Annotated in this window: 63 protein-coding genes and 1 other annotated feature (1 of these 64 cut by a window edge); of the genes, 11 read left to right on the plus strand and 52 right to left on the minus strand. The window is 40.1% G+C overall.

The features are described 5' to 3' along the window. Positions 1 to 927, minus strand: partial view of a DNA polymerase III subunit delta gene (gene holA, locus ACSVDJ_RS12155; protein WP_439168995.1) — the 5' portion only. It extends 105 nt beyond the left edge of the window; the window shows 927 of its 1,032 coding nt (coding positions 1-927); the start codon lies at positions 925 to 927; the stop codon falls past the left edge of the window. Between the two features lie 283 nt (positions 928 to 1,210). Between holA and ACSVDJ_RS12160 the strand changes: the two genes are divergently transcribed. Then, entirely contained in the window at positions 1,211 to 1,342 is a 132-nt protein-coding gene (locus ACSVDJ_RS12160; protein ID WP_439168996.1) for a YqzM family protein, read from the plus strand. A gap of 44 nt (positions 1,343 to 1,386) precedes the next feature. On the opposite strand, the gene ACSVDJ_RS12165 is transcribed toward ACSVDJ_RS12160, so the two are convergent. The 3 genes from ACSVDJ_RS12165 to ACSVDJ_RS12175 form a co-directional block, all read right to left on the minus strand. Next, positions 1,387 to 3,678, minus strand: coding sequence for a DNA internalization-related competence protein ComEC/Rec2 (locus tag ACSVDJ_RS12165; protein ID WP_439168997.1), 2,292 nt, complete (start codon positions 3,676 to 3,678; stop codon positions 1,387 to 1,389). Between the two features lie 14 nt (positions 3,679 to 3,692). Continuing rightward, positions 3,693 to 4,106: a deoxycytidylate deaminase gene (locus ACSVDJ_RS12170; RefSeq protein WP_439168998.1), complete on the minus strand. Its 414-nt coding sequence runs from the start codon at positions 4,104 to 4,106 to the stop codon at positions 3,693 to 3,695. A gap of 69 nt (positions 4,107 to 4,175) precedes the next feature. Continuing rightward, positions 4,176 to 4,835, minus strand: coding sequence for a helix-hairpin-helix domain-containing protein (locus ACSVDJ_RS12175; RefSeq protein ID WP_439169000.1), 660 nt, complete (start codon positions 4,833 to 4,835; stop codon positions 4,176 to 4,178). A gap of 78 nt (positions 4,836 to 4,913) precedes the next feature. Between ACSVDJ_RS12175 and comER the strand changes: the two genes are divergently transcribed. Next, positions 4,914 to 5,738 (plus strand): late competence protein ComER, encoded by an 825-nt coding sequence (comER, locus tag ACSVDJ_RS12180; RefSeq protein WP_439169001.1) that lies wholly within the window; start codon positions 4,914 to 4,916, stop codon positions 5,736 to 5,738. Positions 5,739 to 5,844: 106 nt separating this feature from the next. Here the strand turns inward: comER and ACSVDJ_RS12185 are convergent, their stop codons facing one another. From ACSVDJ_RS12185 to ACSVDJ_RS12220, 8 genes are read right to left on the minus strand one after another with little or no spacing between them, the layout of a single operon-like run. Next, entirely contained in the window at positions 5,845 to 6,585 is a 741-nt protein-coding gene (locus tag ACSVDJ_RS12185; protein ID WP_439169002.1) for a class I SAM-dependent DNA methyltransferase, read from the minus strand. Further along, a complete protein-coding gene (gene rsfS, locus ACSVDJ_RS12190; RefSeq protein WP_439169003.1) occupies positions 6,582 to 6,938 on the minus strand; it encodes a ribosome silencing factor in 357 nt (118 codons plus the stop codon). Before rsfS ends, ACSVDJ_RS12185 begins: the two co-directional genes overlap by 4 nt. Next, entirely contained in the window at positions 6,938 to 7,513 is a 576-nt protein-coding gene (gene yqeK, locus ACSVDJ_RS12195; protein ID WP_439169004.1) for a bis(5'-nucleosyl)-tetraphosphatase (symmetrical) YqeK, read from the minus strand. The genes rsfS and yqeK overlap by 1 nt, the downstream gene beginning before the upstream one ends. After that, positions 7,467 to 8,075, minus strand: a complete 609-nt coding sequence (locus tag ACSVDJ_RS12200; RefSeq protein ID WP_439169005.1) for a nicotinate-nucleotide adenylyltransferase — start codon at positions 8,073 to 8,075, stop codon at positions 7,467 to 7,469. The genes yqeK and ACSVDJ_RS12200 overlap by 47 nt, the downstream gene beginning before the upstream one ends. After that, on the minus strand, positions 8,072 to 8,365 hold the full coding sequence (gene yhbY / locus ACSVDJ_RS12205; RefSeq protein WP_439169006.1) for a ribosome assembly RNA-binding protein YhbY: 294 nt from the start codon (positions 8,363 to 8,365) through the stop codon (positions 8,072 to 8,074). Before yhbY ends, ACSVDJ_RS12200 begins: the two co-directional genes overlap by 4 nt. Next, positions 8,359 to 9,201: a shikimate dehydrogenase gene (gene aroE / locus ACSVDJ_RS12210; RefSeq protein WP_439169007.1), complete on the minus strand. Its 843-nt coding sequence runs from the start codon at positions 9,199 to 9,201 to the stop codon at positions 8,359 to 8,361. Before aroE ends, yhbY begins: the two co-directional genes overlap by 7 nt. A gap of 14 nt (positions 9,202 to 9,215) precedes the next feature. Further along, complete coding sequence (gene yqeH / locus ACSVDJ_RS12215; RefSeq protein WP_439169008.1) at positions 9,216 to 10,322, minus strand: ribosome biogenesis GTPase YqeH; 1,107 nt, start codon at positions 10,320 to 10,322, stop codon at positions 9,216 to 9,218. Next, positions 10,319 to 10,840, minus strand: a complete 522-nt coding sequence (locus tag ACSVDJ_RS12220; RefSeq protein WP_095477700.1) for a YqeG family HAD IIIA-type phosphatase — start codon at positions 10,838 to 10,840, stop codon at positions 10,319 to 10,321. The genes yqeH and ACSVDJ_RS12220 overlap by 4 nt, the downstream gene beginning before the upstream one ends. 358 nt (positions 10,841 to 11,198) lie before the next feature. Between ACSVDJ_RS12220 and sda the strand changes: the two genes are divergently transcribed. Beyond that, positions 11,199 to 11,336, plus strand: coding sequence for a sporulation histidine kinase inhibitor Sda (gene sda, locus ACSVDJ_RS12225; RefSeq protein WP_095477697.1), 138 nt, complete (start codon positions 11,199 to 11,201; stop codon positions 11,334 to 11,336). 33 nt (positions 11,337 to 11,369) lie between these two features. On the opposite strand, the gene ACSVDJ_RS12230 is transcribed toward sda, so the two are convergent. Next, positions 11,370 to 12,149, minus strand: a complete 780-nt coding sequence (locus tag ACSVDJ_RS12230) for a phosphatidylserine decarboxylase (protein ID WP_439169009.1) — start codon at positions 12,147 to 12,149, stop codon at positions 11,370 to 11,372. Positions 12,150 to 12,271: 122 nt separating this feature from the next. Here ACSVDJ_RS12230 and pssA point away from each other — a divergent pair, with 122 nt between their 5' ends. The 3 genes from pssA (at position 12,272) to ACSVDJ_RS12245 (ending at position 13,930) form a co-directional block, all read left to right on the plus strand. Continuing rightward, entirely contained in the window at positions 12,272 to 12,811 is a 540-nt protein-coding gene (gene pssA / locus ACSVDJ_RS12235; RefSeq protein WP_439169010.1) for a CDP-diacylglycerol--serine O-phosphatidyltransferase, read from the plus strand. A gap of 139 nt (positions 12,812 to 12,950) precedes the next feature. Next, on the plus strand, positions 12,951 to 13,655 hold the full coding sequence (gene sigK / locus ACSVDJ_RS12240) for an RNA polymerase sporulation sigma factor SigK (protein WP_439169011.1): 705 nt from the start codon (positions 12,951 to 12,953) through the stop codon (positions 13,653 to 13,655). A 68-nt stretch (positions 13,656 to 13,723) separates the two neighbouring features. After that, a complete protein-coding gene (locus tag ACSVDJ_RS12245) occupies positions 13,724 to 13,930 on the plus strand; it encodes a hypothetical protein (RefSeq protein ID WP_439169012.1) in 207 nt (68 codons plus the stop codon). A 443-nt stretch (positions 13,931 to 14,373) separates the two neighbouring features. Here ACSVDJ_RS12245 and mtnN read toward each other — a convergent pair whose 3' ends face one another. After that, entirely contained in the window at positions 14,374 to 15,075 is a 702-nt protein-coding gene (gene mtnN / locus ACSVDJ_RS12250) for a 5'-methylthioadenosine/S-adenosylhomocysteine nucleosidase (protein ID WP_439169013.1), read from the minus strand. A 157-nt stretch (positions 15,076 to 15,232) separates the two neighbouring features. On the opposite strand from mtnN, the gene ACSVDJ_RS12255 reads away from it, so the two are divergent. Further along, positions 15,233 to 15,439 (plus strand): YrzA family protein, encoded by a 207-nt coding sequence (locus ACSVDJ_RS12255; protein ID WP_439169014.1) that lies wholly within the window; start codon positions 15,233 to 15,235, stop codon positions 15,437 to 15,439. Between the two features lie 22 nt (positions 15,440 to 15,461). Here the strand turns inward: ACSVDJ_RS12255 and ACSVDJ_RS12260 are convergent, their stop codons facing one another. The 12 genes from ACSVDJ_RS12260 to ACSVDJ_RS12315 all read right to left on the minus strand — a co-directional run bounded on the left by ACSVDJ_RS12260 (position 15,462) and on the right by ACSVDJ_RS12315 (position 26,895). Then, positions 15,462 to 16,124 (minus strand): YrrS family protein, encoded by a 663-nt coding sequence (locus ACSVDJ_RS12260; protein ID WP_439169016.1) that lies wholly within the window; start codon positions 16,122 to 16,124, stop codon positions 15,462 to 15,464. Positions 16,125 to 16,241: 117 nt separating this feature from the next. Next, positions 16,242 to 16,718 carry a transcription elongation factor GreA gene (greA, locus tag ACSVDJ_RS12265; protein ID WP_439169111.1) on the minus strand — a complete coding sequence of 159 codons (477 nt, stop codon included), beginning with the start codon at positions 16,716 to 16,718 and terminating at the stop codon, positions 16,242 to 16,244. Between the two features lie 205 nt (positions 16,719 to 16,923). Further along, complete coding sequence (udk, locus tag ACSVDJ_RS12270; RefSeq protein WP_439169018.1) at positions 16,924 to 17,559, minus strand: uridine kinase; 636 nt, start codon at positions 17,557 to 17,559, stop codon at positions 16,924 to 16,926. Positions 17,560 to 17,564: 5 nt separating this feature from the next. Beyond that, entirely contained in the window at positions 17,565 to 18,839 is a 1,275-nt protein-coding gene (locus ACSVDJ_RS12275) for a peptidase U32 family protein (RefSeq protein ID WP_439169019.1), read from the minus strand. A 12-nt stretch (positions 18,840 to 18,851) separates the two neighbouring features. Beyond that, positions 18,852 to 19,781 carry a peptidase U32 family protein gene (locus tag ACSVDJ_RS12280; protein WP_439169020.1) on the minus strand — a complete coding sequence of 310 codons (930 nt, stop codon included), beginning with the start codon at positions 19,779 to 19,781 and terminating at the stop codon, positions 18,852 to 18,854. After that, complete coding sequence (locus ACSVDJ_RS12285; RefSeq protein WP_439169022.1) at positions 19,774 to 20,427, minus strand: O-methyltransferase; 654 nt, start codon at positions 20,425 to 20,427, stop codon at positions 19,774 to 19,776. The genes ACSVDJ_RS12280 and ACSVDJ_RS12285 overlap by 8 nt, the downstream gene beginning before the upstream one ends. 148 nt (positions 20,428 to 20,575) lie before the next feature. Continuing rightward, complete coding sequence (gene mltG / locus ACSVDJ_RS12290) at positions 20,576 to 21,682, minus strand: endolytic transglycosylase MltG (RefSeq protein WP_439169023.1); 1,107 nt, start codon at positions 21,680 to 21,682, stop codon at positions 20,576 to 20,578. Positions 21,683 to 21,778: 96 nt separating this feature from the next. Beyond that, entirely contained in the window at positions 21,779 to 22,063 is a 285-nt protein-coding gene (locus ACSVDJ_RS12295; protein WP_439169024.1) for a DUF1292 domain-containing protein, read from the minus strand. A gap of 16 nt (positions 22,064 to 22,079) precedes the next feature. After that, on the minus strand, positions 22,080 to 22,496 hold the full coding sequence (gene ruvX / locus ACSVDJ_RS12300; protein WP_439169025.1) for a Holliday junction resolvase RuvX: 417 nt from the start codon (positions 22,494 to 22,496) through the stop codon (positions 22,080 to 22,082). Between the two features lie 6 nt (positions 22,497 to 22,502). After that, on the minus strand, positions 22,503 to 22,769 hold the full coding sequence (locus ACSVDJ_RS12305; protein ID WP_439169026.1) for an IreB family regulatory phosphoprotein: 267 nt from the start codon (positions 22,767 to 22,769) through the stop codon (positions 22,503 to 22,505). Positions 22,770 to 22,852: 83 nt separating this feature from the next. Then, on the minus strand, positions 22,853 to 25,486 hold the full coding sequence (alaS, locus tag ACSVDJ_RS12310; protein ID WP_439169027.1) for an alanine--tRNA ligase: 2,634 nt from the start codon (positions 25,484 to 25,486) through the stop codon (positions 22,853 to 22,855). A 323-nt stretch (positions 25,487 to 25,809) separates the two neighbouring features. Then, positions 25,810 to 26,895 (minus strand): AI-2E family transporter, encoded by a 1,086-nt coding sequence (locus tag ACSVDJ_RS12315; protein WP_439169028.1) that lies wholly within the window; start codon positions 26,893 to 26,895, stop codon positions 25,810 to 25,812. Between the two features lie 260 nt (positions 26,896 to 27,155). Between ACSVDJ_RS12315 and ACSVDJ_RS12320 the strand changes: the two genes are divergently transcribed. After that, a complete protein-coding gene (locus ACSVDJ_RS12320) occupies positions 27,156 to 27,851 on the plus strand; it encodes a protein kinase family protein (RefSeq protein WP_439169029.1) in 696 nt (231 codons plus the stop codon). A gap of 227 nt (positions 27,852 to 28,078) precedes the next feature. Here ACSVDJ_RS12320 and ACSVDJ_RS12325 read toward each other — a convergent pair whose 3' ends face one another. The 9 genes from ACSVDJ_RS12325 to ACSVDJ_RS12365 all read right to left on the minus strand — a co-directional run bounded on the left by ACSVDJ_RS12325 (position 28,079) and on the right by ACSVDJ_RS12365 (position 35,520). Then, complete coding sequence (locus ACSVDJ_RS12325; RefSeq protein ID WP_439169030.1) at positions 28,079 to 28,201, minus strand: DUF3918 family protein; 123 nt, start codon at positions 28,199 to 28,201, stop codon at positions 28,079 to 28,081. Between the two features lie 122 nt (positions 28,202 to 28,323). Beyond that, entirely contained in the window at positions 28,324 to 28,479 is a 156-nt protein-coding gene (locus ACSVDJ_RS12330; RefSeq protein ID WP_439169031.1) for a hypothetical protein, read from the minus strand. A gap of 191 nt (positions 28,480 to 28,670) precedes the next feature. Next, positions 28,671 to 28,862, minus strand: a complete 192-nt coding sequence (locus ACSVDJ_RS12335; RefSeq protein ID WP_439169112.1) for a YrzR-like zinc ribbon domain — start codon at positions 28,860 to 28,862, stop codon at positions 28,671 to 28,673. 107 nt (positions 28,863 to 28,969) lie between these two features. Beyond that, positions 28,970 to 31,363 (minus strand): SF1B family DNA helicase RecD2, encoded by a 2,394-nt coding sequence (recD2, locus tag ACSVDJ_RS12340; RefSeq protein ID WP_439169032.1) that lies wholly within the window; start codon positions 31,361 to 31,363, stop codon positions 28,970 to 28,972. Between the two features lie 21 nt (positions 31,364 to 31,384). After that, positions 31,385 to 32,050 (minus strand): tetratricopeptide repeat protein, encoded by a 666-nt coding sequence (locus ACSVDJ_RS12345; RefSeq protein WP_439169033.1) that lies wholly within the window; start codon positions 32,048 to 32,050, stop codon positions 31,385 to 31,387. Positions 32,051 to 32,143: 93 nt separating this feature from the next. Then, positions 32,144 to 33,259, minus strand: coding sequence for a tRNA 2-thiouridine(34) synthase MnmA (mnmA, locus tag ACSVDJ_RS12350; protein ID WP_439169034.1), 1,116 nt, complete (start codon positions 33,257 to 33,259; stop codon positions 32,144 to 32,146). Positions 33,260 to 33,283: 24 nt separating this feature from the next. Next, entirely contained in the window at positions 33,284 to 34,429 is a 1,146-nt protein-coding gene (locus ACSVDJ_RS12355) for a cysteine desulfurase family protein (protein WP_439169035.1), read from the minus strand. 12 nt (positions 34,430 to 34,441) lie between these two features. After that, complete coding sequence (cymR, locus tag ACSVDJ_RS12360) at positions 34,442 to 34,861, minus strand: cysteine metabolism transcriptional regulator CymR (RefSeq protein ID WP_439169036.1); 420 nt, start codon at positions 34,859 to 34,861, stop codon at positions 34,442 to 34,444. Continuing rightward, a complete protein-coding gene (locus ACSVDJ_RS12365; RefSeq protein WP_439169037.1) occupies positions 34,858 to 35,520 on the minus strand; it encodes a YczE/YyaS/YitT family protein in 663 nt (220 codons plus the stop codon). The genes cymR and ACSVDJ_RS12365 overlap by 4 nt, the downstream gene beginning before the upstream one ends. Before the next feature lie 170 nt (positions 35,521 to 35,690). Between ACSVDJ_RS12365 and ACSVDJ_RS12370 the strand changes: the two genes are divergently transcribed. Further along, positions 35,691 to 36,956 carry a replication-associated recombination protein A gene (locus ACSVDJ_RS12370; protein ID WP_439169038.1) on the plus strand — a complete coding sequence of 422 codons (1,266 nt, stop codon included), beginning with the start codon at positions 35,691 to 35,693 and terminating at the stop codon, positions 36,954 to 36,956. A 108-nt stretch (positions 36,957 to 37,064) separates the two neighbouring features. Here the strand turns inward: ACSVDJ_RS12370 and ACSVDJ_RS12375 are convergent, their stop codons facing one another. Then, positions 37,065 to 38,165, minus strand: coding sequence for a response regulator (locus tag ACSVDJ_RS12375; RefSeq protein ID WP_439169040.1), 1,101 nt, complete (start codon positions 38,163 to 38,165; stop codon positions 37,065 to 37,067). After that, positions 38,162 to 41,215: a sensor histidine kinase gene (locus tag ACSVDJ_RS12380; RefSeq protein WP_439169041.1), complete on the minus strand. Its 3,054-nt coding sequence runs from the start codon at positions 41,213 to 41,215 to the stop codon at positions 38,162 to 38,164. Before ACSVDJ_RS12380 ends, ACSVDJ_RS12375 begins: the two co-directional genes overlap by 4 nt. Positions 41,216 to 41,534: 319 nt before the next feature. On the opposite strand from ACSVDJ_RS12380, the gene ACSVDJ_RS12385 reads away from it, so the two are divergent. After that, positions 41,535 to 42,242, plus strand: a complete 708-nt coding sequence (locus tag ACSVDJ_RS12385) for a helix-turn-helix transcriptional regulator (RefSeq protein WP_439169042.1) — start codon at positions 41,535 to 41,537, stop codon at positions 42,240 to 42,242. Between the two features lie 239 nt (positions 42,243 to 42,481). Further along, positions 42,482 to 43,369, plus strand: coding sequence for an EamA family transporter (locus ACSVDJ_RS12390; protein ID WP_518618954.1), 888 nt, complete (start codon positions 42,482 to 42,484; stop codon positions 43,367 to 43,369). 433 nt (positions 43,370 to 43,802) lie between these two features. Here the strand turns inward: ACSVDJ_RS12390 and ACSVDJ_RS12395 are convergent, their stop codons facing one another. The 15 genes from ACSVDJ_RS12395 to argS form a co-directional block, all read right to left on the minus strand. Further along, entirely contained in the window at positions 43,803 to 44,471 is a 669-nt protein-coding gene (locus ACSVDJ_RS12395; RefSeq protein ID WP_439169044.1) for a hypothetical protein, read from the minus strand. 60 nt (positions 44,472 to 44,531) lie between these two features. Beyond that, positions 44,532 to 45,461, minus strand: a complete 930-nt coding sequence (locus ACSVDJ_RS12400; RefSeq protein ID WP_439169045.1) for a group II intron reverse transcriptase — start codon at positions 45,459 to 45,461, stop codon at positions 44,532 to 44,534. A 183-nt stretch (positions 45,462 to 45,644) separates the two neighbouring features. Continuing rightward, entirely contained in the window at positions 45,645 to 46,409 is a 765-nt protein-coding gene (istB, locus tag ACSVDJ_RS12405) for an IS21-like element IS643 family helper ATPase IstB (RefSeq protein ID WP_439171295.1), read from the minus strand. Further along, positions 46,409 to 47,953, minus strand: a complete 1,545-nt coding sequence (gene istA, locus ACSVDJ_RS12410; RefSeq protein ID WP_439171296.1) for an IS21 family transposase — start codon at positions 47,951 to 47,953, stop codon at positions 46,409 to 46,411. Before istA ends, istB begins: the two co-directional genes overlap by 1 nt. Positions 47,954 to 48,080: 127 nt before the next feature. Continuing rightward, a complete protein-coding gene (locus ACSVDJ_RS12415; RefSeq protein ID WP_439170027.1) occupies positions 48,081 to 48,797 on the minus strand; it encodes a reverse transcriptase domain-containing protein in 717 nt (238 codons plus the stop codon). A 950-nt stretch (positions 48,798 to 49,747) separates the two neighbouring features. After that, on the minus strand, positions 49,748 to 50,146 hold the full coding sequence (locus ACSVDJ_RS12420; protein ID WP_439170026.1) for a DUF4279 domain-containing protein: 399 nt from the start codon (positions 50,144 to 50,146) through the stop codon (positions 49,748 to 49,750). Between the two features lie 16 nt (positions 50,147 to 50,162). Next, positions 50,163 to 51,809 (minus strand): RHS repeat-associated core domain-containing protein, encoded by a 1,647-nt coding sequence (locus tag ACSVDJ_RS12425; protein WP_439170025.1) that lies wholly within the window; start codon positions 51,807 to 51,809, stop codon positions 50,163 to 50,165. A gap of 183 nt (positions 51,810 to 51,992) precedes the next feature. Next, positions 51,993 to 52,412 carry a DUF7674 family protein gene (locus ACSVDJ_RS12430; protein WP_439170024.1) on the minus strand — a complete coding sequence of 140 codons (420 nt, stop codon included), beginning with the start codon at positions 52,410 to 52,412 and terminating at the stop codon, positions 51,993 to 51,995. A 118-nt stretch (positions 52,413 to 52,530) separates the two neighbouring features. Further along, positions 52,531 to 52,782, minus strand: a complete 252-nt coding sequence (locus ACSVDJ_RS12435) for a hypothetical protein (RefSeq protein ID WP_439170023.1) — start codon at positions 52,780 to 52,782, stop codon at positions 52,531 to 52,533. 80 nt (positions 52,783 to 52,862) lie between these two features. Further along, the gene (locus ACSVDJ_RS12440; RefSeq protein ID WP_439170022.1) at positions 52,863 to 53,108 is read right to left on the minus strand and encodes a hypothetical protein; all 246 of its coding nucleotides are present in this window, start codon (positions 53,106 to 53,108) and stop codon (positions 52,863 to 52,865) included. Positions 53,109 to 53,123: 15 nt separating this feature from the next. Then, a complete protein-coding gene (locus ACSVDJ_RS12445) occupies positions 53,124 to 53,717 on the minus strand; it encodes an RHS repeat-associated core domain-containing protein (RefSeq protein WP_439170021.1) in 594 nt (197 codons plus the stop codon). Positions 53,718 to 53,943: 226 nt separating this feature from the next. Beyond that, complete coding sequence (locus ACSVDJ_RS12450) at positions 53,944 to 54,555, minus strand: hypothetical protein (RefSeq protein WP_439170020.1); 612 nt, start codon at positions 54,553 to 54,555, stop codon at positions 53,944 to 53,946. Positions 54,556 to 54,629: 74 nt separating this feature from the next. Next, the gene (locus tag ACSVDJ_RS12455; RefSeq protein WP_439170019.1) at positions 54,630 to 55,094 is read right to left on the minus strand and encodes an RHS repeat domain-containing protein; all 465 of its coding nucleotides are present in this window, start codon (positions 55,092 to 55,094) and stop codon (positions 54,630 to 54,632) included. Beyond that, positions 55,094 to 55,582, minus strand: a complete 489-nt coding sequence (locus ACSVDJ_RS12460; RefSeq protein ID WP_439170018.1) for a barstar family protein — start codon at positions 55,580 to 55,582, stop codon at positions 55,094 to 55,096. The genes ACSVDJ_RS12455 and ACSVDJ_RS12460 overlap by 1 nt, the downstream gene beginning before the upstream one ends. A 62-nt stretch (positions 55,583 to 55,644) precedes the next feature. Continuing rightward, complete coding sequence (argS, locus tag ACSVDJ_RS12465; protein ID WP_439170017.1) at positions 55,645 to 57,330, minus strand: arginine--tRNA ligase; 1,686 nt, start codon at positions 57,328 to 57,330, stop codon at positions 55,645 to 55,647. Positions 57,331 to 57,374: 44 nt separating this feature from the next. Beyond that, positions 57,375 to 57,588, minus strand: a binding site (T-box leader). Between the last annotated feature and the right edge of the window lie 83 nt (positions 57,589 to 57,671).

Raw genomic sequence — 57,671 nt, forward strand, 5'->3', positions numbered from 1 at the left:
CATCTGGATAATCTGAGCGAGCTGTTCATCAGTAAAGTTGCGCGCTTGTCCAGCTGCCAATTTAACTCGGAATGGATGCACTTTCAAAATTCCTGCTATTTGCTGCTGACCATAACCTTTTCTTGACAGCTCTTTCGTCTGATAAATAAGTCGAAACTGTGAAGCAATCAATGAAAGGATTTTAATCGGCTCCTCATTTAGCTTTAGCAAATCATAATAAATACGAAACGCCTCTTCAATTTTTCCTGTGACAATCCGATCGACTAATGAAAAAATGTCTTGCTCCAGCGAGCGGGCCGTCAGCTTGTTCACCATCTCTTTCGTAATCCGCTGTTCTCCCTGGGCATAAAGGGAAAGCTTATCCAACTCCGACGTCAGCATCATTAAATTCGTTCCAGCAAGTGCTAGTAAATGCTCAAGAGCTTCTTCATCCATTTCCACATGATGACCTTTCGCCCGATTTTTAAGCCAGCCTTTCAACTCTTTTTCTCCGAGCTTTTTCGCTTCTAATACAGTCGCTTCTTTTTTCAATAATTTTGTTAGCTTTTTACGCTCATCTAGCTTTTCATACGGAGCGATTAACACGAGAACTGTATACGGAGCCGGGTCTTTTATGTACTGCTCAAACTTCTGTAAATGATGCTCAACCTTTTCCTTCGTTCGCTCCGCCGTCAAAAACGTTGGATGATTTAAAAATACGACTTTCCTTTCACCCATAAACGGAAAGGTTTCCGCTTCCTCTAAAGCCGTCTCTACAGGCGTTTCCTCTAAATCATATAAAGCGAAGTTGAAATCCATCTCCTCTTCTGTCAACGCGTTAGCAATCAGCTTTTGCTTCGTTTCATTGATTAGAAAATCTTCTTTTCCATATAATAAATAAATAGAAGCAAACTGTTTTTGTTCGATCTCTTTCCAAATTGGTATCAAGGGCTTTTCTCTCCATTTTCATTTGATACTATTCATGTTAAAAAAGCCTGATCGATTTGACAAGGGGAAACTGATTAAGAAGCCTCCCCTTGTAGATCTATATGAACGCCAACAATGATGTCCCGGAAACAGCCTTGCTGACGGTGACCACTTCTTACTTGTATTTTCACCGTATTTGTGGATTTTATCGTAGTTAACTCTTGTCAGAGAAGGAAATTGTCAAGAGAAGTCTAGATTTTTCGAAAATGATCGTCTATACTATAAGGAAATAGGAGGGGTAGTTGTGAACGAATTTGAAAAAAATGTTCAGTCAAAACGTAACGATGCAGTGGACTCGGGTGTTGGATTTGTCGTTTCTTTCGGTTTCTTCGCTACAATGTTTATTATTGCAACAGCTATCAAAATGATCGGGTAATTTTGCGTTAGAAGCTCGCCATTAGCGAGCTTCTTTCTTTTATTTTACGGAACACAGGTAGAAAATGTGCCTTGGGTGCCACGAAAAGTATAAGTAATTTCTCCATGAAGATCCGTTCTCCATATTTTCACTTGATACTTATGAAGTCGCTCAACGACATCTCGATGTGGATGTCCATAACGGTTTTTCCTACCTGCAGAAATGATGCCATATTCAGGCGTCGTTTCCGCAATAAACGGTTCAGATGTTGACGTTTTACTTCCGTGATGCCCGATCTTAACAAAATCAACATCGATATCGAAACGATCCACTAGCTTCTTTTCAGCATTCTCTTCAGCATCCCCTGTAAACAACCACTTTTTCCCGCCAATTTGGGCATATAAGACAAGTGAATCATCATTCCCTTCATACTGCTCATCCTCTGGTGATAAAAATTGAAAAATGGACTCGCCTGCTTGCCAACTTTCTTGAAATGTGCCATAACGAACAGGCACACGAAACTGCTTCGCCTGTTCAATCGTCTGTTGCATCACCGGCTTCACCTCCGAACCCGGACTAATGATCACTTCTTTCATTTTCATGTGAGGAAACAGCTCGGTAGCAGCACCAATATGATCATAATCACTATGGGTTAAAATCAGCTTATCAATGCGAGTAATTCCCCTACTTTTAAAATAAGGCAGCAACACATCCTCACCAATTTTAAAATCCTTTCTTTGCTTCTGCCATTCCTCTTTATGAAAAGGAAGCAGCCCTCCTGTATCAATCAAATAATTCCCTTGATTAAACGGTAATTGAATGAACGTCGCATCTCCTTGCCCAATATCGATAAACGTCACTTCCCCTTTTGGCGAATACGTTTGTACGAAAATTTGAGTACCGATCATAAAGGCTAACAGGAGAAATACCGGTGGAAGCCTTTTCGATTTTTCCCAGTATAAAAAAGCAAGAAGACACACACAACAGGAAAATACGAGCAAAAGTGCAGACGGCCGACCTGTAACAATTACTGCAAACGGCCATGTACTAGCCGTCATCGCTACTCCATCAACCTGACTCAACAACGCACCTAATGGCGATAACAGCGACAATACAGGTGGAAAAAGAAAGCTAACCACATAAATGATAAGCAACCCTGGTAACAAGAGAAAAGAATAAAACGGTACAAAAAATAAATTCGCCACAAACGAATAAAGTGAAACTTCAAAGAAATGATACATCATCACCGGTAAGCCAGCGATTTGCGAGATCGTCGTAACGGCAAACATTTTTCCAAGAAAAGAGGTTGGATAGGATAAAATCGACTGAGAGGAAAGAATCAATGAAAAGCTAACGAGGTACGATAGCTGAAACCCAACTTGATAAAGTAAATAAGGATCATACATGAGGACGAGCAAAAAGCTGAGGCTTAGTGCATCTAGAGGCGTAAACTTCCGTTGAAATTTCATTGACATCAAAATAAGAATCGTCATTAAACAAGCACGAACGACGGGAGGAGAACCACCTGCAAGCAAGGTATAGACAGGTAGAAATATCAGTAAAATAAGCTGTGATCGCTCTTTTGTCACCCCTATTCGAATGAGCAAATAATACAAAAAAGCCGTCATTAACCCAACATGAAGCCCCGAAATTGCTAATAAATGAATAATCCCAAGCCGCTGATAGGCGGTTGTGACTTCCTCTTCGGCCAATGTCCGATCACCGAACAACAAAGCAGCCGCAGTCGGTTGTAGACTTTCTGGAAACGTTTCTTTTATACGGTCAATTCCTTTTGCGCGCCATAAAAGAATTTGTTGGTTAACAGCAAGCTTTGACTGATAACAAGAGGATAATGAAAAACGCTTTACTTTCAATTGCCAATATATATGTTGATGAGTTAAAAATTTGCGATAATCAAATCCATGGCGGTTGCGCGCTTCTGCCGGCAGCTCTAGCGTACCCGCTATGTTGCACATCGTCCCCGGCAACAGCTGCTTCAACTTATCAGCTTCTTCCTTTGAGGAAAGCTTATAGCTTAAACGAAGCTTTTCACCTGCAGAAGATCGAACGGTTGCTTTTAAGCGATCCCCGTCTATCACCATATCTTCAGTAAACGATACTCGAAATGCCTCTTCATCGCCTGTATAGATAGAATGATGTTGCTTTTCATGAAACTGACCGACAAAAAAGGCAAGAACGACCGTAGCGAGCATCAGTTGTTTCATCCGCCCTATGAATCGTATCCATAAATAAAATGCTAATAATGTAAAAAATAGTCGGACACTTCCTAAAGCGGGAAGTGCCCATATCATTCCTACGAAAGAAAACAAAGCGACATAAATAAATTGTCCGCGCATAATGCCTCCTTTATTTATTTTGGCAAATGCTTCACTTCAATCCCTTTCAAAAAGTGTTGATTCCATTTATTTGGATAGGCATGACGATAAATAATACGTTGAATGCCTGCTTGTGCTAACGTCTTCGCGCAATTTTCACAAGGTTCATGAGTAACGTATGCGGCCGCTCCTTTTAATCGGTCACGGTCAGCATGAAGAACCGCATTTAACTCCGCATGTAAACAACGAATACATCTCTTTTCATCCGATAACAAACAGCCTTCTTCATCACAATGCTCATGCCCATGAATCGATCCGTTATATCCCGTAGCTACAATATGCTTGTCCTTAACGATAACACAACCCACATGCAGTCGGTTACATGTCGAACGTGTGGATACAACGTCCGCAATATCTAAAAAATATTCATCCCAGCTTTTTCTACTCATTCTCACTTCACTCTTTCTACAACTTTTTTCTCTAGTTTAGCGAGAAAAAAAGGAGCTCGTCAATCAATTTTAATTGACAGTAATTAACGGCTGAAGCTTTTCAAAGGTTTTGTCCCCGATACCTGACACATTTTTCAAATCTTCCGCTTGAGCAAATGCCCCTGTCGTTTCTCGATAATCAATAATGGCCTGCGCTTTCGCCTCCCCGATTCCCGGAAGCTCTTGCAGCTCGGCTGACGTAGCTGTATTGATATTGACCGTACCGCCTTGTTCGTCCCCACCAGAATTAGCTGTCTGCCCACTTATTGCTCCCCCATTAACCGCTGGCGCAGTAGCAGGTGGTTCTTCCCCTACTTTTGGAATGTAGATCACCATTTCATCCTGAAGCTTTTGTGCTAAATTAACCGTCGTGCGATCGGCTTCCTTTTGAAATCCTCCGGCCTTTGCTACCGCATCATTGATTCGTTCCTCGCTAGATAAAGAATAAATCCCTGGAGTCTTAACCGCCCCTTTAATATCTATCGTTACCGTTTGCGGCTGCTCAGGTGCTTTCACTTCCACCGGCGCAGCAGTCACTTTCTCCTGTGACGGCAATGCCGTCTCCTCGATAGCAAACGGCTCAGACGGAGGCTCCTCTTCCTCAGATAACTGATACAGTCCAAACGCACAAATTCCAGCAGCAATTAAGACGTGTGTTTTATATTTTTGAAGCCAAGCTTTTATATCCACTCTTTCCACCTCGTTTGCATAAACTTTTTTTCGTCACATACATTGTAAAAGTCGTATTTCTATCAAGGGGGGAAATCAATGAAAACAGGAGTCATCGGAACAGGTAATATGGGAGAAATCTTAATTCATGCGCTGATCGACTCGAACGCCATCGCAGCGACTGATGTATTCATCATTAATCGCACGGTGGAAAAGACAAAGCGCATCCAAGCAAAGCACCCTCAAATCACTATTTGTGATTCTATTGCGGATGTCATTCAAACTTGTGATCGTGTATTTATTTGCGTAAAGCCTCACGATATTTTCCCGATGCTGAATGAAGTCAAGCATCTATTTCGCCCATCACAATGTGCGATCTCGATCACAAGTCCTGTCAGCACTGCTCAATTGGAATCCATTCTTCCTTGTTCATGTATGCGAATGATTCCGAGCATTACGAATAAAGTGCTTTCAGGAGCGGTGTTATATACATTCGGTGAAAGCTGTCAAGATGACTGGAAAGTTGAAATGAAGGCGACTATGAAATGTATCAGTAGTGAAGCGGTGGAAATTGAAGAGTCCATCACGCGAGCCGCTTCCGATCTCGTCAGCTGTGGACCCGCTTTTTTCAGTTTTTTAACTCGGAAGTTTATTGAAGGAGCAGAAACGACAGGAATGAAGGCAGAGACAGCGGAGACATTAGCGGAATGCATGTTAATTGGGCTAGGTGAGCTGTTTAAACAAGAAGAATATACATTGGCAGAGCTAGAAGAAAAAGTATGTGTCAAAGGCGGTGTTACTGGAAAAGGGATTGAAGTATTAGAAGCAGAAGTTGGAGAGATGTTCCCGAAGCTATTCCAAGCGACCCATAAGAAGTTTGCAGAAGACAAGCAAGAAACAAGTGCACAATTTGGAATCACTTAACTTATTCGTTACGCATACAAAAAAACCTTTTTATTTACAATTTTTTAACATAATTTAAGCTCTCAACGTAGGCACCGTTACGCTGAGAGCTTAAATCAAAAATATGTTACTTTTTTTGAGCGACAAAAAAGATTCGCTCACTTTCTTTTTGAGGGGCATCGTCTGTAAAATCGGCTGTGACCTGCACATTCTCAAAGCCTGCTTGTTCAAGCCATAGTGTATATTGCTCCGGCTCAAATGTTCGTTGAGTATGCAGCTCGTCAAAGCGCTCGTATCGATCGCTCGATTCATCTAGAGCAAAAAACGTCAACTCGTGCTCAACACTGTTTGGCAGATCCCCTGCAAAACAATTCCAAATATAAGACACCTCATCATCCGTCGACGTAAAAGTACCGTCAGTAAAAATGTGATGAATTTTGTAAAGTGAATGGACATCAAATAAGAACAGCCCACCAGCTTGTAAATGAGTGTGAACGAGCCGAAACGTTTGCTTGACATCCTCTTCACTCGTTAAATAGTTTAAAGAATCGCAAAAGATGGTCACTGCATCATACGTACCGAGCCCGTCTAACTCGCGCATATCTTGTTGATAAAGCGGAAAGGACAAGCCTTTTTCAGCCGCCTTTTCCTGAGCCATCATTAACATCTCTTCAGATAAGTCCACGCCCGTCACATCCCAATTAGCTGCCGCTAATCGCCATGTCAATTCACCTGTTCCACAAGCTAAATCAAGCACTTTTTTGCCAGTTAATGTTGTTGTATGCCGCTCCAAAAAATGAAGCCACTCCTCATAAGGAACATCTTGCATTAAAAAATCATACACGTAGGCAAAGCGCTGATACGTCATGCGAGTAGCTCGCTCTCCACATCGATTTGTGGCGCATCGCCCCATAATCGTTCTAAGTTATAATAGACGCGCTCATCGCGATGGAACACATGAACAACGACATCACCAATATCAATTAATACCCAGCGTGCTTCATCGAAGCCTTCCATCCGTTTGATCGTATATCCAAGCTCCTCTGCTTGATCCTTGACCTCTCTAGCAATCGCTTGCACTTGCTTATCAGAATTCCCGTGACAGATCATAAAGTGGTCTGTAATTAAAGAAATTCCTTGCATGTTTAACACCACAATATGCTCTGCTCGTTTATCATCTGCCGCCTTAGCGACACGTTGTAAAATTTCAGGTTGACCCATTAACGTTTTTCCTCCTTCTGCTTCTTCGTTAAATCATTGTATGTATCAAATGTATCTGGGAAGATGGGCTTGTTTCTTTTCATTAAAAATTTAATCGTATTTTTCACCGCTTTAATGACCGCCTCATCTAAATCTTCCTTCGCTAACTTTCGCACTTTCTCCACTTTCGGAAAATGACGGCCTGGCTCGATATAATCCGCTAAATAGACCACTTTATCAAGGAGTGTCATCCCGACTCTTCCCGATGTATGATAACGAATAGCATCTAGCACTTCCAGATCATCAATCCCTACTTCTGTTTGTACTAAATAAGCCCCCACCGGCGCGTGCCACAGCTCAGAATGGGCAGAAAGTAAACGTGGGTCCATGCCTTCTCGTTCAATAATCGCAGCCATTTCCTCTTTCGGACGAAATTTCGCATAATCATGAAAAATTGCGGCTAGCTCGGCCTTTTGTGGATCAGCTCCATACTTTTCTGCTAACTCAATCGCTGTATGCATCACACCTAACGTATGATTGTAACGATGTTCAGTAATCTGTTCCTTCACGATCTTTAATGCCTGTTCTCGGTTCATATAACTGATTCTCCTTTATATAGGCAATCACTTTTTCTGGCAGCAAGTACTTTAACGTGCCATTCGTCGCTGCTTTTTGCCTAAGTAGACTTGAAGAAAGATGGACTTCGGGTGTGTCAATTAAATGAACAGGATAAGACGTTTCAGTTGAATAGCCTGGGCGCTTCACGCCAACGAAAGTTACGAGCTGGCATAGTTCATCGACCTTGTACCACTTCGGTAAATACTCAATCATATCGCCGCCGATAATAAAATAAAAGTCTGTTTCCGGCTCTCGTTCTTTTAATAACTGGATCGTGTCATACGTATAAGATTTCCCATCCCGTTCCATTTCAATCAGCTCGAGATGCAACTTTGGATGATGATCAATAGCGACAGATAGCATCCGCACACGATCTTCCTCTGACACACCTGTATCCATTTGTTTATGAGGAGGTATTTTATTCGGCATAAAACGAACCTCATCGAGTTCAAGTGCTTCAAGCACCTCGTTGGCAATAATGAGATGACCGACATGAGGGGGATTAAACGTCCCCCCTAAAAGGCCAACCTTTCTTCTCATTTCGGCAGCACAAGTTGCTTGTTTTCTCTTGATTCCTTATACAAAATAATGATGCTTCCAATAATTTGGACAACGTGCGCTTTCGCCCCTTTAGCAATGCTTTGCGCCACTTCTTGCTTGTCTTCATCACAGTTTTGTAAAATGCTAATTTTCATTAATTCGCGCGCTTCAAGAGCCTCGCCAATTTGTTTAATCATATTGTCATTGACTCCGCCTTTTCCTACTTGAAAAATCGGATCTAAATGATGTGCCTCTGCACGTAAAAATCGTTTTTGTTTACCTGTTAACATGTTTTTCCTCCTAATTGTTGCAACACAACTTTTTCCATTTGTTGGACATCAGGGAATATTCCTGTCCATTTCTCAAAAGCGAGCGCTCCTTGATACACAAACATTTTTAATCCGTTTTGCGTATAAGCTCCTTGCTTTTTCGCTTCTTGTAATAATTTTGTTTCTAATGGATTATAAATAATATCAGACACAAAAGCCATTGCTTTTAAATGATCAAGTGCGATTGGCATGTCCTCTACTTGTGGAGCCATGCCAATCGATGTCGTTTGAATGATCACATCGTATTCCGCTAGCTTCTCCTCTGCCTCTTCTAATGACAACACGGTTCCCTCTACTTCGTACGGACAAGCCTCGATCATCGCTTGCGCTTTTTCTGGCGTGCGGTTGGCCAAAGTGATTCGGCTAACGCCCTCTGACGCCAACGTATAAAAAATAGCGCGAGCTGCTCCCCCTGCTCCAACAATCAATACGTGTTGATCTTCTAATACACCTGGATACTCCTCACGAAGAGCCCGAACATACCCTAAGCCATCCGTGTTATAGCCGACCCATTGATCCTCTTCACGCACCACCGTATTAACGGCACCAATCGCTTCCGCTAACGGATCGACCTTATCAAGGAGTGGAATAATCGCTGTTTTATGCGGAATCGTCACGTTGAAGCCTTCCACACCAATCGCTTTCATTCCTTTCACCGCATCCGCTAGATCATCTGGCTTGATGTGAAAGGGATGATAATAGCCGTCCACACTAAGAGCTGCGAAGGCCGAATGATGCATCACAGGCGACATCGAATGAGCAATTGGGTCGCCGATCACACCAAATAATTTTTTCATAATCGTTCCCTTCCTTAAATTAAAGATGGTCGTAAAAAGACGCTAACTCCTTTTGGAACATGAGCAACAACTAATGCGCCTGGTTCATTGACGGTTACCCAGCCAAGACCCGAGAATACAATATCTGTCTTGCCCTCTTTAATACGAAATTCCTGACGAACCAATTCCGGAAATTCGTCCATTTGTTCTGGGCGAGGTGGAGTAAGCAATTCCCCTGCATGGTTTTTATACAATTCATCGGCCTTTTCAAGCTTCGTTCGATGAATCATTAATTCATTCGAAAGATGGCAAGTAAACGAACGACGACCACCGGCTACGTAGTCAAATCGAGCAAGCCCTCCAAAGAATAACGTTTGCTCTTCATTTAGCTGAAATACTTTTGGTTTAATTTCTTTTTTAGGCGTAATATATTTCAAGTCGCGTTTATCAACAAAGTGCGCCATTTGATGATGATTAATAATTCCTGGCGTGTCAATCAATGCTTGGTCATCATCTAATGGGATTTCAATCATATCTAATGTCGTGCCTGGGAAGTGCGACGTCGTGATCACATCTTTTTCACCAGAGACTTCTTTAATAATTCGATTAATAAACGTTGACTTACCGACATTTGTACAACCAACGACATACACATCTTTTCCGTTGCGATAATAATCAATCGCATCGATCGCCTCTTGAATCGATTGACCTTTCGTTGAACTTACAAGCAAGACATCGATAGGCTTTAGTCCAAGCTCTCGCGCTTCCTGCTTCATCCAATGAATTAATCGGTTCTGTTTAACGGATTTCGGCAATAAATCTACTTTATTCCCGATTAAGAGTACTGGATTTTTGCCGACAAAACGATGCAAGCCAGGAAGCCAACTACCATTAAAGTCAAAAATATCGACCACTTTTACGATTAAGCTGTCAGTTGTACCTAGCGTATTTAAAATTTTCAAGAAATCGTCATCCGTTAATGAGACGTCTTGAATTTCGTTATAATTTTTCAAACGGAAACAACGTTGACAAACAATCATTTCTTTTGAAAGAGCCGATGGCGGTGCATAGCCAAGACCTTCTGGATGTTCTGTCTGTACTTCAACACCGCAACCGGTGCAAATTAGCTTTTCGTTACTCACTTATTTTCCTCCCATTGAATTAAACCTTTTCGTTTAAACACATTCATGATTTGTCTTTCAATTTTGCGGTTGATTCTCGTCCAAAAGCCGTCCGTTTGAGCGACTGGGATGACTAAAATCGTATAAAGCCCACTGCGATTGCCACCGAAAATATCGGTTAATAACTGATCGCCAATCACAACTGTTTCCTCTTTCTTTACACCTAACAATTTTACCGCTTGACGAAAGGCTTTGCCCATCGGCTTTCTCGCTTCAAAAATGAAAGGGATGTCAAGCGGGTGAGAAAAGGAGCTCACACGCATTTTATTATTGTTCGAAACAATTAACACTTTAATGCCGTGTTCTTTCATATTTTTAAACCATTCTAATAGCTCCGGCGTAGCATCGGGACGATCCCATGCCACGAGCGTATTATCTAGATCGGTAATAATCGCTTTAATCCCTTGTGCCTTTAATTCTTCAGGCTGAATATCATACACGCTTTTTATTTGTTTGTTCGGTAAAAATAATTTTAACAATCTGTACACCCCGTTCTATAACCTTTCAGTCCCTATCATATCTAATTTTATCGTTCGATACAAAATAAAACGGACGAAAAACAATTCATTAAAAAATGAATGCATTATTTTTTATCGACAAAATCCTTCATTCTCCATTTTGTGGATAAGCTTATACACATTCTTCTCGTTATGATGGATGGATTTTCCATAGTTAACCACAAATTACCCACATGTTATCCACGTGACACTGTGGATAACGGAACGCTTGTTCTTCTCGTTTGTTTTTGGTAAAGTTAGGGAGAAACAACCTCAGCTTAGTATTTTATGCAGACTCATTCAATTATAGAACAAATTTTTCCTAGGAGGTGAGTTTGTTTTGAAACACATTCCTGATGATCTGCTGTTAGAGTCTTATTTTAAAGCAAGACAGTTGAAATTAAACGAAGAATTTCTTGAACTTATGGAAATTGAGCTCAAAAAGCGTTCATTATTAAAAAATGAAAAGATTTCTTAAAACGCCTGTCATTCAGGCTTTTTTTTATAACTGTTAAAGCCACTGGCCAAGCTGCTCTCCCACCTTCACTTCACAAGGGATGGACATGTGAGGATTGAGTCGAAAGACATCTTTCTCAAACAATAGAACAACGGTAGAGCCAAAGTTAAAATAAGCGACCTCTTCCCCTTGCTTCCAATAGCGATTTTCATGTGTTCGTTCAATCGCATTGACAAACATAGCGCCCACTTTCACAACAGCCATTTGACCACGCTTATGCTTCAATTCAGTTATATCACGATAATTTTTTGCAAGCGGCGCTTTGCCATACTGTAAGCCATGTGAGTTGACCGGATAAGAATGGCGTCCAAGCACCCAACGATCCATGACCTCTGCATCGACCGGACTATGAATTCGATGGTAATGAGCAGGACTCAAATACAAAACGAGAAATATTCCCTTTTCATACACTTTTGCTTTCTTTTCACTTCCAAGCATTTCTTGTAAGGAATACGTTTTGCCTTTGACGAGAAACTCTCGATTTTTAGTAATTGTTCCGGCTTCCGCAAGCTTGGCGTCGACTGGACTAACTACATGATCGGCACTGTAATTTATTTTTCTAGCTTCCGGTGAGAGCGTCCTAATAAAAAAATCATGTAATGTTTGGTAATCTTCAACCGGATGCTCCATCTCTTTTTCGTTAATTTGATACGCCTTCATAAACCGGCGAATCATCGGTTTACTGACCGAGGAGCACGTATATTTTCCAATGAGAGCCGATGACCATTGCTTATTTGTTAATTCAATAAAAAAACGATATAATTGCTTTTTCACACGTTAACCTCCAAAAAAGTAAAAAATCCCAATCAAGTTTGTGGTATAATAGAATATCATTAAAATATTATTATATAATAAACTATTAGCAGGTGGCTGCTAAATTCAAGGAGAGTGTCAATTTGTTTATATCTCATGTGTTAGATTTGACCGTTAAGAAAATGAAAGCACAAACGGCGAATTTGCTGACATTGGGTAATTTAGCTTTAGGTGGTTTTTCAATCTTAATGACGATAAATAACCAACTAAGTTTAGGACTCCTACTAATCTTTGTGGCAGCTTTAGCTGACCGTTTTGATGGCATGGTCGCTCGCAGGATGAACATTGAATCTGAGTTAGGAAAGCAATTGGATTCGATGTGTGATATTATTTCTTTCGGTGTTGCACCCGCATTACTTCTATACATTAGTGTATTATCGGATTTCGGCTTCCCAGGCGCATTTTTCACAGTATTTTACATCGGATGTGGCGCTTTACGCCTCGCACGCTTTAATATCACTGAAAGCAACGGTTATTTCCAAGGATTGCCTATCACAGCAGCTGGTTGTTTGCTAACTCTTAGCTATTTAACCATTTCTCACGTTCCAGCACAATCATTTATGGTGATTACTCTTTGCTTATCTTTCTTAATGATTAGCCCATTTAAATTAAAAAAAGTGTAAAAAAGACTGTCCAACAACATGGTATGTTGTCGGACAGTCTTTTTTCTTCTTTCTCCCCCCTTCTTAAACGGACAGGCAAAAAAACCTTCTTATGCTCATATATTTGAGACATAGCGGATTTTTTAAAGGAGGCGCGAATATGTTGAGCATTATTGCTGCTTTATCCTATTTAACAAAAGAACTAATCTTTTTCGTCTCATATGTCAAAAACAACGCCTTTCCCCAGCCATTATCAGCGGCCGATGAAAAGATGTATTTAGCAAAAATGGCCGTAGGTGATTCAGAAGCAAGAAATAAATTGATTGAGCATAATTTAAGGCTCGTGGCACACATCGTCAAAAAATTTGAAAACACTGGGGAAGATGCAGAGGACTTGATTTCCATTGGCACGATCGGCTTAATTAAAGCGATTGAAAGCTACTCCGATGGCAAAGGAACGAAACTCGCCACTTATGCCGCTCGCTGTATCGAAAATGAAATTCTCATGCACCTTCGTGCTTTAAAGAAAACAAAAAAAGAAGTTTCCCTCCAAGACCCGATCGGACATGACAAAGAAGGAAACGAAATCAACCTACTCGACATTTTAAAATCTACCGATGAAGACGTACTTGAGCACATTCTTTTATCGATCGAACTTAAAAAAGTGCTGAAATTTTTAAGCGTATTAGACGAGCGCGAACAAGAGGTCATCATCGCCCGCTTCGGACTCAACCAAGGTGACGAAAAAACCCAGCGAGAAATCGCCAAACAACTCGGCATCTCTCGCAGCTACGTCTCCCGCATCGAAAAACGAGCCCTCATGAAAATGTTTCACGAATTCTATAAAGAAGAGAAGGGGGAATAAAGAAAAGCGAAAGGCGCCGTTTAGCGACGTATGGATTGAAATGATCCGCACGAGATAAAGGAAACACGATGAACGATAGTGAATCGATGTTGACTTATCGCAAGGAGGATCATGGAAATCCACTAGTCGCTGGCGCCTGGAGCTGGACAAGAAAAGCGGAAGGCGCCGTTCATCGACGACAAGCAAAAGACCAGCCGGCTAGAAGGTTGTTCTTTAACCTTTTAGTCAGCTCGTCTTGTGACCTTGAGAAACTAGTTGACTTATCCGTGATCTAGAAGTTTGATTCATCTTTTTCAAAAAATAAGAACTAAAGGGACAAGGTGCCCGACCCTTAATCATTTATAGAGTAGGCTTTTATACTTTTTTTCTAACTTCGAGTATTTCTTGTCGAGCCCCTTGTTTTCCAACATATTATTTAATATGCGTTTTGCTTTTTCATGTTGATTACTTTGCAGATAGGAATCTATCACTATTGAAAAATCCTCATTTAGAAAGAGAGGACGGTTAAGTTGTTCATCAATAAAAAACCCGGCTGAGCGCTCTCAGCCGGACGTTAACACGTTAATCAATAGACACAGAAACCATTATACCTGTGATTGTTGCTAGTAATAAACCCATGATCATCATTACCATTCGCTATCACTCCCGAAACATTAGTTACTAATAATGTACCACATTTCGATCATTTTGTAGCAGGCTTCTCACAAATTCTTCACAATTATGCTTTCGCTAATTGCTCGACCATTTTCATGACTAATTGAGAAGAATGAAGAGCGGCTTTCGGCAAGAATTGATCAAACGAGATATTCGATTCTTTGCCAGCAATATCAGACAATGAGCGGATGATCACAAATGGCGTACCGAATTGATGAGCCACTTGAGCAATCGCTGCCGCTTCCATTTCTACCGCTTGTAAATCATTGAATTTCGTGCCGATAAACTTCACTCGCTCTGGATCGCTCATAAATGAGTCTCCTGTCGCGATTAAGCCTGTAACGACTTGAATGTCCGCTTCTGCTTTTGCACAGCTTACAGCGATGTTAAGAAGCTTTTCATCCGCTTGAAACGCCGCAGGCAATTGAGGGACTTGTCCATACTCATAACCAAAAGCCGTGACATCGACATCATGATGGCGCACTTCTGTAGAAATGACGACATCGCCAACATTTAACTCTGGATTTAACCCACCTGCTGAACCAGTGTTAATAATAACATCCGGTTGGAAATGCTGAAGTAAAACGGATGTCGTCATTGCCGCATTTACTTTCCCGATACCAGAACGAAGTAAAACCATTTCTGCTCCATTCATCGTACCTGTTGTATATTCACTGTTTGCGATCGTCTCTACTTGTTTCACATCGATATGATCGCGTAAGATCGTTACTTCTTCTTCCATTGCACCAATAATAGCAATTTTCATCTTCTTTTCCTCCAATTTTGCAAACGCTAATCAATTGACCACTCAAAATGATCATTTCGCTATATTTTATCATTTTTTTGCAACAATTGCTTGCCATCTCTTCCGTTTATCTTGTATACATAGAAAAAGATGATTCATTTAAAAAGGAGAAAATATCATGCAATTTCATTTAGATTTACTAGAAGACAAGGTCGAATTCTTTGAAGCGGCTGATCTTGCTTCCTTAGAAAAGAAGATCGAACAGCAAATCGAGCACAACAAAGCGATTATGCTCGGTGTTCACTCCGTTTCCCATCAAATGCATATTGATCCCGATGGACGTACATTTTATTCAGCCGTTGTTCATTTTAAGCTAAAGAAATAAGGAGTTCGCTTGTGCGAACTCCTTAAAAACGCCCTTTATCATTTTGTTCGAGCTTGTACATTTTTGTCGGCTTCCATCCTTCGCCATCTACCCACGTAAGGAATACACGATACGCTTCGTCCGTGTTACTTTTTGGTGACACGGTTCCGATCGCATCGTTCGGACCTTTCCCTTTTACATACCAAACGACCATATTGTCTTGTCCAATGCCTGTTGCATAAGAAAGAGCATCTAGCTTCTCTTGCCAATCCGGAGAATTGCTGTCAAAAGATGAATTATGCTCACCTGTTTGTGAAGTGCCGACGCCTTTCCAATTCGGATCAACGATTTCTTGCTCTACGTTCGGCTCATCGCTCTCTTCGACGATTTTTTCATCTTTTGGTTCTGTTTCTTCATCTTCTTTCTCTTTATCGCTCGGTTCTTCTTTTTTTTCTTCCTCTTCTTCCTCTTCCTTATCAGTATCACTCATTGCCGTTTCATCTTCTTTATTTTTGTCCGTATTGCTAGCAGTATTTTGCTCGGTTGCTGGTTTCTTTTCCACCGGCTTTTTCGCTACCTCATCATCTCCACCAGAGAAGATGGTAAATGCAACAACCACAATTAGAAGAACAACCACCGCAATGGCTGTGTTTAATACACGATTAGTTTGTTTTCGTTTAGATTTTCGTTCTGCACGAGTCTTCATCTTGGTTCTCTCCTCCCTAATGCATCATTCAACATTTTATCATGACTTTCGCCTAACATGAAGTCATTTAAACAGAAAAAACGCTAAAGATCGATTCCTTTAGCGTTTTTTGATTCATTAACTAATTGAAACAATTTTAACAGACATGTCTCCACCTGGTGTGATAACGTTTACTTCATCGCCCACTCGTTTTCCAATTAGGCTTTTCGCAATTGGAGAATCATTCGAAATCTTACCTTCAAACGGATCTGCTTCTGCGCTACCGACAATTGTATAGGCTTCTTCTTCACCGTCTGGCAATTCAACGAATACAACCGTTTTTCCTAGAGAAACAACACTCGGGTCCATTGAATCTTCTTCAATAATTTTCGCATTGCGAATCATCGTTTCTAATGTACCGATACGACCTTCAACGAATGCTTGCTCTTCCTTCGCTGAATCGTATTCAGAGTTCTCGGATAAGTCACCAAAACTGCGAGCGATCTTAATTCTCTCTACCACTTCTTTACGCTTTACTGATTTTAAATGTTCAAGTTCCTGTTCTAACTTTGCTTTTCCCTCTTCTGTCATAGGGTATACTTTTTCTGCTGGCAAGTCCCTTCCACTCCTTTTCATCTCGCTGCCCTCCTGCTTTAGGAAAGCAAAAAACATCAGCAGGCTGCCTCAAAAGCGTCTGCTCCCGAAAAAAACATTATATAATGAAAATATTCTTCATTACATAAGCTTGATGCGGGTAACGACCCTTTACTATTGAGACAGCCCTGTTTCTTAAAGATTATGTCTGTTTCATAAAAAGATACTATAAAATAGCATTTTGTTCAAGAATTGTTTGAATTTTAGTCACAACAAGGTCGATGGCGACATGATTTTGACCGCCTTCTGGAATAATAATATCGGCATAACGCTTCGTCGGTTCAATAAATTGATTATGCATCGGTCGAACGACTTGAATATACTGATCGACTACTGACTCAAACGTCCGCCCGCGCTCTTGGATATCACGCATCATGCGACGGATGATGCGAATATCGGCATCGGTATCGACAAACAGCTTGATGTCCATTAAGTCGCGCAGTCTCGGATCTTCTAGCACAAGAATGCCTTCTAATATAATAACATTTTGAGGCTTCATCACGATCGTTTCCGCTGAGCGTGTGTGCTGAACGTAATCATAAACAGGCTTTTCGATCGATTTGTATTGTAATAACTGATTGACATGCTCAATTAATAAATCGTTATCGAAGGCGAATGGATGATCATAATTCGTGTTTAATCGCTCTTCAAACGGCAAATGACTTTGATCTTTATAATAATAATCTTGTTCAATAATCATGACCGAATGACCTTTAAAAAATTCGTCAATCGCTTTTGTCACACTTGTTTTCCCGGAACCGGACCCTCCGGCAATTCCGATGACTACTGGTTTTTGCTCCATTGATCTTACTCTAGCCCCTTTCGCATCATGTTGTCTCGATACACGGGTTGATCCACTTTAAAGCGGACGATTTGTAGTGGATGACGAGCGGCATCTAGTTCATTGCCATCTTCATCCCAAACTTTATCAATTACCTGTGTAAAGTTGTCAATTTCCGGGCCAAAAAACTCTACTTCGTCTCCTGGACGGAAAAAGTTACGTTGTTGTAATGTGACCATTTGTGTTTCCGCATCATAATCCAACACTAAACCAACAAAATCATGTGTCGCTTTTTTGCCGTGCACACCGAATAATTGTTCATTCGCACCAGGTGTTCCTTGGAAGAAGGCCGGAGCCGCTGGACGATTGGCACATTTATCTAGCTCATCTAACCATTCTTGCTTCACTTTAAAGTTTTCTGGGTCCGCACAATAGGCATCAATAATTTTGCGATACACGCTAACAACAGTCGCAACATAATGGATTGATTTCATTCGCCCTTCCACTTTCAAGCTGTCAATGCCAAGCTCAATCATTTGCGGGATCGATTCGACAAGCTTTAAGTCTTTAGGACTCATGGCAAATGGCGAATCCTCATCAGAAAACAGCGGATTTTCTACTTTTTCATCTAGTGAATATAAGTCGTAATCCCAACGGCAAGACTGACAGCAGCCTCCACGGTTCGAATCGCGAGCAGTCATATGGTTACTTAACACACAACGACCAGAATAAGCAATACACATCGCCCCATGAATGAACGCTTCGATTTCAATATCGACTTTTTCCTTCATTTCACGCATTTCTTCTCCTGTCGTTTCACGAGCAAGCACGACACGGTGAAGACCTTCATCTTTCCAATATTGAACCGCACGCCAGTTAGATAAAGATTGTTGTGTACTTAAATGAACTTCTACTTTTGGCGCAACACGACGGCATGTTTCAATGATCAATGGGTCAGCTACGATAATCCCCGTTACACCCGCTTCTTGCAAGCCGCGCAAATAATCCTCTAGCCCATCAATATTTTCATTATGAGCATAAATATTCGTCGTCACATAAATTTTTGCTCCGTACTTATTAGCAAATTCCACCCCTTCTTTCATTTCTTCAAAGGTGAAATTCCCCGCATTTGAACGGAGTCCATATTCTTGTCCGCCGATATATACAGCGTCCGCTCCGTAATGGACCGCTATTTTTAATTTTTCAAGCGTTCCGGCTGGAGCCAATAATTCAGGTTTTTTCACAATGACTCGTTTACCATCAACGATTGTAGAAATTTTATCGTTTATGATCGTATTCACATTAGTTCCTCCTTAATAAACCGTTTCTTTAAAGAAAAAGCCGGTATCGAGTGGACGATGTTTCGGTTGAATCGCTTCTATTTTTTCAAGAAGTTCATCTTTGACTTCTTCGTATTGTTCTGGCTCGTCTACACATAAATCAATCGCTTGACGATATAATTTCGTTACTTCTAACAGGTATTCAGGTGAATGTAGCACCCCGTCAATTTTAAAGCTATCAATTCCGGCTTCTATCATTTCCTGTAGCTCGTCAATGATACAAATATCATTCGGACTCATAATATGAGTGCCGTTTTCATCCTCATAAATCGGGTATTTATTGCTGCGCTCTTGATCATGAAGAAACATATTTTTCGCTTCTTTACGGTTTTCAATTTCCATTGATTTGCCTTGGTATTCAAAATAATGTCCGAGCAATGGGCGCTTCGATTGGAACATGCACGTCATGCCATGCACTTGTACTTCAATCGCAACTTCGGCATTTTCCTTCATTTCCACAACCGTATCCATGTTTAGCTCACGAGCTAGCACCGCGCGAACCGCTCCTCTTTTGCCCCAATAATTACACGTAAAATAGTTCGTTGCTGTCGTTTCAGTATTCCAATGAAGCGGCATAGTAGGAGCCATTTGGCGAACAGCCATGACTACAGCAGGATCACCAAAAATAATCGCATCACAATTTGCTTCTTGTAAAAAAGCAACGTAGTCATCTAATTCATTTGCTCGATCATTATGAAAAATCGCATTCATAGCGACATATACTTTTTTCCCTAAGGAATGTGCAAGCTCAATCGCTTTCTTCACTTCTTCACGATTGAATTCTCCCGCTAATCGTAAGCCGTAACGCTGCTCTCCAATAACAAATGCATCGGCTCCAGCTTCCGCTAACGGCAAAATAGCCTCCACACTATTGGGAGTTACGAGTAATTCTGGTTTATTCATGTTTCTTTCCACCTCTTTTAAGGCTGACAGCTAATCCATCACCGACCGGGATCATCGCCGTGTCGTAATCTGGGTGACTCATCAACCATTCATTATACTTTTGAATTTTTGTCACTAAGTTTCGCGTTCGTTTCGTCTGAACTAATTCTTCAGCAACATACCCTTTGAATAAAACATTATCGGTATAAACCGTCCCTTGGTTCGTTAAAAATACCGTGTAATGTTTAAAGAATTTCGTATACTGACCTTTAGCTGCGTCGATAAAAATCGCATCATACGGTCCCTTCTCTCCGACTTCATTAACAACCTCTAATGCGTCTCCATAAATAACGGTCACTTGGTCCTTATATTCTGCACGTTCGATATATTCCAGTGCCTTTTGATAACGCTCTGAATCACGTTCGACCGTGACGATTTCTGTTCCCGGAAGAGCAGCTGCCATTCGTAAAGCAGAATAGCCGATCGCTGTACCAATCTCTAGAATTCTCTTCGGCTTTTGTAATCTTAACATTTGAAGAAGCGTTTCGATACCTACTACCTCCATAATCGGCACTCGATGCTCTCTAGCAAACTCCTCCATTTCAACAAACAGATCCGACCGCTCCCTAACTAACGTTTCTATATAATGATGGATTTTATCGTCCAATTTCGCTCCCCTTTTCTAAAAAGGCTTAACAAGAAAAAGAAGAAAGCCCCCTAAAGCTTTCTACCTGTTTTTGCACTTTATTATCCATTGACTAAAAAACACTTGAACTATTTTAACATATTATAGAGTAAAAAGCGACTGTTCTCATTCACGGTTGTTTCGCATTCGTAATGTACTTTTCCTTCAGCTGATTATGTTCTTCTAGCGTTTTCGAATAATATACATCGCCAGCTGGTGAAGCTAGAAAATAGAGATAGTCCGTCGTTTCTGGATTTAAAGCAGCTTCGACCGAAGACACGCCACTATTGCTAATCGGTCCTGGTGTGAGCCCTTTCACTTTATACGTATTATAAGGTGACTCTACCTTTAAATCTTTGTAATACACACGACTTTTATGCTTTCCAAGAGCATATAACACCGTTGGGTCCGTTTGCAACGGCATATTTTCCGCTAGGCGATTGTAGAAGACGCTAGAGATCTTTCGACGATCCGCCTTCTCCGTTGCTTCCTTTTCAATGAGGGAAGACATCGTCAATAGCTGATGCGCTGACATTTTCTTCGCGGCCATCGACGGTCGGTATTGCGCTAATACACGATCCGTTTTCTTAATCATATCTTCTATGATCTCTTTGACGGGCTTTTTCTTATCTCCATACTGATACGTTGCTGGATATAAATAGCCTTCTAGCGGGTATTTAATCTTTTCCGCTAAAATTTCTTCCGTCAATAGCTCCGGATATTTTTGAATCATTTGTTTAATAAACGTTCGGTCATTCATAACTTTGAGGATTTCGCTTTGACTGCGGCCTGTTTCTTTACTAATGATCTCAGCAATTTGCGACAATTGGTATCCTTCTGGAATGGCTAACTCAACTTCTCCCGCTACAACCGTTCCTGTTTTCAACATTTCGATCAACTCATCAATCGTCATGGCTGGATGGAAGGAATAGTTGCCCGCTTGAAAAGGGCCTTCTGCTTTATATTTCACATAGTATTTAAAGATTTCCGCATTTTTCACTACACCTTTTTGTTCAAGCTGATCAGCGATGACGGAAAGGCTAGAACCAATTGGAATGGAAACTGAAATTGGGGTTTGATCATTTTTGTCAACAGGTTGAAGTGCTGACTGCACAAAGAAATAAATGCCTGCTGCTGCCCCCCCTATAACTAGAAAGAAAGTGATGATCATCAAAATGATCGATTTCTTCAACCGCCTCTTTCTCCCCGGAGGCTGCAAATAAAGCTGATTCGACATATTTTGTCCCCTTTCAACATTAAACGAGTCATTCTTCGCCCTCCCATTATACTACAATTCCATCAAAAAAGGACCGGGAAGCCCGGTCCTTTTTTCTTATTCCTCTTCTTCATCAAGGAATGTGTTTAACATTTCCTCAATTAAATCCCATTCTTCATCGCTTTCGATCGGCATTAATTCACCGTCTTGGCCGTCTTCTGCCGGAATGAAGGAAGATGCATGAATTTCGATTTCTTCATTTTCATCTTCTTCTGCTCCTACTGGGAAGTAAAGCACGTACGATTTTTCGAATGCGTCAGAATCAAATGTGAACAACACTTCGCATAATTGCTCATTTCCGTTTTCATCAATAATTGTAATTTGTTTTTCATCATGTGTCATATTATTTTCCACCTCATTAATATTGGCTATCGAGAAATCCTTGGAGGATCATCACGGCTGCCATTTTGTCGATTACTTTCTTGCGCTTCTTGCGGCTAACATCAGCTTCAAGCAATACCCGCTCGGCTGCCATTGTGGTCATGCGTTCATCCCAGAGGACCACAGGCAACGAGTAGCGCTCCTCAAGCTTTCGTGCAAATGCTTGGGAAGCTTCTCCGCGCGGTCCAATCGTATTGTTCATATTCTTCGGCAATCCAACAACAAATTTCTCGATGTTATATTGCTCGCAAAGAATGTCAAGCCGATCCAATCCAAAATCTTGTTTTTCTTCATCGATACGAACTGTTTCAATTCCTTGAGCAGTAAAGCCCAATTCATCACTAATTGCGACGCCAACTGTTTTCGAGCCGACGTCTAAACCCATTACTCTCATAAAAACTTATCCCTCTCGCTCCTGTTTCAAGTACGTTTTCACAAGCTCTTCAATAATTTCATCACGCTCAAGCTTGCGGATCAAATTACGTGCATCGTTATGGCGCGGGATATAAGCAGGGTCCCCGGAAAGTAAGTAACCGACAATTTGATTGATTGGATTATATCCTTTTTCCTGAAGGGCATCATGCACCTTAAACAATACTTCTTTCACATCTTGTTCAAACGGCTCCTCAGGAAAATTAAATCTCATCGTTTGATCAAAAGAGCTCATAATTAGCACCTCGCTTTAGGCTTAACAAGTGTCAGCCTGCTTTTGTACAAGTTATTTACATTGTACAATAAATCGCCATGGAATCAAACGGATTTCACCCATTCTTCAACAAATTGTAGTGCTTCCTCTGTTTTCGAAGGGTCTTTCGCTCCTGCTTGAGCCATATCTGGGCGTCCACCGCCGCTACCACCACAACGTGATGCGACTTCTTTCACAAGCTTACCAGCATGATAGCCTTTGTCTACTAAATCTTTCGTCACACCCGCAATAATATTCACTTTATCTTCACTCGGTGCCGCTAAGACGATAATGCCAGAATCAAGCTTTTGTTTTAACTCATCTGCCATCGTACGCAAGTTGTTCATGTCTGTCGCTTGTACACGAGCAGCTAAAAATTTCACACCATTTACTTCTTTGACGTTGTCTAATAAACTTCCTGCTTCTATATTAGACAATTTGTGTAGAAGTGATTCATTTTCGCGCTGTAATTCTTTCATCTCTGCTTGCAAGCTTTCCACTTTTGTCACAATATCTTTCGGATTCGCCTTTAACTTATTCGCCGCTTCTTTCAGTAAAGTCACTTGCTGATTTAACAATTGGTAAGCCGCTTCACCTGTCACAGCTTCAATCCGGCGTGTTCCTGCACCAATTCCGCTTTCAGATACAACTTTAAATAAACCAATGACAGACGTATTCGGTACATGACAGCCACCGCATAGCTCAAGGCTATAATCCCCAACAGACACGACACGAACCTCGTCCCCATATTTTTCACCAAACAGTGCCATCGCTCCCATCGCTTTCGCTTCATCAAGTGACTTATTGGCAATATCAACTGCTAGGCTTCTCCAAATTTTCTCATTAACGATCGTTTCAATTTGCTCTAACTCTTCCGGCTGTACTTGACCGAAATGAGAGAAGTCAAAGCGCAGACGATCCGGACCTACTAATGAACCTGCTTGGTTAACATGCGTCCCAAGAACATCCTTTAATGCTTGGTGTAAAAGATGCGTAGCTGTATGGTTTTTAATAATTTTGCCTCGCGCTGCCTCGTCTACTTGAGCAGTCACTTTTTGACCCGTTTTCAATGTACCTTGTTCCACAATTGCTTGCTGTACATGCTGGCCATTCGGTGCTTTTTTCACGTCTTGGATGACTACGCGAAGGCCGTCTGCTTCTAATACCCCTTTATCGGCAATTTGACCGCCGCTTTCAGCATAGAACGGTGTTTCATCCAAAATAAATTGAACTTCTTCGCCTGCTGTCGCTGATTCAACGATCTCACCGTTAGCAATGATAACCGCCACCGTCGCCTCTACCGTTAATTGGTCATAGCCGCTAAATTGACTTGCTACTTTAATGTCACCTAACACGCCGCCTTGAACTTGCATCGAATCGACATCTTGACGAGCGGCACGCGCGCGTTCACGTTGGTTTTCCATTTCTTTATCAAAGCCTTCGTGATCGACCTTCATGCCTTCTTCTTCCGCATATTCCTCTGTTAATTCTACAGGGAAGCCATACGTATCATATAAACGGAACACATCTTCTCCTGCGATCACATCAGAACCTTTGCTTTTCGCTGTTTCGATCATAGATGATAAAATCGCTAACCCTTCATGAAGCGTTTCATGGAAGCGTTCTTCTTCGTTTTTAATCACCTTTTGAATAAATTCCGTTTTCGCTGATACTTCCGGATAGAAATCCTTCATAATTTCACCGACAACCGGCACTAATTCAAACATAAATGGACGGTTAATACGGATTTGCTTCGCATAGCGTACCGCACGACGTAATAGACGACGCAACACATAGCCACGGCCTTCATTCGAAGGAAGCGCTCCATCACCAATTGCAAAAGCGACTGTACGAATATGATCCGCAATCACTTTGAACGCGACATCTTTTTCGACACTTTCACGGTATTTCTCACCAGAAATTGCTTCTGTTGCTTCAATAATTGGCATAAATAAATCGGTATCGAAGTTCGTTGGCACTTCTTGAACGACGGAAACCATACGCTCAAGCCCCATCCCCGTATCAATGTTCTTCTTCGGCAGCGGTGTGTATGTACCATCTGGGTTATGGTTAAATTCAGAAAATACAAGATTCCAAATTTCTAAATAGCGTTCATTTTCTCCACCCGGATATAATTCAGGATCATTGGCATCATTGCCATAAGATTCGCCGCGATCGTAGAAAATTTCGGTGTTCGGTCCGCTTGGCCCTTCACCAATATCCCAGAAGTTCCCTTCTAAACGAATGATTCTTTCTTCCGGTAAACCGACTTCCTTATTCCAAATTTCAAACGCTTCATCATCCTCTGGGTGAATCGTCACAGATAATTTATCCGCTTCAAACGCCATCCATTTTTCGTCCGTCAAAAATTCCCATGCCCAGTGAATCGCTTCTTTTTTGAAATATTCACCGATCGAGAAGTTGCCTAGCATTTCAAAGAATGTATGATGACGAGCCGTTTTTCCTACATTCTCAATATCATTTGTCCGAATCGACTTTTGGGCGTTCGTAATTCGCGGATTCTCTGGAATTACCCGACCATCAAAATATTTCTTTAATGTTGCGACTCCACTATTGATCCATAACAAACTTGGATCATCATGCGGCACAAGCGGAGCACTCGGCTCTACTCGATGATTTTTTTCCTGGAAAAAGTCTAAAAACATTTGACGAATTTGTGCACCAGTTAATGTTTTCATTATAAATTCCTCCTTGATTAACAATTATTTTACAGGTTAAAGACAACAAAAAAAGCCCCGTTCCCCGGACAGGGACGAAGCTTTTCGCGGTACCACCCTGATTATAAATCGATCATTCGATTTATCTCTCTTCTGCCTTAACGCGGCTAACGACAGCGATTAACTGCTCTCTGGACTAGCTTTCTGTTATCCTTCACCTAGAACTTCTTTCAGCCAAGGAAGCTCCTCTCTGCAGTGCGATGACCAGTAGGTGGACTATAACATACTCAATCCTTCGTCGATTTAACATTTCAATTATAACCGAATTATAAAAAACTTCATCCCTACTTGTCAATGAGAGGCTTGTGTAGTCGAGCCTTTACCCGCCGATCCGCAGAAAATGCTGCCTTTACTATGATCAGTACAGGAACCGCTACAACCATCCCTATCACTCCACCGATTTCTCCCCCAGCCAACAAAGCCCCAATAATGAACAGCGGATGAAGATGCAAGCTCTTGCCAACAATCCAAGGAGAGAGAATATTTCCTTCAATGAATTGTAAAGCAAACACGATAATGGCTGTATATATAGCCATTTTAAAAGAAATCATAAGCGCCACAAAGATCGCTGGCACAGCTCCAATCAGCGGTCCAAAATAAGGAATCACATTCGTAACGCCTATAATTCCTCCAAGCAAAATCGGATAAGGAAGACCAATCATCGCAAATAATAGCGATGCTGCTCCTCCGATTAATAAGCAAACGAAGAGCTGTCCGCGAATGTAGGAGCCTAACGAATAATCGAGTTCATTCACAAAGCGTAAAGCCCGAGTGCGCCATCGCTTCGGCGTTATTTTCCAAGCTGTTTTCTTGACGCGGCTCATATCTTTCAATAAATAAAAAGAGATGAAGGGAACAATCGCTAATAAAAATAAAAAATTGATCGCTTTCATCAATATGTTCATAAACTGTTCGACTAACCCGGTTAACCAGCCTTCAAAGCGCATGAGCCGCTCGCGAAGCTGCTCTTGCAAACCATCTGGCCAATTTAATGTTTCTACTTGCAAGACGATCATTTGTTGTTCATACATTTGTGATATTTTTGGCGCACTCGCCGATAAGTCCCTCAGCTGCTGAATAAATAATGGCGTTCCTTTAAATATCGCAAAGCCAAAAAGCCCAAAAAATAAAATGTAAATCATAATAATAGCCCCTACCCGCGAAATCCCCCGTTTCACCATCGCCTCCACAAGCGGATGAAGCAAATAAGCGATAAAGCCACCTAACAAAAACGGTAATGTACTAATCCATATCCAATGAAAAATCGGCAACAACAATGACCTTAGCAAAAACAAGACATATATCGTTAATAACGTTAATAAAGCCGCACTCGCCATATAAAGCCACTTTAATTTGATTTTGCTTTCCATGATGAAAAAACATCCTTTTTGCTTAGTTTGTGGCAGAATAGATGCTATTTATTCATTGACAACATATTTTTTTCAACTAAACAAAAACAAGATTGCTATATCGCACCCTTCTTAATAGCTAACTATATTCTTTTCCTCTATAATAACTTAATAAGTTCTGTGTTTTTCTTATAGTCATTGCATAAATATTTTTATAAACCCTAATTTTTAGATGAACTAACTATATATTTACTTTCAATAAGGAGGAAAACAAAACAAACGTGAAAGAATTTAATCGGAAAGATATCGAATTATTAGTGAAGGAATGTAACATCTCTGCTTCCCCCAAAAATGAATTAGTCACCATTGAGGCACTTCCACCTCAATGGACATGTGTCGGAAAAGGAACAGATGCTGCGGTGTTTGTCCACGCTGATTTTCCTCAATATGCATTCAAAATATATGCTCACGCCAAAGAAGAAACTAGGCGGAATGAAGTAAAAGCATACGAAAAACTTAACAATCACCCTTACTTTCCTACGTTTTACGGAACAGGTGAACGGTTTATTGCGATTAGCTACGAACACGGAATCCATTTACAAGACTGCCTCATCGAAGGAATAAATATCCCATCTCGTGTGATTGAACAGGTAGACGAAGCCATCGCTTATGCTCGTCAAGTCGGACTCAACCCTCGCGATATTCATTTGAAAAATATTATTATGCAAGACGAGACGATCAAACTGATTGACGTGTCTGAATATGTGTTACCAGGAGACGACAAGCGATGGGAGCATTTAAAAGAGGGCTACCGAATGTACTACCCACTCATCCGTCATCGTAAAATCCCTATTGAACTAATTGACTTTGCTAAAGGTCATTATCAAAAATATCAAGCAGTTGGATTTTCCAATAAGATGATCAACCAATTGCTTTCGCTGTTTGCAAAAAATCAAAGCAAAGAGGATGCCCGATGAGATGGGCATCCTCCTTGCTTAATGTACGGATCGTTCCAGCCCATACGTCGCTGGTCAGCGCCTTCCGCTTTTCTCTGTCCAGCTACAGGCGCTAACGACTAGTGGACTTCCGACATCCTCCTTGCGATAAGTCAACATCGATTCACTGGCGTTCATCGTGTTTCCTTTATCTCGTGCGGATGACTCCAGTCCATACGTCGCTGATCAGCGCCTTCCGCTTTTCTTTATTAAAACATTCTTCTCATTCTTTTGAGCATTCTACCGCCGAATGTGGAGTTGTTGCGGTTAAACACAGCCATTACAGCCATCCCCGCGCCCAGTCCGACTAAAGAAGTCATTGTTCTAGACATAGTATCCGCCTCCAGGTTTAGTTTTATTCAGGCTCCGCTTTTCTTTGTCTAGCTACAGGTGCTAACGACTAGTGGACTTCCACGTTCCTCCTTGCGATAAGTCAACATCGATTCACTCGCGTTCATCGTGTTTCCTTTATCTCGTGCGGATCGCTCCAGTCCATACGTCGCTGAACAGCACCTTCCGCTTTTCGTGATGTCCAGCTACAGGCGCTAGCGACTGGTGGACTTCCGCTATCCTCCTTGCGATAAGTCAACATCGATTCACTAACGTTCATCGTGTTTCCTTTATCTCGTGCGGATCGCTCCAGTCCATACGTCGCTGAACAGCACCTTCCGCTTTTCAGGTGTCCAGCTCCGCCTCCTAGACACTCGAGTCAAATGTCAGCCTGACTGCATGGCTGAAGTACGCCATTTCGTCATTCTGTCATTTGCTTGTCGTGTCTGAACAGTCGGCTCCGCTTTTCGGTTATAAACTCATTTTTCTTTGGTCTTCCTCAAACAGGTCGTCGAGGGAGCTGAGTGAGCCGTCTTCTTCGACTTGATGGACGGAGATGAGGTCGTCGATAACGGAGAGTTCGATAAAGCAGTTCCAGCAGTAATACTGGGTGGTGCCGATTTTTCCGATTTCTTTACCTTGACAGTTTGGGCATGTGAGCATGTATGCCACCTCGCACTTCTCTTAGCTTTTTGCTAAAAGGGTGTCCACGTTCAAGGCTTTTTATACATATGTCAAGAAAGAATGATCTCGACAGCTTTAGTATGGTCTTAGTCTAGAAAATCATAAGGCGAAACATTTTCCATGCCGATCATTGGATCAATCGCTGTCATTGTTTCCTCTGTTAATGAAAGAGGTTCTTCACTCTTTACCTGTTGGTTTTGCGGATGCAACATGACGAGCAGTTTTTCTTTAAGGGTCGTTTTTCGAGTTAGATCGTCATTTCTTTCGATTCCCATTCGAAACGCCTCTTCTTCCCCACATAAAATGAGAAATTGTTTACTTCTTGTAATCGCCGTATACAATAAATTACGCCTTAACATGCGGTAGTAGCTTTTCACGACTGGCAAGATCACAATCGGGAATTCACTTCCCTGTGATTTATGAATCGAACAACAAAACGCGTGCGTAATTTGATTCAAGTCCGCTCTCGCATAGGTGACTTCATTGCCGTCATAAGAAACGATCACCATATCCTGTTTTTCGGTATTTTCTTTTGCATAAAAGATCGAAACGACTTCGCCAATATCACCGTTAAAAATATTTTGCTCCGGCTGATTCACAAGCTGTAACACTTTATCACCGATTCGATATTCCACATCACCAAATGCTAGCTTTTTGCGCGAGCCATCAGGGTCTCCATTAAAGATTTCTTGCAGGATGACATTCAGTCGATCAATCCCCGCGGGACCTCTATACATCGGTGCGAGTACTTGAATATCTCGTGCCGTAAATCCTTTTTTGATCGCATTTTGGACGACTTTCTCTACAACTTCAGGAATTTGCTGCACCCGACACGTTAAAAAGGAGCGATCCTTTTGCTGTTGAGTGACGTTCGTCGGTAGTTTTCCTTTTTTAATTTCATGCGCCATTTCAATGATGGAAGACCCTTCTGCTTGACGATAAATGTCGGTCAAGCACACGGTTGAAATCACTTCTGAGGCGAGAAGATCTTTTAACACTTGCCCTGGGCCAACAGATGGGAGCTGATCTTCATCGCCGACTAGCACCACTTGGATATCATCAGGAAGAGCTTTAAATAATTGATGAGCGAGCCACGTATCAACCATCGACATTTCATCAATGATTAATAATCGCCCTTCAATTTCCCTTCCTTCCTCATCGTCTAGCGTTTCTTGACCGTTAAAGCCAAGCAATCGATGGATCGTCACAGCAGGCAGACCCGTCGATTCCGCCATTCGTTTCGCCGCTCGCCCAGTCGGTGCCGCTAATTTAATCGGAAAGGGCTCATCCTTCCCATAGCTGTTCGGATCAAGTGAACAACCATGTAACTCTGCATACAACTCAACAATCCCTTTAATAACGGTCGTTTTTCCTGTCCCTGGTCCTCCAGTTAACAACATCATCGGCGACATTAAAGCCGTTTGAATCGCTTCTTTTTGCGTCGGTGCATATTGCACACCAGTTCGCTCCTCTAAATCACCGAGCGCCAACAAAAATTCGGACTCAGGAAATTGATCTTCGTATTGTTTTTGCTTTAATAGCCGTTCAATATTCGTCACGAGTCCTTTTTCGGAAAAAAATAAAGAAAGTAAAAATACACGATCGTTTTCACCGACTACTTTCCCCTCTTCTTCAAGAGCGATTAACTGCTTAGCAATCGCTTCAAACGAAATTTCCTCTCGACCGCTTTTTTCAAGCAATGCTTTCACCGCCTGCAATAACGGCTCAGCTTCTAAATAACAATGGCCTTCCTGCAAGCATTGCTGTTCCACCGTAAATAAAATGCCGGCTTTCAAACGATCCGGATGCTCCCCTTGAATACCGATTTGTGCGCCAAGTTCATCAGCACGACCAAAACCGATCCCTTCTATATCTTCCACAAGTTGATACGGGTTTTTTTGAATGATTTCAATCGATTGCTGCTGATACGCTTGAAAGATTTTCATTGATAACTGCGGACCAAAGCCGTATTGGTTGAGGGCAATCATTACCTGCTCTAATCCTTGATGCTCAAGCAACGTCTCGTATAGCTTTTTCGCTTTATCCGCCGGCAGCCTTGGCACTTCTTCAAGCACAGCCGGGTTGTCCAAAATTTTGGAAATCGCTCCATCACCGAGCGTCTCCACGATTTGTTCGGCCGTTTTTTTACCGATCCCTTTAAACAATTCACTCGATAAATACGTCACAATTCCTTGCTTCGTTTGTGGAATTTCTTTTTGAGCCACTCTCGCATGGAACTGACGCCCGAATTTCGGATGCTCTTTGAAATTCCCGTAAAACACATACATTTCCTGCTCATGAATTTGTGGAAAGTAGCCGGTAACGACCGCTTCTTTTTCATCATAATTATCGTTCGTTTCTGACACGCGAATGCGTAAAACGGAGTAAAAGTTCTCTTTATTGTGGAAAATCGTGACAAGATGGCGACCTTTTACATACTTTTCTCCATCCGCGAATAAATCCATCGAATCCTGTTCCATATGCGCCACCCCTCACTAGTCTTAACTTTCTTCTGCTGCTTTTTCGATCATTTTCTTCCCGTATCCTGCTAGCATATGATCCGGCTGTACTTCTAACGCTTTATTAAACATCACCATCGCTTTTTCCGCATCCTCTAAATGACCAACATAAGCGACACCGAGGTTATAATACGCATCAGCATGCTCTGGATCAGCTTCGATGACTTGCTCTAATTGAGCAATCGCCTCATTTAACGCATTTGCTTTCGCTAACGCTAAGCCGAATTGGAAACGAGCTTCTGTATCTTCTTCATTCAGTTCAACTGCTCGCTGTAAATAAGGCAACGCCAACACTGCTTGATCTAGCTGCATCAACGTCATTCCTAGCATGAAAAAGGCATCGCTTTCCTCTAACCCTTTATGTATCGCTTGCTCAAACTGTTTACAAGCTTCCTCTAAATAATTTTGCTCATATAAAAACGTACCGAATGCATAATAAGCGGCTCCAGCTTCTGGATCTACTTCAATCGCTTTTTGATAAAACTTTTCCGCTCGCTCCAATTCGCCAATCGTTGAGAGCACATGTCCAAAATTAATATAAGCCGTCGGTTCTTCTGGCGCTTCTTCAATTCGTTCTGTGAACAGCTTTAACGCCTCTTCAATTTTTCCTTGCTGTAAAAACTCAATACCTTGTAAATTTTTATCCATAATCCACCTCTAACTGTTTTATAAAAAAATTATAACATATACAAAGAAAAAACCTTTCAAGCAATAAAATGCTTCAAAGGTTTTTCCAGCTATTTAGCCGACATACGTCAGACGTTCACCATTTTTAAACACTTGATCGATCGTGCCGCCGCCAAGACATGCCTCGCCGTCATAAAAAACGACAGCTTGTCCAGGTGTAATCGCGCGAGTCGGCTCGTGAAACTCCACATTCACCTTGCCATCTTCTAACATATGAACCGTAACTTTATTGTCCTGCTGGCGATAGCGGAACTTCGCTGTACATTCAAAAGTTGACGGCTTTGGCTGATGCACCACCCAGCTAATATTGTCCGCAATCAATGAATTGGAGTAAAGCAATTCATTATGGAAACCTTGCTCCACGTATAGAATATTGTTCTCCAAATCCTTCCCAACAACAAACCAAGGGTCACCAGAACCACCAATGCCAAGACCGTGGCGCTGACCGATCGTGTAGTACATCAAGCCGTCGTGACGCCCTTTCACTTCGCCGTCCATCGTCGTCATATCGCCAGGCTGCGCTGGTAAGTATCCACTAAGGAACTCTTTGAAATTACGCTCACCGATAAAACAAATGCCGGTACTATCTTTTTTCGTCGCTGTCGCCAGTCCAGCCTCCGTCGCAATCTCGCGTACTCGTTTTTTATCAATATCGCCGATGGGAAACATCACTTTCTCTAATTGCTCTTGCTGTAATTGATTTAAAAAGTACGTTTGATCTTTGTTTTCATCAAGGCCGCGTAGCATTTTGACTTCATCGCCACTGCGATCGACTCGCGCGTAGTGTCCCGTCGCCAAATAATCCGCGCCGAGGTTGATCGCATGCTCTAAAAAGGCTTTAAATTTAATCTCTTTATTGCACATGACATCAGGGTTCGGTGTTCGCCCTGCTTTATATTCATCAAGGAAATAAGTGAATACTTTCTCCCAATATTGTTTCTCGAAATTGACGGCATAATAAGGAATGCCGATTTGATTACATACTCGTATGACGTCGTTGTAATCCTCTGTTGCTGTGCAGACGCCGTTTTCATCCGTGTCATCCCAGTTTTTCATGAAAATGCCGATGACATCATAGCCCTGCTCCTTTAATAAAAGGGCCGCAACCGAAGAATCAACTCCGCCAGACATCCCTACTACGACACGAGTATCTTTCGGTGCTTTGTTCATTCAGTCCACTCTCTTTCTTTTTGCTTACGCTTTCGTTAAGCGGGCAGTAATTTGGGCAATCGCTTTTCCTACTTGTTCGATTTGCTCGGATGAATTTCCTAATCCAAAGCTAAAACGAATCGAATTGCGAAGGCGATCGGATTCTTTGCCAAACATCGCTACTAGTACATGTGACGGTTCAATCGCTCCTGCTGTGCAAGCTGAGCCACTAGAAGCCGCAACACCTGCAAGGTCAAGATTGACAAGCATCGCCTCAACATCCGTTCCCGGAAAGCTTAAGTTTATCACGTGCGGTAACGCTTGCTCAAGTGATCCGTTTAGATGGAAATCGACTTGATGAGCGGATAGATGATCAAGCAGTTGCTGTTTAAAGCCGATGTATTGCTGTCTTTTTTCTTCTCGACTTGCCTCGGCGATTTCCACCGCTTTTGCCAACCCAACAATCGCTGGCACATTTTCCGTTCCGGCCCGACGTTTTCTTTCTTGCTCACCACCAAATACTGTTGGCGATAAAGCTAGCCCTTCTTTTGCATAAAGAAAGCCGATGCCTTTAGGGCCATTGATTTTATGCCCTGACGTTGTTAATAAATCAATCTGTTCTTTTTTGACGTCAATCGCTTGTAGTCCGTACGCTTGGACCGCATCGGTATGAAACGACGCTTGATGATCTTGTAACAGCTCACCAACTTCTGCGATCGGCTGAATCGATCCTACCTCATTGTTTCCATACATAATCGAAACTAAAATCGTATCCTCTCTAAGCGCCGCTTTCACATCCTCGATTGAAACGTGACCATACTCATTCACAGGCAAGTATGTGACTTCAAAGCCTTCTTTCTCTAGCTGTGCACACGTATGCAACACCGCATGATGCTCAATGGATGTTGTAATAATATGACGACCTTGTTCCTTCATCGCTCGCGCGGTACCAACAATCGCCAAATTATCCGCTTCTGTTCCACCACTTGTAAAAATAATTTCATTAAAATCAGCACCAATACTTGAAGCAATCGTCGTTCTAGCTGCGTCTACCACATGGCGTGCTGCTCGTCCGAATGAATGAATGCTCGATGGATTACCGAACACTTCAGCCATTTGAACACTCATTACTTCAATGACTTCTGGATGAACAGGCGAAGTCGCCGCGTGATCTAAATAAATTCGTTGCATGTCGATCACCCCTTAAATGTAGAACATATAGCCGTCAGATTCACCTTGATCGGTATGCTTTGCTAAATCATCTAACGTCGTATTTTCTAGTACGTTTTTAATTGCGTCACTAATGCGAATCCATAGCTCTCGTTTCGCTGGCTCTTCGTCTTCAATTCCTTCTACTAAACTGATCGGTCCCTCTAGCACGCGAATGACGTCACCAGCAGTAATGCTTTCCGGCTCTCTCCCAAGCACATAGCCACCGTAAGCTCCACGAATACTGCGAACTAGTCCAGAATTACGGAGCGGTGCGATCAGCTGCTCTAAATAATGCTCTGATAAGTTATGAACCTCGGCAATCACTCGCAAAGAAGTCGGCCCGTCTCCATGCCGCTTCGCTAATTCAATCATAATCGTCAAACCATATCGACCTTTAGTTGAAATTCTCATATATTTACACCTCGATTAGTTTCTTGTTTCCGTTGATTTACTCTTGAAATAATACTATCTGAAAGTCGCTGGCATTGCGGCAAAGAAATCCCCACCGCTGTGCCCATAATAAAACTAAATAAAAATGTACCAAAGCTGACCGGTCCACCGATCGCCCAAGCAATCGCTAATACAATAAACTCCATGCCACGACGAATGTGAGAAACCTTCCAGCCTGTTTTCTTCATCACAGCGAGCATAAAACTATCGCGCGGACCAGCGCCGAGCTGAGCTGAAAGATAAAAAGACATCCCATAGGCCATAACGATCGTTCCTACAACAAACATACACAACTTTCCACTAAAAGTAGACGGTGTGACAATCATCGGCATATGTAAAAATAAATCGATAAAAATTCCGACTAGCACCATATTTAAATAAGCTCCGAATTGTGGCCATTCACGTAAATACATAGAAGCAATCGCTAAAATGAAAAAACCAACGAGCACAGACCATGTACCTACCGTTAATCCGATCCGTTCATAAAGACCCACGTGAAGCGCATCCCACGGCGTCGCTCCGAGATCGGCTCGAATTAACAACACAATGCCAAGAGACATAAATAAAAGGCCAATCGTAAAGATCATTAGCCTAACCACCATATTCCCTTGCTGTTTCATCCGCTGAATCCCCTGTTCATATATATCTTATTATACCTATATAAATTGTACCAGTTCAAACGGTCGCTTCCGCTATTATAGCATAGATCAGTAAACAAATAACATGATCACAACCGATTCTATATGGTAAAGTGGAGAAAAAGACTCGGAAAAAGAAATGAGGAATACATATGAAGCCATTAGCCTTTCGCATGCGCCCACGAACAATTGAAGAAATCGTCGGACAAAATCATCTAGTTGATGAAGGAAAAATTATTCACCGCATGGTCGCGGCGAAGCAACTATCCTCAATGATTTTATACGGACCACCTGGCATTGGAAAAACGTCGATTGCTAGTGCAATCGCTGGCAGCACGAAATATGCCTTCCGCGCATTAAATGCCGTCACAAGCAATAAAAAGGATATGGAAATCATCGCCGCAGAAGCGAAAATGTCTGGGAAAGTAATTTTACTGCTCGATGAAGTCCATCGTTTGGACAAAGGCAAACAAGATTTTTTACTGCCTTTTTTAGAAAACGGTATGATTACGTTAATCGGTGCGACAACGAGCAACCCGTATCACGCCATTAATCCGGCCATCCGCAGCCGCTGTCAAATTTTCGAACTAAAGCCGCTTACACCAGAACAAATAAAAGAAACATTATCGAGAGCGCTTAAAGATGAAGAAAGAGGACTTGGAAAATATCCAGTAGAAATGGAAGAATCAGCGCTAGACCATTTCGCACAAGCAAGTGGTGGTGATGTTCGCAGCTCGTTAAATGCACTGGAACTGGCTGTCTTATCCACCCCGCGTAATGATGACGAATGCATTTTCATCCATCGAGACATTGCCGAAGAATGCTTGCAGAAGAAAAGCTTCTCTCATGATAAAGATGGTGATGCTCATTACGATGTGTTAAGCGCCTTTCAAAAGTCGATTCGCGGCAGTGATGCCAATGCTGCCCTTCATTATTTAGCTCGATTAATCGAAGCTGGCGACCTGCCGAGCATTTCCAGAAGACTGCTCGTCATCGCCTATGAAGACATTGGTTTAGCAAGCCCGCAAGCGGGGCCACGTACATTCGCCGCCATTCAAACAGCGGAAAAAATCGGATTCCCAGAAGCGCGAATTCCGCTTGCCTCCGCTGTGATCGAGCTGTGCTTATCACCGAAATCAAACTCCGCCATTTCTGCCATTGATGCCGCTCTCGCCGACGTTCGTTCTGGCAAAAGCGGAGACGTTCCTGATCATTTAAAAGATGCTCACTATCAAGGAGCGAAAGAACTCGGACGTGGACTGGAATATCAATATCCACATGACTTTGAAAGCGGCTGGGTCAAACAGCAATATTTGCCGAATACAATAAAAAACAAACGCTATTATGAACCGAAGAAAACAGGGAAATTTGAGCAGGCGCTTTCGGGGATTTATGAGAAAATTGAGAGAGGGAAATAACAATTTTTCCTTTCTCTAATATGCCGACGTGAACTTTATTAATAAATGTTATTAGCACACAGCCCTCTAGCTAGACAATAATGGTTTAGCTGGAGAGCTGATTTCCTATCACTTCAAATAATGTTGATATGCTTCCTGAAGACATTGTGGAACATCTACACCTAATTCATCTTCTAATCGCTGTTTCACTGTTTGATAAAATGTCACAACATCCGATTTTTTATTTTGTTTAATAAGAAATAGAAGCATATCATACATGTACTCTTCATTGTACTCATCTAACTCTAGCATTTTCTGCAAAACTTGTAGTTTTAACACCGAGTGTTCCTCAGCTTCCGCACTCCGAATGTAGCTCTCAAGTGAGTGTAATATCCGCTGTTTCAACTGATATTTTAACTGTATAGCCCATTCATACTCTTCTCCTAATAAAAAATCGCCATTGTACAAATGTAATATTTTTTGAATGGATGCTTCATTGTATCGATCTTGGTCTAACATTGCATTTAATTCTTCATAATCACTAGTCAGTTCTACTTGTAACTGGTAGCAATTATTTACTAATATAACAGGCTGCTCAATTCCTTGTGGCTTAAATACTTTTCTTAAGTGATAAATCGCTGTATGTAGGTTACCCGTAGATTTTTCTTCATCTATTTCAGGCCAAAGTACTTCTTTAATAACTGAACTGTGCATCGATCTATTTCTATTCATCCATAAATACAAAAACAATTCTTTCACTTTTTTTGTACGCCACTTGACTACTTCTTGATTCGGAGTGAGCAATTGAAAACTACCTAGCGTACGGACATAAAACGCATTGTTTTTTTGCCTATTATCAACATGAATTATTGATTTTTCTGCCTTTCTTAGCGCTTTAATTAATCGTTTTTCATGCACGGGCTTTAACAAATAATCCACCGCATTCACTTCAAAAGCATCAACCGCAAACTGAGAATGGGCGGTGACAAAGATCACTTGTATAGATGGATAGTTTTCTAGCAAATATTGTGCGACATTCAAACCGTGCACTTCGATCATTTCCATATCTAAAAACACAATATCAATTGATTCTTTATCTAACAGTGGGAAAGCATCCTGTGCATACGTGAATGCCCCTTTGATGTTAATCGAAAACTGTTGTAGCTTGTTCAACATAATCGTTAGGACGTCGATGGCTATTTTTTCATCATCAATGATTACGATATTCATCTCAATTTCCTTTCTGGTAATGAAATCATAATGGTCGTTCCTTCTCCTTCCTTGCTCAACAATTGAAACGAAGCATTCTTTATTAGTTTAATCTTTCTAAAAGGATTAGAAAACCCAATTCTTGGATTGCCCTCATTTATCAGAATCTTTTGATCGGCTTCTCGTATTCCTACACCGTCATCTTGAATTTTAATACGCACCGTATCACCATCACGTTGGACACTTACTTTGATCGTGCCACCTTCCTGCTTTTTGGAGATGCCATGAAAAACAGCATTTTCAACAAGAGGCTGGAGAGTCAACGCTGGAATTCTCACCTCAATCGTTTCATCTATCTCATATTTAACAGCGAGGCGCTCACCAAAACGCATTTGTTCAATATATAAATATGCTTGGACAAGCTCTAATTCCTCTGCTAATGAAACGAAAGCATGACGATAATGAACATTTAGTTTCGCTCGAAAATAAGTCGATAAGCAATATAAAGCTTCACGTGTTTGATCGATATTAGTATAACTGAGACCGATAATCGTGTTTAACGTGTTATACACAAAATGCGGTGTTACTTGAGCATATAAAAAGTTCATTTCATTCTCAATCGCTTCAACAGAGGACTGACGAACAGCAAGATAAGAGCGTATACGTATAAACAACTCATCCATATCAATCGGCTTTTGAAGGTAGTCATTCGCCCCGACTTCTAGTGATAAGACTAAATCGGCATGCTTCACAACAGCAGTTAAAATAATGATCGGCAATTCAAGCATGTCATAATCTTCTCTAACCTGTCGACATAGATCGTATCCAGACATCTCTTCCATCATTAAATCAACAAGCATTAGATCAACCTTCATTGTTTTCAAATAGTCTATAGCATCGAATCCGTTATCAACAGCAATAATCGAATACCCTTCTTGCTTAAGGGCGTCTACTAACACTTTAATATTAACATGATCGTCATCCACAACTAAAATTGTTTTTTCATTCACGAAGTGTTCAATAGGAAGCTCCAATTTCAATATTTCAGTTTCATTAGAGACAGGTATCCGAGCGGCGGCTATTTCAATCATTGCCTCTGTCGCCAATGGGATAGTAAAAGTGAAAGTTGTTCCCTTCCCGAGTCGACTCGATACTTTAATTTGCCCATTCAAAGCTTCTACGATGTTTTTCGTAATACTTAACCCAAGCCCTAAACCACCTTTTCCATTATGAGGGTTCACTTGGTAGAAAGCGTTAAAAATATGCTCTAAATCACGTGATGGGATACCGATACCTGAATCACTCACTTGGATTTTAAGCATTTCGTCTTGCACTTCCGCACGAACGGAAATCTCCCCTTGTTCTGTATATCGAAATGCGTTGTACACTAAATTATAAAGCACTTGTTTAAAACGTAATTCATCTGTATGCATCGGTGGCAACGCTTCATCTATATTGCATATTAAATGAATATTATTTGGGTTTTGCACAAGCACCTCTACTTCTTCTATAACTTCATTCATCACTGTTACTGGCACCACTTGCATGGAAACTCTTACTTCTCCTGTCATATAATTCGACGAAAATAGTAAATCTTCAACGAGGTGTTCCAGTCTTTTCGTTACATTATGGATTAACATCACATTTTCCTGTTGTACTCTCTTCAATGGTCCTTGCGTGCCTTCCATTAACGATTTAGATACATTTAGTATCCCATTCAACGGTGTTCGGAGTTCGTGCGATGTCTTTAATAGAAATTCATCCTTCATTCGATTGTATGCTGTTAATTCTTCTGATAACTTTTGTGCCTTTTCATACGACACATTTGCTCGATAACTTAACAGAGAAGAAAAGCCGAACAACACTAGTGAGAACAATAATAAAGCGATATGGTCTATCGGTACACCAAATAAAAAATTGAGCACCGCCAAAACGGTATAACAAAAGAGAGAAGCTAAAACGATTAAAATATACTTTATCCCGTCTAAATCACGAACGACAGCTTTCGTTAATACAAAAATATTATAAAAAATCACTAAAACCAACACTAAAACATACATATTTTGACGAAGAAATATTTCTTCACTTGTTAAATCAACAGGGTATGAAAAAAAGCCACAAACAGAATAAAACAAGACACCGACAATCAAAATGACAAGAATCCCTGCGTTGATCCTTTTGTTAGATAATTGTGGAAACATATAATAAACAAACAGAGTCATACTAGCTAAAGCAAGCAGCGCTGTCCCCAACTGTATACTCACCTGTACATTCATATCGATATCCGAATTCAAAACGAAGAACCATTTCTGATTGATAAGAGACATATGAAATCCAAACAATACAGCAAACAATCCGAAAAACAACTCTTCCTTTCGCTTTCTATTTTGCCAATATGAAATAAGGTAAATCAGCCCAAATACGATATATCCAACGATCCCCAAGACATCCACTAACATTCTCCAGAGATAGCCCTGTTGAATAACATCTTTTTCACCAAATTGGATCGGATATAATATCCCCGCTTTCGGATAAGAATGATTACCTACATGAATCATAAGATCGATCACTTGATTCTCACTTTTACCAAACACAACATATTTATCATCATTTTCCTTTTCAAATGTTGCCACAGACTCACTAGGTTTCCCCATCCCCCCAACTTCTTCACCATTGATGAATACACGATTGGCTTGGCGAATCGTTTTTATATAAAAGCCGTATTCTCCATCTTTAGGTACATGAATGTTCAAATGGTATGTACCGACTGCCACCCCTTCCGTATTCGGCTCCACATAATTATCCCATGTCTTTGGAACAGGGATTTCTAATCGATTCGCTTTATATGGTTCTAGAGATTGCGTTGGTAAAAGGAGCTCGTTCGGATAAAAAGACCATTCACCGTCTAACTGCCATACTGAATTCTCTTGCAGATCCGCTTCAGTTAACGTTAACTCTCCATCTTTTACTATTTTCCGACTGCCAGATTCGAAATAACTCCAATTCTCAAACAGAAACACTGAGAGAAATAACATGATAATAGTAACGATAATTGTTATATTCTTCTTCATTATCATACGTCCTTTTTCACAATTAGTTATATCTACATAGAAGACGATACTCTCTCTATCTACTTCTATTATAAGTTTTTACATAGTTATCTTCATCACTTTTTACTTCCACCCATTTAATGCGACAATGGATGAAGCTAGTAACAATTTGTTTTTGGACATATTTTATTCCTCCTTAATTTCAAGCTATAATAATGAACAACCTGTTTTTTTATTATGGCTTGAAATTATAAAATGGCTCGTATCCTATCCACCATTACAGCTAATGGTCCCTTCTTTGCAGCTGGTTTAAAAAAATAAATCCTTTGGAGTGATCAAAATGGAGACAATCGAAAAAATCATAGCGGAACGGCGAACATATTCAGCGATTCAAGATACACATGCTCATCTGTACGCTCAAATGATTTTCCCTCTTCAAGGAGAGTTATCCATTCAAACAGAGACCCAAACGCTTCAGCTGGATGATCAAACCTTATTTTATATTCCACCTCAGTGCGATCATACCTTTCATTCAGCTGCTCGAAACGAATGTTTAGTATTAGATATTCCTTACTTTATGCTATCGCTGAAAGAGTTACGGAATAGAAGCACTTCTATCGGATTAACAGACCATTGGAAAGGGATTCGGAACTTGCTTTTAAATGAAACGGGCAAAAAAGCGGCACTCAAGGAACTCTATCCTTATATTTCCTATCATTTACTTCAAGCACAGCAACCGAAGTCAATTCAATATATTCATGAACATTATGATGAACCGATTTCGATCAGCCAGCTCGCCGCCCTTGAACATTATAATCGTACTTATTTTTCCGAATGGTTTATGAAGGAAACCGGGAAGTCCCCAGCTTCCTATATAAGAGATGTACGTTTAAATAAAGCGAAAGAATTGCTACGTCACACAGACTTACCTCTTCTACACATCGCGCTTCAAGTCGGATTGGAGCATCAATCATCGTTAACGAGACTTTTTCAAACGTACGAAGGCATGACACCGAGTCAATATCGTAGAAATACAGAATATAAGTAAAAATAGACCCGACATTCGGTCAAATCCAGTACATCAACATGTCGTATCCTTACATAAAGTGAAACTTCAATCTGTGGGGGTTTTCTTCATCCCCCACGGATTGTTAGTTGAACCAATCGGGCTTTTACGGGCTGTTGATCTCCCACCTACACGTCTGCGTCCCTTCTGTCATGTTGAGGCGGGAGTCTTACAGCCCGTTAATGCGGGATAAAGAAAGGACGTTGATCTGGATGCACACCATGTTAGGTATATTATTTGCTCTTTTATGGTCGTCTGCGGCGATTGCCACGAAATTTGGATTGCACTCGACTACACCGTTAGCACTAGCCACCATTCGCTTACTATTAGCCGGAAGCTTATTGTTTGTTTATATTTATCTAGTAAAGAAAACATACCGCTGGCCTCGATTACATGAATGGAAACCACTTATCATTTTAGGGGTCTTGAATACGACCATCTACTTAGGCGCTATTTTTTGGGCGTTAAAAAGCATCTCTGCTGGTTTATTTAATTTATTTGTCACCGTAAATCCTTTTATCGTCGCTTTGTTATCATGCATTTGGCTGAAACGGCAAGTCACTTTAAAAGAATGGCTCGGCATGATCATTGCCGGGATCGGATTAATAATCGCTACATGGCCCTCCCTGTCTACTAGCGAGGCCACCATTAGCGGGTTGATTATTTTAGGGATAGGGATGCTAGCAATGGCGGTTGGCAGTGTGTATTTCAAAAAGGTCAAGTTAGACCTCCCTAATATCGTCATTAATACTTGGCAAGTCATCATCGGTGGTGTCCTATTAGTCCCCATTACTTACACTCTCGAAAGCGAAACATACTTTTTGCATATAGATAATTATTTGCTCGGCTCCCTCAGTTGGTTAGTACTGATCATCTCGATCGCTACGATGCTACTTTGGTTTTACCTACTGAAACAAGATGCTGTTAAAGCGAACAATTGGTTATTTTTGACCCCGATTTTCGGCTACTTATTAGCGGCGATCTTTTTAAATGAAGCTATAACGATATTCGATATCACTGCTACATTCTTTGTGCTAACGGGATTACTGCTTTCAGGAAATATTACGGTTTCTTCTAAACAAATGAAAACAGTCAAAGCTGATGGATAAATGAACTACATCGCCATTAAAATTGAGAAGATAAATTTTCATACCAATCGGGGAATGCGGCATCGAGTTCCTTGTTCCAGTTTCTCTTTTCATAATTTGCGACATTCCACACTTTCTCTTTGATTGCGGGGAATTGCCAAAACAACTTTCGCCCTGAATGTAGCTTTGAAATAAAGTTTGATCAAAAGTGCATTGCAAACATTGATTTTGCAATAGAAGAAACCCACACATTTTGAAAATATGGATCAAAATGCGTGGGTTTTGTTTTGGAGTAGATTTAGTCTTTATAAAAAATTTGATCGAAACATTTTATAAACATCGCTGTTATTTGGTTCAAATAACACATTGGTCTAGTTGGTAGTTCCTTCATTCATCATTTTGTTTGTCCGTCGTAAGTATGAGTACTACTGTTTAGTCAAAAAGAACTTGGAGTTCATCGAGGGGAGAATATACCTTTTTCCTGCCCTTCCTCGAAGGTTGTTAATTGAAATTCTTCATATTCAGTTTCATCCAACAATAAAACTTTTGTCAAATCCTCTGAAAATACGAACCAGCATAATAATGCATCTTTCGAACTCTCTTCTACGATTTTCATAGTATAGTTAATCAGATCCAAAGTTTTCATTTTCATATAAATATCTTCGGTCTCTGTCCATATTACAGTGCAAACACTAGAATCATTTTGGAACAACTGATTGATATCGGAAATTATAATTTTAAAATCTAAGGAAGTCATTGTTCTCAAAACTTCGCCTTTATTAATTCTTGTCCATAGGTTGGTTCCTAATTCTTCAGGATGAGAGGCGACAAACTCATAAGGCGGAAAATTCATTTTGCTGTATTTTTGTTGAATTAGTCTCTGTCTATTCAGATGCTTTAAGTTTTCTATTTTGCTCTCTCTCGAATTGTTATCCATTATTCTCACCCCTTTTTCTAAAGCCTCTTTTATTTTCAGGATAATGTCCTTTTCCAGCCTTCTTCCCAGCTTTATAAACTTTATAACCGTCATACGCTGCAAATCTCTCATTAATAACTGTCCATGCATCGTAATGGTGATAGGTAAGCCTTTGAAGTTATCACCAGCTTTTCCCCCACCCCACACCGTGCGTGCGAGTTTCCCCGCACACGGCGTTCCATCTAATCATCAATAGTCAATTTCGCATTATTTTAATGAATTGTAACCACAGAGTTTTCTGTATTTGTTCAATTGTTTTAAGTTTATATAGGCTGGTAAATCCTTCAATTTTAAATTCACATCATGTACGAATTTATGTGATATATTACTTAACATTACAAGATTATTGTAACTATCCGTACCACCCAAGCTTCTAGGAATTTTATGATGTAAATGAATTTCTTGAGGGTCCATTAACAAATAAGGTTTATCTAAAATCGGTTCTTTTTTGTAATGGTTCAATAAACTAGGGATATAAATAATATTACTACTGTTTCTCCCAGTTTTCGTTCGGTTTTCAAAGAAATAGTTCAACCACTCTAATGCTTTATATTCTGTTTGATTTGGTTCCCACAATTTGTGTACTTCATACATATAATTAGTTGTACTTTTTACACTATGTTTCCTCATCTCCCAAAGGTCTAATAGTTGACCGTTTACCATAAAGCTTACATGTGGGTTTCTGACTATATCAATTTTAACCTCTCTGCGTCTAACCATCTTTTTAATAAGCAATAAATGTATTCTACTTATAAGCCACGTTAAATTCGTGCAGATATTGTAGTAATTAAATATTCCTCTTATATATACGATGAAGTAATCTAAATTGCCCTTCCAAAGACACCATTCAAGTCTTCGTTTCGTTTCTTTCCAAAGTTTCTTTTGGTCTTTAACCGAAATGATAAACGAGTTCTGTTTGGTACTGTTCGTTTTTCGGTATTTAAAACCCAAGAACTTCAATTGTGTGTCCCCATGGATTGGGATAAGTTTTGTTTTCTCACGGTTTATTTCTAATCCGTTTTCTTTACACCAATCTTCTAGCATCATTATTGCATCGTATATATCATATTTTCCTTTGCTAATTAATACAAAGTCATCTGCGTACCGAATTATTTTAACTACCCTACGATTTTGCAACCAATTAAAATAAAACTCTCTACCACGTTTATAATTTTTGCCGTGGTTACTATGAATATTAGGGTTTTGGATAATTTGGCGTCCATTGTCTCGCTTAAAGTCATTTATTTCATGAAGTCGAAGTTCAAAATCATGGAACTGTAGACGTCAAGTCGATTTTTACACTTTTTGCTCGTTTCCTTTTTACACTTCTGCTGAAAAAATGCTTTTCCGATTTTTCATCCGATGACTGTCCTCATCTTCCGCACCACGTATAACTTCCACACGATGAAGTAAGCGATCTAAAATAGCTGTGGTGATTCCTTGATCTCCAATTAAATTACCCCATTCATCTGGACTTTTATTTGAAGTTAGGATAATCGAACTTCGTTCGTATAAATGATTAATCAAATGAAAAAATAAGTTTGCTTCTCGCTGATCCATCGCCATATACATTAAATCATCGATAATCACGAGATCGGCATTCCTAATCCGTTTGAGCTGAACTTTGGATTTATTCAGATATTCTTCTGTCTTTAAAAGCTGCACAAGCTCGCCCATTGTAGCGAAGTAAACATTGAATCCTCTGTATACGGCTTCGAGTCCCAGTCCAATGGCGATATACGTTTTCCCAATGCCAGGAGGACCTAGGAGAATTAAATTGTACTGTTGCTCTAGCCAACTTAATTCTCTAAGTTGAGTAAGTTGACGGGCCGTCAGAACGTTTTGACCTTTCAGTTCGAATTCATCTAATGACTTCACGAAAGGGAAGCGTGCCCATTTCATTCTTTTTTCAAGGCTTTTCGCTTCACGTTTTCCTAATTCATATCGTGTTATAGATGCTAAGAATTCTAAGTAGGTCCACGATGCTTTTTCCGCTTCGCGAAGAAGCTGTGGCAGCTCCTCCGCAGTCTCTGATAAGCGTAACTGACGAAATTGATCTTGTAATTCATGCACAGTCCTGTTCATTATGCCCGACCTCCTAAAATACTGGTATACGCATTTAAAGAACGGGTGGAAGCCTTAATATGAGAATGTTTTGGCGAATTATTATGAAAAGATTGTACTTCTTTCATCGCTTCATCATGCAATGTATCAAGGTGGTGAGCGATATCACGAAAATCATTCGCATTGTATAGTTTCTCTGTCATGCATTTAGTCAACACGGTATCAATTAATACTGGATACTGTTGAATCACCTTCTGGATGATCGCAAACTGGTCTCGACGATACCTCGGGTATCTTTGGCTGATCTTATTAAAATAAGCAGCTGCCTGTGTCGGATCTTCAAAGTAAGAGATTAGACGTTGCTTAAGTTCTTCAATCCCTTTCGAACGATCACGGGTATGATGGCGGTTTTGAATAAGTTTTCCTTTTTCTGAGCTAATAATGTGTTCGGCAATGATTTTACCATTTGCTTCTTTTCGTATCACGAGTGTTTGTTGCTCGTCGCCTATCACTTCAACCCATACAAGATTTTCAGTCATTGTTTGATAAGTCCCAAGTGGGACGGAATAACGGTTTGACTTATAACGAATCGTGTTGTCCTTACTTACACTTCTTGTTATACTTTGTTTGTTGCTACTTTCATATGAAAGTAACGAAGGGACTGGCTGTAAGTGTTGCTTTTCGAGGAGAAACACTTCTACTGGTCTTTTTTTCGTTGTTTGGTGAACCTGATGGTTCCCGGTACGTTGAAGCCACTGTAATGCTCGATCATTCCAATCTTCTATGTTGCTAAACACCCGACTGTCTGCGAAATTGCCTTTTATGTATTTCACTACATTTTCAATCATCCCTTTAGATTCCGGATCGGCTCTTCTGCACAAGTAGATTTTGAATTTTCGTTCATTCACATAACTTTGAAACTCAGCTGTTAAAAGTAGCTGTCCTGCATTTTCACTCACTGTGATTAAATGATCCTGATCATAGACGATTTCTTCTGTTCGTCCTCCGTAAAACTGGAATGCATTTTCATGACATCGAATCGCATCTCTTGTGGTAAATGGACGTGCCTGCCATTCCATATATTTATGCCTGGAATGAGCGAGTACAAAGGCAATAAAGTACAGTTTGATTTCTTTGTTGTCCATTGTCTTCTGTTTTGTTTCGCCCCAGTCTACTTGAAGTTGTTTTCCCATTGGTTGTTCAGGAACTGCTTCATATTGACGTACAATAACCTTTTTCTCAATCTGATAAAATTCACGAATGTCTTTCACATAAGATCTCACAGTACTTCCACCGACCAATAGGTCGGGATATCTCTCCAAAAGCCAATCATGAATTTGAGCACTACTCAGGTGAGGATACTCTTCTAGCCAGGCAAGTATCCAGTCTTTATAGGGATCTAGTTTTTTCTTCTTCCCCAAAAGTTGTTCAGTGTAAACTCTTGCCTCATCAAATGTCATTTCTAAATATTTATAAACAGTTGGTCTTGAGATCTTAAGCTCCTTAGCGATTTGTGCTACTTTAAATTTTCTTCTATGCAGTTCATGAATCTTTATATACAACACTAACTTCTCCTCCAAAACCCTAACCTCCAGTAAAATAGCGTTAACATCTATTTTACTAAAGTAATAGGTTGATAGAGCAAAAGTGTAAAATCCTATCAAGCGAAAACTGTCAACTTTATTCTAGCGTTTACAGGAACATCACATTGGCGAGTATTGGACCTAAAATCGTACCCTGCCTTAATCCAATCCCGTTATATTTTTCTTTTGGTTGTATCAAATCAATCCACATTAACCGTTTTATACATTTTAGAAATGCTAAATCATGTATATTATGGTTTGATTTTAACTTATCTAACACTTTGTCGATTTGTACGGTATCAAAGTATTCTTTTAAGTCGCAATCATAGATATGACCTTCGTTATTGTATTGTAAAGTAGTTGCGATATAGGACATACATTCTTGAGCGTTTCGATTCTTTCTAAAACCAAAACTTTCAGGATTGAAATGTGCTTCAAGAATTGGTTCTAAGATATTCCTCACACATTGCTGTGCAATTCTATCGAATAAGTTTGTAATGCCCAATGGTCGCATCTTCCCGTTGCTTTTTGGTATCATCACACGTCTTGCTTTACCTTGTTTTGAACCAAATAACCGATTTTTAACTTCCTTTATAACGACATCAATATCGAGCTTCATAATGTTGTTAAATGTTAGACCGTCTGGACCTGCTGTTTTCTTACCTTTATTGCTACCTATAATTTTAATTGAACAAATAATATTTACTTCGTCTATGACGTATTGCCATAAGTGGTTAAATCGTGTTTTGGTTAATGCTTTATCAAATAATATTTGCTCGATATCGTTAATACCATATCGCCAAATATCTTTTTCTTTGACCTTCAACCGTATCGCCTTCTTTCCACATGGGATAGCGATTACTATTGATGTTAGACTTGGGGCCTTCCCTCCACTTCCATTACAAAGCTTCAACAGTACTATGCCCCTACTGACTCCCCTATTCATGCTCTTTCATGCGATTCGCAATCCCCAAGCGATTACTAAACGTTAGGGGTCTCAAACGTTCCGATATTACTAGGTATATAACTGTACTTAGGTTCCACCTTTATCCCGACTATACCTTTTCAGTAGAACAACCCATTAGTTCTATCCATCAGAATCCCATACGATAAATCCTTTGGAATATAGTTAATTAGACAACATTTCTATTGCCCGCTCTACGAGACGTACATTCAGTGGTTCGTCATTAGTTATCTAAATTCTAACCATATACAGCTGCCCAGCCCGCACCATATTCACAGTAGTGTTTAACCTTTCCTCAGCTTGTCCTGTTAGGGCTACTTAGTGCGACTTTACCCGACTTCACACAACCTGTTACCAGAATTGCATGTGGGAGTATTAGCTTCCATCTAGTCACGGAGATTATTTGGGTTCTCCGCCGTGGTGTCGTAATATCAGTTGTTGTTAGCAAAATTTATGCTAACCCTGCCAATCCCTTCGCCTTAAGCGATTTCTGGCAAACGTTTCATACCGTATAAGAGGCTACAATATTTCCAGATGCATCGGTTAATGCTACAACGTCTTTATGTTCATTAAGGACATAGTAATAGGTTCATTGTCAATGGACGACCGGAGTCATCATAGCTGTATTCTGCAATGATGGCACCTGCTGAATTGGTCTCAAACAACATCTGGCCTTCATCATAATGATAATAAAGGCCTTATGTCTAACTATTGCTTTGCCAAGTAAAAAAAGTGTCAGCCCACTGTTAAGGCTAACACTGAAAAATTAATTTTATTTTTTACATTTTATGATCATTTTTATCAAGTATTTTTTAATAAATATATAAATCTACCGCAAATTCTGCACCTATATCATTTGCAAAAGTTATAAAGCTACTATCTAGAGCAATAGCAGGCTTTTCATCTTCCTCAACGTTAATGACAACAAGAAATAAATAATCTAAATCATATGTTGTCTTTAGCTCTTTTAAAATATTTTTCTTATTTCGAAGAAGACTTATAAGCTTACTTAATTGACACATTATATCAAAAGAGTGTTCGTAGTCAGTATGAATCCACCAATTCGTATCTTTTCTTTTGATGGGTGCTTTCGGAACTTCTTCCCCTTTTATCCAATACCCATGAGGCTCAATACCGAGTCTCTGTGTAACAACATTAGGGTCAAAAATATCACCAATTATAACAAATTCAGCATTAACATTTGTCGCCATTATTGTTTACTCCTTTTTATTTAATACGTAAGTGGGTTGTAATAGGTTCACCCTTACCTCCTTTTCTGTATATCAACAATCTACCTGTATTTTTATCAACATAAATATCGTAATGCGCTATATTTTTTCTGCCAACGTATTCATTCTTCAAAGAATGGGCATCTATCCCCTTTCTCTTCAGGTAATTATCTTTAACCATCTGTATACTCTTTTTCTTTTTCTTCTTTTGTTTCTTTTTAAGCGCAGATTTATTTTTATAGTTTTTCTTAATCTTCCCTTTATATTTTTTAGCCGCATATTTAACACCTTTTTTCTGAACATACCTAACAACATAACGACCACCTGTATAGACAAGCACTGCTACATATGGATTTTCTCCATCTGGATCATCCAACATCACCGGGTTATTTTGAACATAAGCATACGGATGCTGGCTGAGAGGATCATTCACTTCTCCTGGTTGTGGGTCAATAGTGAGAAAAACCCCTTCTTTTGACTCGTAGTATCGTGCCAGGAGATAATATAACCCTGTCTCATTATCATGTCGGTAGGAAGCATAGCGATAAGGGTTCACATCCGCCATCGCCCCATTTTTCGAGAGAATATTTCCCCATGCATCGTACGTATAAGAAGCTACAATATTTCCAGATACATCGGTTAATGCCACAACGTCTTTATGTTCATTAAGGACATAGTAGTAAGTTTTCCCATCCCTTGTCATCATCAATGGACGACCATAGTCATCATAACTGTACTCTGCGGTGATTGCGCCTGCTGAATCAGTTTCAAACAATACCTGATCTTCATCATAATGGTAATATGTCGTCTGACCGTTGACGGTCTTGCTGATACAGCGCCCATCTTCATTATAAGTGTATTTCGCTACCGTCTGACCGCTGAGTGTCTGGATTTCGACCAGCTCATTCAGTTTATTATATACATACTTGTATTGACTATCCAGTGTCCGGTTGCCGTTTTCATCATAACTGTAGGTATTGGAACCTGCTGTCTTCAATTGATTATTTGCGTTATACGTATACGACTTAGTAATCGTTTGTCCATCTTTTACTGTTGTCTTCTTTGTTCTATTGCCCACAGCGTCATATTCATAAGATACTGCTATTCCATCTACTGTTTTCTCTTTTGTCAACTGATTGTTAGCATCATACTCGTATGTGGCAGTTCCATCCTTAAAAGTAACGGACGTAATGTTGCCTCTTGTATCATATTCATAGGTAAAGGTATCGAACTCTGTTGTCCCTTTTTTCGTTTCCAACGTCTTCAGCTGTCCCGCTGCGTCGTATTTAAACACAGACGAGATACCATTGACGTAGGAGATTTTTTCTAATTCATCCGTTTTGTTGTATGTTAAAGTTGCCTGACTGGCCCCGTTGCGTTTAAGATGTGTCAACCGTTCTAGTTTATCTATGGTATAGGCTTGTGTAAAAGCTTGAGTGCCAGAGCGGCCTATAACAGAAGTAGCTACTCCCGTACTGTCATATCCATACTCAACGGATTGGTTTCCAAGTATAGATTTTTTCACCTTTTCATTCTTATCGTAAGTGAATGTCTTTTTTGCCCCAGTGGCAACGTTCAAAATGGAGTCTACATTTCCATTGGCATCATAAGTGTAGGTCCACTTTCTTGAACCATTTACCGCCACATGTTCCAGTTGATTATTCTTATCATAAATATTCTGTAGTCGATCACCAGATGGATGTATGGTTTCATTTTATTTAATTATCGATTAATTTCTTTATTTTTTAGCTGTGTTAATCTTTAATGTTGATTTTCGAATAAAAAAGTAAGGAAAGCACTAATACTGAGGCTTTCCTTATAAAATCACTTATTTTTCTGGACCACCAACATATTTAGTTTGACCGCCCCAAAAGTCATTAAGGTTGTTCCACCATTTTAATGAATCTTGCTTTAAAAATTGCTTAAAAACACTTGTATCTATTTTGTCAGTAAGAAGTTGATTTTGCATATCTTCCAATAATCCAATTGTTGAAGCCTCTTTAACATAGTCGTCACCACTTGTGTGCAGTAATTCTATTACTTCAAACACTGCTGGGAACTCGTCTATTTTGTTTTGTTTGTATAAATCTATAATGTGAGCAGAGAAATCGGATAGGTCGATATAAAGTAAATGTTCTTCTCCCGTTTCATAATTATCTTTAACATATTCTTCCCATCTTGTTTGATAAGATGGGCACGCTTGTAGGAGTAGTTTCATTACTTCATTTGTAGAAATTTCGTTTTTCACTGTACATCACCCTTCTAAGGAATTAATTTCAACTCGTTTAAGATGAAGATTGTTTTTGGCAGAGACTGCACATTAAATTTTGACATACGCAAACTATCATAAGTATCCGTCATTTCAATTACAAATGATGACAATAGAAACTCCTTGATGTTGTGTTTAGTGCTTTCTTTACCTTTATTCCATATTTAACTTCTAACCTTGTTGCTGTTGCCAAACTACCGTCCCCTACTGTGCCTTTTGGACGATACATTTCATTCAAGGTTTTTCGAAGCGCCTTGTTTTTTGCAAACTTTCGTGGATGAGCGATTTTACCTTTGTATTTTTTGGAAGCGTATTTAACACCTATTTTCGCAACAGAACTATTAATCATAAAGCGCCTAGAATGTTTCTAGACGCCCTTAATAATAAGCATTTCTATAGGCATTTATTTCTTTATAGGAAGTAAAACAGCTACATAAACATGTCTCCAATTTCATCAATTAACTCTTCTAATTTAATTCCTATCTCATTTGGATTGTCATCACTGTCTAGACCTATCCGAATAAACTCTACAAGTATTGCCTCACGTAACTCATTTCCTAAATCTTGATCTATATAGATATAGTCATCAGTGTCTAGTATCCATAAAAGATCAGGTCTATTCGATTGGAGACATTGTCTCAATAAAGGTAATAATTCTTCATTTACTCTTATCATATTCTTGAATCCTTTCTATTTCTTCCTAAATCCTTTCGAGCTCTTAGCATAAGTAGTTATTACTTTTCCCTTCGCATTCAAAACCACAACTGCGTATTTCCCGACATACTTAGTCCTTCCTCCCGATTGCTTTTGTATCTTCTTTGGATTTCTAATAGCATTCAGAATAGCTTTGGAAGATACACCTCTTCCCCCATCCCTTCCTATAGCTTGATTTATTCCATGTTTGGTATAACCCGTTACCTTTCTAGCTACAGCTTTCGGTGATTTTTTCTTTACTGTGTGCTTGACCTTGATCTTACCTTTGTATTTCTTTGCTGTATTCTTCAACGATTTTTTAAGACTCTGTTTTACAACCCAACGCCCACCTACATAGACAAGCACTGCTACATAAGGATTTTCTCCATCCGGATCATCTAGCATAACAGGATTGTTTTGAACGTAAACATATGGATGCTGACTAATTGGGTCTTTAGCTTCTCCTGATTGTGGATCAATAGTGAGAAAAAACCCTTCTTTTGACTCGTAGTATCGTGCCAGGAGATAATATAACCCTGTCTCATTATCATGTCGGTAGGAAGCATAGCGATAAGGGTTTATATCCGCCATTGCCTCACTTTTTGAGAGATTATTCTCCCATGTATCCTATCTAGTCATTTACACCCTTAGCTTGATGGACATGGAGTTCCTACCAACAAAACACGAAAAACATACACGAAACAAATTTCGATATAAAAAAGCCGATTCCCTATGCTTAGGCATCGACTTTTCGACCTAGTGTTAATTAAAAATAACTTAACATTAGGATGGAATCAGTAAGTAAAACGTGTTGCAATTACTTCTCAATTCCTAAACCAGTAACTACAAAGTGTGAATCTAATTTTCCAGGAGTAAATATTCTCCAGAACTCTTCTTCTGTTGACTCATCCGGAAATATTTCCAATGAGATATTATCTGTAAATGAGATTCTCAAACCACCTAGAGGATCCGAGTTAAGTGAGTTAATATATATTTTCCCACAATATTTTTTTTTAAAATCCTTTAATAATTCATCAAACCTATTCTCCCCTATTATATCCCAGTCAAATTCATTATCACTATTCCAATTTGACTTAGGTACATATATATCTCTTGAGGCAGTAATGATTTTATTCTCCTTAATTAATCTCCAGGTACATTGGATATGCAAAACAAACTCAGAGGATTTCAAACTATCTCCTCTTTTGTTAACTGTAGTAATAGATTTTCCAAATCCAAACCAAACCATATTTGAATTTCTCCCTATCTCATTAAGTGGAAATCCTACAAGGTTTCTACAATAATTTTCAATTTCAAATTGCAACATTATTTTACTCCTCCATTTGTTTTTACCAAGTCCCTGATTTAATTTCCCTAGCAATTTCATCGATTTGTCTATATCCATAATTTCTTCCTGATATAGCGTCATGAAGTTCTCTTCTCTGTGCCTTTGAAAGTTTATGTTTACTTACAATTGCATTAACTTGGCGATTTTGAGCCTGATTATTTCTTCGGGTTCCTTTGTTTTCCCTTTTCTTTTTTTCTTTGTAACCTTTTTAGTTGGTAATTTACCCTTGTAGTTTCTTTGAATTTTTCCTTTATATTTTTAGCGGCATATTTAACGCCTTTTTTCTTAACATACCTAACAACGTAACGACCACTTACATAAACAAGCACTACTACATAAGGATTTTCTCCATCTGGATCATCCAACATCACTGGGTTATTTTGAACGTAAACATACGGGTGCTGATTAAGAGGATCATTCACTTCTCCTGGTTGTGGGTCAATAGTGAGAAAAACTCCTTCTTTCGGCTCGTAGTATCGTGCAAAGAGACAATATACCCCTGTCTCATTATCATGTTGGTAGGAAGCATAGCGATAAGGGTTTATATCCACCATCGCTCCATTTTTCGAGAGAATATTCCCCCATGCATCGTACGTAGCTGATACGGCGGCTTTCTTCATCAATAATCTTCGTTAATTTCTAATAAACATTTATTCAAATCTTCTTTAACCCCATCTTTACAAATCATTACAATATTAAATGGAACAGGAGAAGACGAAAAATCATCAAATTGTTCTCCATCTTTCCATTCTTGAATAGTAGCATTCATTATTTCAAAAAAGGTTAGTAACTCTTCCTTTTGAGCAGATAATATACACTCACTATTATCGAAAACAAGCAAAAAACCTTTATTGGGCAACCAATCCAAGTCATTTATACATTCATCAAATCCGTCCCAATTATCTGTAAAATAGTCTGGGAAATTCATTTTTATTTTAAATTCTTCAAACAACCCCCATTTATCTACACACTTTCCCCCATCAATTAAAATGATATTTAATTCATTTTTTAATTCTTTATTATTTAAAATTTCAAGGGACTGAACATCAGATGTCGATAAAATACGGATAGCTGAATTTTCTAGTTTAGTAAAATCAATTGAAACCATTTTCGCTACTCTCCTTCTGTTATTTTCTTCTTACAACCATCAAAACGGAAAGCTTCAAGTAATTACATCTCCACTGGCGCCTTGATCCCTAGCAGCCTCAACCCTTCCGCTAACACAATCGTCACCGCTTTCACTAAAGCAAGCCGGCTTTCTTTTTCTGCATCATCTACTAAAATTTTGACGTGGCTATAGTATTTATTAAATTCTTGAGATAGGTCAATCACATATTTGGCGATTTGAGACGGTTCGTATTGCTGCAAACTTCTTTCAATCACAGCAGGAAACTCCATTAATAATTTGATCACGGCCCAGCTATAGTCATCATTCAAGCCAGCTGGAGAATTGATTTCGCACTCCGATTTTCTCATAATTGAACAAGCTCTCGCATGTGTGTATTGCACGTATGGGCCAGTCGTTCCTTCAAACTTCAGCATATCTTCAAGCGAGAACTCAATATTTCCTTGCCGCTCCTGTTTTAAATCGTGAAAAATAATCGCTCCAACACCGACAGCTTTTGCTACTTCTTCTTTCCGAGCAAGTTGCGGATTTTTCTCTTCAATGCTTTGCTTCGCTAATTCAATCGCTTCTTCAATCACTCGCTCAAGGAGCACGACTTTCCCTTTTCTCGTCGACATCTTTTTCCCATCTTTTAGAATAAAGCCGAACGGAATATGAACCATGCCTTTTGCCCATTCGTAGCCCATCTTTTCAAGTGTGAGAAAGACTTGCTTAAAATGCAGACTTTGTTCGTGTCCCACGACATATAACGCTTGGTCAAACTGATAATGATGTTGTCTATAAATCGCAGCCGTTAAATCCCGCGTTGCATACAGAGTTGCACCATCTGACTTTTTGATTAGGCACGGCGGCAAATCATCTTGTTGCAAATCAACGACTTCAGCTCCATCCGACTCTTGAAGCAAGCCCTTATCTTGCAATAACTGAACCGTTTCATCCATGCTCTCATTATAAAAGGCTTCCCCATTCAGCGAATCAAAGCGGATATCCATTAAGTCATAGATCTTAGAAAACTCAATAAGGGACTCGTCCTTAAACCATTTCCACAACCGCTTCGCTTCTTCGTCTCCATCTTCTAACTTTTTAAACCACATTCTTGCCTCTACCTCTAGACTAGGCTCATATTCCGCCTCGTCGTGAAACGTCACATATAGACGTAACAATTCTTGAATGGGCTGTTGTTTGACTTGCTCTTCGCTGCCCCAGCGTTTATAAGCGGTAATTAGCTTTCCAAACTGTGTGCCCCAGTCACCGAGATGGTTAATCCGAACGGTTTGATACCCTGATTTTTCTGCAATATTGGCAATCGCATTTCCGATCACAGTAGAGCGCAAATGCCCCATCGAAAACGGCTTAGCAATATTCGGCGAGGAGAAATCCATCGTAATCACTTTTCCTTGACCATAGGTTGAATGACCGTAATTCGCTCCTTGCTGCAAAATATCGGTGAGCACATACTCGCTAACGATTTGTTTCTTTAAAAAGCCGTTCACATACGCTCCATTCGCTATCACTGTATCAAACAATGGGTGCTCAATCTGGCTCGCTAAATCAGCGGCAATCAACTGCGGTGATTTCTTCATCAGTTTCGCTAATGAAAAACAAGGGAAAGCGACATCCCCCTGCTCTGCATATTTCGGCTTTTCGATCATCGCCATAATTTCTTCTAGTGCCACTACATTGTCTAACTTAACAGCAATTTCTTCCGCAAATATTTTCATTACTTCCATCTCCTCACATCCCTTTCTAAAAAATAAAAAATCCCGCCTCTAAAAATAGAGACGAGATTGAAATAACCCGCGGTACCACTCTGATTGTTCCTAAAGAACCAGCTTTACTTTATAACGGGGGTGATCCCCGGCCCACCCTACTTCGTTTCAGGCGGCTTCTCAGAAGTGCGCTTCATTTAGATCAGACTATCAGGCTTCCACCATCCCCGACTCGCTTTCAGACCCTATCTAAACTACTCTCTTCATCATGGAAATTTTCATTATTTTTTGATATTATATACAATTGTTAAAGGAAATACAATCATCAGTTTAAACATGAGAGGAAGATTCCTATTTTAACC

The organism is Bacillus sp. Hm123 (genome assembly GCF_051842975.2).
Classification (GTDB): domain Bacteria; phylum Bacillota; class Bacilli; order Bacillales; family Domibacillaceae; genus Bacillus_CE.

Coding starts and splice junctions, on each gene's coding strand:
- ACSVDJ_RS12165 (WP_439168997.1), bottom strand. CDS start 3,678: ATGCGCGGACAATTTATTTATGTCGCTTTGTTTTCTTTCGTAGGAATG.
- ACSVDJ_RS12170 (WP_439168998.1), bottom strand. CDS start 4,106: ATGAGTAGAAAAAGCTGGGATGAATATTTTTTAGATATTGCGGACGTT.
- comER (WP_439169001.1), top strand. CDS start 4,914: ATGAAAACAGGAGTCATCGGAACAGGTAATATGGGAGAAATCTTAATT.
- ACSVDJ_RS12185 (WP_439169002.1), bottom strand. CDS start 6,585: ATGACGTATCAGCGCTTTGCCTACGTGTATGATTTTTTAATGCAAGAT.
- rsfS (WP_439169003.1), bottom strand. CDS start 6,938: ATGGGTCAACCTGAAATTTTACAACGTGTCGCTAAGGCGGCAGATGAT.
- yqeK (WP_439169004.1), bottom strand. CDS start 7,513: ATGAACCGAGAACAGGCATTAAAGATCGTGAAGGAACAGATTACTGAA.
- ACSVDJ_RS12200 (WP_439169005.1), bottom strand. CDS start 8,075: ATGAGAAGAAAGGTTGGCCTTTTAGGGGGGACGTTTAATCCCCCTCAT.
- yhbY (WP_439169006.1), bottom strand. CDS start 8,365: ATGTTAACAGGTAAACAAAAACGATTTTTACGTGCAGAGGCACATCAT.
- aroE (WP_439169007.1), bottom strand. CDS start 9,201: ATGAAAAAATTATTTGGTGTGATCGGCGACCCAATTGCTCATTCGATG.
- sigK (WP_439169011.1), top strand. CDS start 12,951: ATGTTGAGCATTATTGCTGCTTTATCCTATTTAACAAAAGAACTAATC.
- ACSVDJ_RS12245 (WP_439169012.1), top strand. CDS start 13,724: ATGAACGATAGTGAATCGATGTTGACTTATCGCAAGGAGGATCATGGA.
- mtnN (WP_439169013.1), bottom strand. CDS start 15,075: ATGAAAATTGCTATTATTGGTGCAATGGAAGAAGAAGTAACGATCTTA.
- ACSVDJ_RS12255 (WP_439169014.1), top strand. CDS start 15,233: ATGCAATTTCATTTAGATTTACTAGAAGACAAGGTCGAATTCTTTGAA.
- ACSVDJ_RS12260 (WP_439169016.1), bottom strand. CDS start 16,124: ATGAAGACTCGTGCAGAACGAAAATCTAAACGAAAACAAACTAATCGT.
- udk (WP_439169018.1), bottom strand. CDS start 17,559: ATGGAGCAAAAACCAGTAGTCATCGGAATTGCCGGAGGGTCCGGTTCC.
- ACSVDJ_RS12280 (WP_439169020.1), bottom strand. CDS start 19,781: ATGAATAAACCAGAATTACTCGTAACTCCCAATAGTGTGGAGGCTATT.
- mltG (WP_439169023.1), bottom strand. CDS start 21,682: ATGTCGAATCAGCTTTATTTGCAGCCTCCGGGGAGAAAGAGGCGGTTG.
- ACSVDJ_RS12295 (WP_439169024.1), bottom strand. CDS start 22,063: ATGACACATGATGAAAAACAAATTACAATTATTGATGAAAACGGAAAT.
- ruvX (WP_439169025.1), bottom strand. CDS start 22,496: ATGAGAGTAATGGGTTTAGACGTCGGCTCGAAAACAGTTGGCGTCGCA.
- ACSVDJ_RS12305 (WP_439169026.1), bottom strand. CDS start 22,769: ATGAGCTCTTTTGATCAAACGATGAGATTTAATTTTCCTGAGGAGCCG.
- alaS (WP_439169027.1), bottom strand. CDS start 25,486: ATGAAAACATTAACTGGTGCACAAATTCGTCAAATGTTTTTAGACTTT.
- ACSVDJ_RS12315 (WP_439169028.1), bottom strand. CDS start 26,895: ATGGAAAGCAAAATCAAATTAAAGTGGCTTTATATGGCGAGTGCGGCT.
- ACSVDJ_RS12325 (WP_439169030.1), bottom strand. CDS start 28,201: ATGTCTAGAACAATGACTTCTTTAGTCGGACTGGGCGCGGGGATGGCT.
- ACSVDJ_RS12330 (WP_439169031.1), bottom strand. CDS start 28,479: ATGAACGTTAGTGAATCGATGTTGACTTATCGCAAGGAGGATAGCGGA.
- ACSVDJ_RS12335 (WP_439169112.1), bottom strand. CDS start 28,862: ATGCTCACATGCCCAAACTGTCAAGGTAAAGAAATCGGAAAAATCGGC.
- recD2 (WP_439169032.1), bottom strand. CDS start 31,363: ATGGAACAGGATTCGATGGATTTATTCGCGGATGGAGAAAAGTATGTA.
- ACSVDJ_RS12345 (WP_439169033.1), bottom strand. CDS start 32,050: ATGGATAAAAATTTACAAGGTATTGAGTTTTTACAGCAAGGAAAAATT.
- mnmA (WP_439169034.1), bottom strand. CDS start 33,259: ATGAACAAAGCACCGAAAGATACTCGTGTCGTAGTAGGGATGTCTGGC.
- ACSVDJ_RS12355 (WP_439169035.1), bottom strand. CDS start 34,429: ATGCAACGAATTTATTTAGATCACGCGGCGACTTCGCCTGTTCATCCA.
- cymR (WP_439169036.1), bottom strand. CDS start 34,861: ATGAGAATTTCAACTAAAGGTCGATATGGTTTGACGATTATGATTGAA.
- ACSVDJ_RS12365 (WP_439169037.1), bottom strand. CDS start 35,520: ATGAAACAGCAAGGGAATATGGTGGTTAGGCTAATGATCTTTACGATT.
- ACSVDJ_RS12370 (WP_439169038.1), top strand. CDS start 35,691: ATGAAGCCATTAGCCTTTCGCATGCGCCCACGAACAATTGAAGAAATC.
- ACSVDJ_RS12375 (WP_439169040.1), bottom strand. CDS start 38,165: ATGAATATCGTAATCATTGATGATGAAAAAATAGCCATCGACGTCCTA.
- ACSVDJ_RS12380 (WP_439169041.1), bottom strand. CDS start 41,215: ATGAAGAAGAATATAACAATTATCGTTACTATTATCATGTTATTTCTC.
- ACSVDJ_RS12385 (WP_439169042.1), top strand. CDS start 41,535: ATGGAGACAATCGAAAAAATCATAGCGGAACGGCGAACATATTCAGCG.
- ACSVDJ_RS12390 (WP_518618954.1), top strand. CDS start 42,482: ATGTTAGGTATATTATTTGCTCTTTTATGGTCGTCTGCGGCGATTGCC.
- istB (WP_439171295.1), bottom strand. CDS start 46,409: ATGAACAGGACTGTGCATGAATTACAAGATCAATTTCGTCAGTTACGC.
- ACSVDJ_RS12420 (WP_439170026.1), bottom strand. CDS start 50,146: ATGGCGACAAATGTTAATGCTGAATTTGTTATAATTGGTGATATTTTT.
- ACSVDJ_RS12435 (WP_439170023.1), bottom strand. CDS start 52,782: ATGATTAATAGTTCTGTTGCGAAAATAGGTGTTAAATACGCTTCCAAA.
- ACSVDJ_RS12440 (WP_439170022.1), bottom strand. CDS start 53,108: ATGATAAGAGTAAATGAAGAATTATTACCTTTATTGAGACAATGTCTC.
- ACSVDJ_RS12445 (WP_439170021.1), bottom strand. CDS start 53,717: ATGGCGGATATAAACCCTTATCGCTATGCTTCCTACCGACATGATAAT.
- ACSVDJ_RS12450 (WP_439170020.1), bottom strand. CDS start 54,555: ATGACGCTATATCAGGAAGAAATTATGGATATAGACAAATCGATGAAA.
- ACSVDJ_RS12455 (WP_439170019.1), bottom strand. CDS start 55,094: ATGAAGAAAGCCGCCGTATCAGCTACGTACGATGCATGGGGGAATATT.
- ACSVDJ_RS12460 (WP_439170018.1), bottom strand. CDS start 55,582: ATGGTTTCAATTGATTTTACTAAACTAGAAAATTCAGCTATCCGTATT.
- argS (WP_439170017.1), bottom strand. CDS start 57,330: ATGGAAGTAATGAAAATATTTGCGGAAGAAATTGCTGTTAAGTTAGAC.